Here is a 57,671-nt window from a genome sequence, read left to right on the forward strand (position 1 = left end):
CATTGTGAGCCAGGCGAATATTCCGCCGGCGATGAGATCGATGACGTAGTGGTATCGGAGGTAGACGGTGGCGATGATGAGGAGGCTGCCGCCGATGAGGAGGTACCAGCGTGTTCGGGCCCGGTAGCGGAAGGCGATGAGCATGACGAGGAGGGTCATTTCGGTGTGTCCGCTGGGGAAAACGTCGCGCTGGACTCTGGCAGCAGGGTGGGTTGTGCCGGGGGGAATGGATTCGCCTGCGTTGGTGTTGTCGCGCAGGAAGCTGGTGACAAGCAGTCCGGGCAGTTCTTCGTCGGTGCGGTCGAATTCGTGCTGGGTGAAGCGGGGACCGATGCCGGGCACGGCGATGTACCCGAGATATGACAGGTAAAAGCCGAGCATGACGAAGAGGAAGACGTGCTTGAAGGCGCGCACGCGTTTCTTGCGGTACAGGTCGATGGTCAGGATGAGGGGCAGGAAGTAGTACGTACCGTAGGCGATCTGCAGGATTTCGGTCAGCAACGGGTGCCGCAGGCGCATGGTCCATTCCGTCACATGCACGCCGAACAGGGCGCGGTCGATGGCGATGAGTGCGGCGTCGTAGTCGATGGGATGGATGGCCGGAACGAGAAAGTACAGTTCCTTGAATGCCAGCGGGACGCAGAGGAGGAGATAGTATCCATGCAGGAGGTTCCAGAAATGTCCTTTGCGCGCAGCCACGTGCGCAAGGAAACCGACGAGAACCACGAGCAATATGTTGCTGATGGCGAAGAGATGCCAGTTCGGGAAGTCCTCGGACCAGATCATCACGGCGATGGTCAGGAGCACGAAGAAGACCGAATTGACGAGGTCCGTGGTGTTATAGTGGAGGAGGAGTTTCTTCATGGTTGTCAATCAATCACCGCGGGATGCTGCGGTGAAGGGCAGCCTGATCACAGGTAAATCAATGTCAGGAATCCGAGGTAGATAAACAATCCCAAAGCGTCGTTGGAGGTGGTGATGAAGGGACCGGTTGCAAGGGCGGGATCGATTTTCATACGATCGAGCATGAGCGGGACTGTCGCACCCACAAGTGTTGCGTTGATGATGACGACGAGGAGGGAGAGTCCGACAGTAATGCCGAAGTTGATGTCGTTGATCCAGAGGTAAACCACTCCGAATAGAAGCAGGCTGCAGATTGTCCCGTTCATCAGAGCAGCAAGCAGCTCTCTACCCAGTCTGAGAAATGTGCTGCTCAGTGCAAGTTCTCCGGTTGCAAGTCCACGAACAACGATGGAGGAAGCCTGAATGCCGGCATTGCCGCCCATGGCCATGATAACAGGAATGAAAAACGCGGCGGCAATGACCTGACTGATTTCCACTTCGAAGCTGGAGAGCACGAGCGCAGCCAGTAGTTCTCCGGCGAAGCCTACCAGGAGCCAGGGGAGGCGTCCTTTGAATATATCGAAAACGCCGGAGGAGGAATCCGCATCGTCGAGAATACCGGACATGCGCTGGATGTCTTCCTGTGCTTCCTCGTGGATAACGTCGGCGATATCATCGAAGGTAATGAGTCCAACGGGACGATGTTCATCATCCACAACAGGCAGCGTCAGCAGATCGTATTTACGCATGACGTTGGCGACGTCTTCCTGGTCGACATCGGTTCGCACACTGATCACTTCCGCATCCATGATTTCGGCGACAGGTGTGCTGCGGCTGCGGAGCACCAGCGTCTTCAGGTCGATGATACCGCGCAGTTTTCCCTCGTCGTCCACCACATACACTTCATAAATGTCTGGCGTTTCCTCGGAAATCATCCGCACCGCGTCAATTGCGTCGCGTATGCTTCCCCCGATTTCGACAACGGGAAACTCCGTCGCCATGAGTCCGCCGGCCGTATCCTCTTCAAATGCCAGCAGTTCGCGCAGCTCGGCACTGTCTTCGGGCTCGAGTTTTTCGAGGATCTGCTCGGCAATTTCCTCGTCCATTTCCGAGACAATATCCACCGCATCATCGGAGTCCAGTTCCTCGACGATTTCGGTCAGACGGCGAGCGCTGAGTTCTTCCAGCAGTTCTTCGCGCACATGCTCGTGCAGGTCGAGAAGTACTTCGGATGCTTCTTCGGGCGGGAGCAATTCGAAAAGATAGCGCGCATCCTCGTCCGGCAACTCGTTGATGATGGTTGCGACGTCGGCCGAGTGCAGGTCGGTGAGGATGTTCATCAGCGCGGCGGTCGACCGCGCGTCCACCAGCACGCGTATGTCTACCAGCAGTTCTTCGTCCGCAATGGTGGTGGTAGACTGCACACCGTCGACGGAGTCGAAGAATACCTCTTCTTCTTCGTTCAGGTCTTCATGTCTGTCATCAGTCATGCGGCACCATGATATTGCTGAGAGTGATGAAATCGGTGACAGACAGCGCTTCCGGGCGGAGCGGGAGATAATCCGCCGCCGCAGGGGGGAAGTCCCCACGGTCGCGTCCCAGCTGTCTGAGCGAGTTGCCGAGCGTCTTTCTTCTCTGTCCGAATACGGCCTTTACCAGCATTCTAAAAAACGAATAATTTTCAATTTCTCCCAAACGGTTGTCCCGAAAGTCGAAATGAACCACGCTCGACCACACTTTGGGCCGCGGCACGAATACGTTGGGGGAGACATGAAAGCACTTCCGCACGCTGCAATGCACGCCGCAGAGAACGGACAGGATGCCGTATTCCTTTCCTCCCGGAGGAGCCAGGATGCGCTCGGCCACTTCCCGCTGCATCATGAATACGGCGTCGCGCAGGTACTGCTCCTCACGGAAACAGTGGAAGAGAATCTGGCTTGTGATGTTGTACGGCAGGTTGCCGATGAGGCGGAGAGCACGTGAAGTGCCGGACGCAAGTGCTTGCATATCAAGCTCCAACACGTCTTTATGCAGAAAGTGCATAAAGGCGGGATGGTCGTCGCCGAAACGCTCTTCAAGCGCTGTCACCGCACGCGCATCCACATCCACTGCCGTCAGGTGGATATCCTTTTCAGCCAGAATGGCAGTGAGCACACCGGGTCCGGGACCGATTTCCAGCACATGCTCACCGGCTGCGGGATCCAGCGCGCCGACAATATTGCGCGCCACATTCCCGTCATGCAGGAAATGCTGTCCCAGACTCTTCTTCGGTGTATACGGTGCGCGGCCCATGCCCCAAGATACAAAAATCACCTCACCCTGTGTGAATGGTGTTTCACGACCACATCGGCAGTGTGTGGTAAACATTGCGAATACGGCGGGAAACATCTACTTTGATCGACAGGTACATGAGTTTTGCTCACCTGACGGACCCTATGGAACAGATACCGGAAGATTTCCGCTGCGGCTATGTCGCACTGATCGGCGCCCCGAATGCGGGGAAGTCCACCCTCATGAATGCCATTCTCGGCATGAAAATTTCCATCGTTACGGCGAAGCCGCAGACCACGCGCAAGCGGGTGCTGGGCTTTCACACCGGCGACGATGCGCAGATGATTTTCATCGATACGCCCGGACTCATCAAACCGAAGTATGTGCTGCAGGAGTCCATGGTCAACGCGGCCTACAGCGCGATCGCGGAAGCGGATCTGTGCTGTTATCTGATCGACGCCCCACGTGTGCTGGAAACGGGACGCGCGCTGCCTGAGGGACTGTTTGAGATATTCCGCGAAAGTGGTCGTCCTGTACTCGCCGTGCTCAACAAGGTGGACCTCGTCGAGAACAAACGCGAGCTTCTGCCGCTGATGCAGACGGTGAAGGAAAGCTACGAGTTCGCTGATATCATCCCGATTTCCGCGCTGGAGGGGGAAGCCGTCCCCGCGCTGCTGGACGCAATTGAAAAGCGGCTGCCGACGGGACCCCCGCTGTATCCGGAGGACATGCTGTCGGATCAGCCCGAGCGCTTTTTCGTGAGCGAAATCATACGGGAAAAGATTTTCGAGCAGTTCCGCCAGGAAGTGCCGTATGCCACCGAGGTGTACATTGCTGAGTACCGCGAGGAGGAGGAACGGGACTATATCGCCGCGGAAATCATTGTCGAAAGGGAAAGCCAGAAGCGCATCATCATCGGTGCGAAAGGCGCCGCAATCAAGCGCATCGGGATGTCCGCCCGCGAAAGCATTGAAGAATTTCTCGACCGCCGCGTCTTTCTCGATCTGCACGTGCGCATCCGCGAAGGCTGGCGTGACAACGAGGCGTGGATACGGCGTTTCGGTTATTGACGCCTCCTGCACATCGTACGGTTACTTCATGCAGGGAAGTCAGGGTTATTTCCGCAGCACATTTCGCCTGATACCGGAGAACGAATGAACGATCTGAGCACATTGACCCGCCGTTTTTTCCTCAAGGCTGCCGCTCTCGCAGGAGCAGGAGCCGCACTGGATCCCATGCGTGCACTCGCGCGGAGCAGTACAGCTCCTGCCGCTGCGATGCACAAGGCAGCATCGCTCCCGATATCCATCGCGAGCGCCAATGGACTCGAGGCCACCAAACGTGCGGTGGCGATGATGCGGGATGGGAAGGATACGCTCGATGCGGTGATCGCGGGAGTGAACCTGGTGGAGAATGATCCGGAGGATGATACCGTCGGGTATGGCGGACTCCCAAATGAGGACGGCGTGGTGGAACTCGATTCCTGCGTCATGCATGGTCCGACCATGCGCGGCGCCGGAGTTGCGGCTTTGCGCAACATCAAGAATCCCTCACTCGTCGCACAACGTGTGATGGAGCGCACCGATCATGTGCTGCTCGTCGGCGAAGGCGCCCTGCGTTTCGCACGCGCGCATGGCTTCCGCGAGGAAAATCTGCTGACGGATGCTTCGCGCGAAAAGTGGCTTTCATGGAAGGAACATCTGAGCAAACAAGACGACTGGCTGCCGCCGCATGGGGAGGAAGACAGGGACATCGGCGCGCTGTTCGGAGTGGAAGGTCGTCCCACCGGCACGATCAACTGTCTCGGACTCAACGACAGGGCGGAGATTTCCGGCGTGACGACGACGAGCGGACTCGCGTTCAAAATTCCAGGACGTGTCGGGGATTCCCCGATTCTCGGTGCGGGACTGTATGTGGACGGCAGCATCGGTGCCGCGGGATCGACCGGTCGCGGGGAAGCCAACCTGCTGTCGCTGGCGAGTTTCCTGATCGTCGAGCGTATGCGGGCGGGGGATGCGCCGACGGATGCCTGCCTCCAGGCCTGCCAACGCATCGTTGCGCAGACAAAGATGAAGCGCCTCCTCAGCGAGGATGGCATGCCCGCATTCAACGTGAATTTCTACGCACTCAACGTTCGTGGTGAATTCGGCGGTGCTTCGATCTGGTCGGGCCGGCGGTTCGCCGTCAATGAAGGCGGAGAGAGCCGTCTCGTCGACAGCGCATATCTTTTCGAGCGCTGATTTCCCAATAAATATGCAGTTTCTGCATATTTTGAAACAGAACATCACTCGCATACTGCATGACTACACCACGCGATTCCGATATAACTGCTCCTGAGGGACGACGCGACGACCGCGAACTCGACCGCGCGCTGCGTCCCATGCACTTCGAGGATTTCACGGGACAGAAATCCATCGTCGACAACCTCCACGTGTTCATCACCGCTGCGCGTCAGCGCGGAGAGGCGCTGGACCACGTATTACTTACGGGTCCCCCGGGACTCGGGAAAACCACGCTGGCGCATATCATTGCGAATGAAATGGGGGCGTCACTGAAAATGTCCTCCGGTCCCGTACTCGACAAACCCGGCGACCTGGCCGGACTGATCACCGGACTCGAGGAAGGCGACGCGTTGTTCATCGATGAAATCCACCGCCTTTCTCCCGTGGTCGAGGAATACCTGTATTCCGCCATGGAGGATTACACGCTCGACATCATGATCGACAGCGGTCCCAACGCCCGCAGCGTGCAGATCGAACTGAAACCGTTTACGCTTATCGGCGCCACGACGCGGGCTGGACTCCTGACCGCTCCGCTGCGTGCGCGCTTCGGTATCACCAACCGGCTCGACTACTACGACGTGGATCAGCTCAAGCGCATCGTGCTGCGTTCGGCACGCATCCTCGACATCGCGGTGGACGAGGATGGCGGCGCATCTGAAATCGCCCGCCGTTCGCGCGGCACGCCCCGCATCGCCAACCGTCTCCTCCGCCGTGCAAGGGATTTCGCGCAGGTGATCGGCGACGGCGTCATCACACGCGAGATCGCCGACCACGCGCTCAACGCGCTGGAAGTGGACGAGAACGGACTCGACGACATGGACAAGCGCATCCTGACGACCATGCTGGAGAAATACGCTGGAGGACCGGTCGGACTCAACACCCTCGCCATTGCGGTCGGTGAGGAACCCGGGACTATCGAGGAAGTCTACGAACCGTATCTCATCCAGGAAGGCTATGTGCAGCGCACGCCGCGTGGACGCGAGCTGACCAATGCGGGATATGGACTGCTCGGGAAAGCGCGTCCCACAAAGCGCGATCAGCCGGGCCTGTTTTCGAAAGGGGATGACGATGCGTCCTGACAAGTCGGCGGCATTGCCGCTGCGGGGCATCATCCTGCTCCTTTCTCTCACTATCCTCCTGCTCAGCGCCTGTGGCGGAAAGGTGAAGCCACCGGTTGCGAAGTCCGTCCCTGAGGAACTCCCCGATCAGGAAAGCTGGAATTCCACCGTCACGTTTTCCGACAGCGGCCAGGTGCGCGCCATCCTCCAGGCGGGACATATCCGCATGTACAAATCCCGCAATGAGACATTGCTTGACAGCGGCGTTGTGGTGGATTTCTACGGACGCGACGGTGAGCATACCTCGCAGCTCACCTCGAAGCGCGGCAGGGTGGACGATACGCACAAGGATCTCGAGGCCTTCGATGATGTGGTCTTCCGCAGTGACAGCGGCACCGTCGTGGAAACCGAATACATATACTGGGAGAACATGAACCGCAAGGTTCGCGGCGACCGCTTCGTGACCATTACCTCACCTGCCGAGAAACTGCAGGGCTACGGCTTTGAGGCCGACCAGGATCTCAAGAACTACACCGTCTTCGGCAAGGTCACCGGCGAAGCAGAGTTCGACAAGTAATTCAGTACAAACGCTTTTTTGTTTCGAGTTCAGAAGGGAAATCCCATGAAACGCATTTCCACACGCATTGCTTTGCTGCTCTTCATTCTGGTATTCGGTACTGCATCTGCATCTGCACAGGATATTGCGCAGAAGCTGGATACCGCAATCAAGTCCTACGCTGACGCACGTGTTTTCAATGGATGCGTGCTCGTCGCAAAAGGTGACGACGTTCTGTATGCAAAAGGATACGGCCTGGCGAGTGAGACCTGGGATATTCCGAACACTGCGGACGTACGTTTCCGCATCGGGTCGGTGACCAAGCAGTTCACCGCGGCAGTCATCCTGCGCATGATGGAAGAGGGGAAGCTGGATCTGCAGGCGCACATCAGTGACTACATTCCATACTATCCCAAAAAATACGGCAGTGTGATCACGCTGCATCAACTGCTGACACATACTTCGGGACTCCCGAATTTCACGGACTTCCCGGAGTATCTCGAGCACATGGAGTCGGGGTTGGAGCAGGATTCTGTGATGGCACTGTTCTGGAACAAGGATCTGGATTTCGAACCCGGCAGCAATTATTCCTACAGCAACAGCGGGTACTTCGTGCTGGGCTGCATTATCGAGAAGGTGGGGAAGACGACGTACGAGCGTGCGCTGCATCACTACCTGCTCGATCCACTCGCGCTGGTGAATACCGGATGCGAGCACAAGGACATTATCACGAAAAGACTCGCGGAAGGATTTCAACGCACGCCGCTTGGATACAATCACACGCGCTACATCGACATGGAACTGCCGTTTGCTGCAGGCATGATGTACTCCACTGTGGGTGATCTTTATCGCTGGACGCGATCACTGCACACCGGCAAGGTGTTCGTCAATGAAGATACATACAACATGATGACCACTGCCTACACCGACAATTACGGCTATGGTGTCGGTGTGCGTGATATCAGTCTGGGAGACAGAAGCGTTTCGGCTGTCATGCATTCGGGAGGAATCAACGGATTCACTTCGCAGTGCTGGTATCTTCTCGAAGATGCTTATACGATCGTCGTACTCGATAACGCCATGGGTCCCACCGCCCGCGTTGGCGACGCCATCGTGCGTGTGCTTTACGACCTCCCGCTGCTTCCCGTGCTCCCCTCCATCGCTGATGAGGTGGCACGTATCGCGGATGCAGAAGGGATGACCGCCGCACTCACGCAGTATGATGTCCTGAAGATGACCGAAAAAGAACAGTGGGATTTTGCAGAGCGCGAACTCAACTTGCTCGGGTACTACTATCTCCGACAGGATGAGGTGGATGCTGCCATTGCCGTGTTTGAAAAAAACATCCAGGAGTATCCGGGATCATCAAACACCTACGACAGCATGGGGGAAGGACTCTACAAAGCGGGACGCTACGACGAATCCATCGCCATGTACAAAAAGGCGCTGGAGATGGATCCTTCCAATACAACGGCCGCGCCGATGCTGAAGAAAATGGGTGTCGAAGTCGAGGCGAAAGAATTAAAGCTGGATGAGGATTTGCTGCAGAGCTTTGTCGGGAAATACGAATTGCAGCCGGGTTTTGTGATCGATATCACGCGGGAGGGGACGCAGCTGTTTCTGCAGGCAACCGGGCAGCAGCGCTTTGAAATTTATCCCTCAAAGACCAATGAGTTTTATCTCAAGGTTGTCGAAGCGCGCATCACGTTCAACGGCGACGGCATTGCACCCGCAGAAAGCCTGGTGCTGCATCAGAACGGAAGGGATATGCCCGCGCAGCGGATGGATTGAGTCCGGAGGAGGAGGAGGGGGAAGAATCAGTCATCATTATCCGCACCTTCGGGCAGTGCGGGATCGATGAGTAATACCTTTTCACGGTCTACGAGGACGGAGCCGGGATTGGCTCCCTTCGGTTTGCGCACGTACTTCTTTTCCGTATAGGCCACCGGGACGCGCTTCGCATTCCGGTGTTTGCTGTAATAGGCGGCGATGGCCGCGGCCTGACGGATAGCCTGCTTTGAAGGATCTCCCGCCGCACTGCCTACTTTCAGAACGACATGCGAGCCGCCGACGCCGCGCGCGTGGAACCAGAGGTCGTTGGGACGACTGTGGCGCACGGTGAGCAGGTCGTTATTGGCGGAGTTTTTTCCCGCCCAGACTTCGAAGCCGCCTTCGACGACGAACCGGCGGAAGGGAAAGGGCGATTCATCCTTCTCGCCTTTCTGTGTCATACCGAGTTCATTCATGAGTTTTGCCTGCTGTTTGAACAGCGTTTTGAGTTCGTTGAGATGTTCACTGTCGCGTACGCTGTCGCGCAGCATACTCAGCACCTCGATACGATAGCGCAGGGAAGCGGCGCGTTCCTTCACATACGAAATCGACGCGCGTGTCTGCTGCGCCTTGCCGAAGTAGCGCTGCGAATTTTCGAGTACCGTGGTGCGTCCCTTCAGGGGAATGCTGACCACGAGCCGGGGATCGGTGAACACGTCAGGCACTGTGATACGTCCCGGCTGCTCCGGCTGATCATAGAGGTGTATCATCAGCAGGTTACCGAACTTTTCATATTCATCCGCCTGCAGTCGGAGCGTATCGGGATTCGAGAGTTTCCCGAGACTGCGTTCGAGGCGTTGTAGTTCACGTTCAATGCGGTCGCCCACACGCTTGCGAACGGCGGCGAGTTCTCCGCCGCTGAAGCGCTTGCGGAGATACAGGAAAAGAGCATCGAGCAGAGGAGATGCAATTTCCTCAAATCCTTCCTCTTCCAGGTGCCGCAGCTGAAAGGGAGCCGCATGCGCAGCCGCACCGTCACGCAGATACACATATCCCGTTCCCCCATCCGAAGCGCGCAACACCTCATTGAGGACTGCTGTGATTGCAGTACGCTTTTCCTGAGCGAGATCGGCAACAGGCTGCGTCAGCGTGCATTCTGCGCGGAAACATATTTCCTCAGCAAGCGCGCCGGCGAGCCAGGGACGGAGGTGTCGCAGTGCATCGCGCACTGCTTTCTCACCGGCACTTGAGAAGGCCGATACAACATCCATGTCGCTGAATTCCGGAAGCGCATTCGAATATGCAGTTTCTGCATAATTTGCCGGAGCCGCATGCTGCTTGAAGCTGTCGAGCAGTGTACCGTCAGCATCCGTCAGCAGCATATTTGCACGCATGGAAAAGAGGAAGGCATACAGTGCGCGTCCGCTCGCCAGCGCGATGCGCACAATGCGATCGTCCTTTGCAATACGCACACTCTCGATGCGATCTCCCGCCAGATCAGGAAAAAGATCGAGCGAATTTTTCCGCGCCCGCGCAAACTCCGGCTTCAGGAGCAGCCAGGCGAAATGCGGCTCCGCCGAAAACTGCAGCACCGTCTCATCCTCTCCACGCCGCGTCACCAGCACCAGCTCATTCTTCTGTTGCGTAAACGCCGCCATGATCACCGCACCCTTCAGCGCGTCATCCAGTCGCTGCGCCACCGCGCGATATGTCAGCCAGTTGGAGAACATGGGTCAGATGTCAGATTGCAGATTTCAGATGGCAGAGAATGGAAATATGGAAAAACTGAAGAATGAAAACATCAATCACGCAAAATTGGCAGATACGCTGAATGTCTAGCGCCCTGCACAGCGGGGCTCAGGCGCGAGTTCCGCGACGCGGAACGAGCTCACGCGTGAGGCACCGCGACAGCGGTGACGAACTCACGCGCGGAATGAGCTCCGCTTCGCGGAGCGATTGACGCTCACGCGATTATGCTCGGCTCGTAATCCTCGGGTTTCTGGAAGCAGAGGAGATTGAAGATGGTGGCGGCGACGTTGGCGAGTCCGGGCGTTTCGATGTCCGCGAGCTTGTAAGGGGGCTGCTCGCGGGAGTCGAGAATGCAGAAAGGGACGGGATTGAGCGTATGCGATGTTTTCGGTGTGCGCTCGCCGTTCTTTTCAGTGAACATTTCGTCGGAGTTGCCATGGTCGGCCGTGATGAGCACGATACCCTTCATCTCCATGACCTTCTCCACCAGTCGTCCCACGCATTCATCTACAGTCTCAATAGCGGTGATGGCTGGCTGCAGCTTGCCACTGTGTCCGACCATGTCGCCGTTGGCGAAATTGATACGTCCGAAGCGGAACCCTTCATCCAGCAGTTCGATGGCCGCATCGGTGATTTCCACCGCTTTCATTTTCGGTGCCTTGTCGAATTCGATACGGTCGGACGGAATCTCGACGTATTTCTCGAGTGAGTCGTCGATGTAACCGGAATTGTTGCCGTTCCAGAAATAGGTGACATGTCCGAACTTCTGTGTTTCCGAGATGGCGAAGCTCGTGACCCCTTCGGCGCAAAGGTATTCGCTCATTGTGCGTTCGATGCTGGGGGGATTGACCAGGTACTGCGGGGGAATGTGCAGATCGCCGTCGTACTCCATCATTCCGGCGAAGGTGATGTCGGGGAGGGGACCCCGATCGAACTCGCTGAAGTCCTTTTCCGTCAGCGCCCGTGAAATTTCAATCGCGCGGTCGCCGCGGAAGTTGAAAAAGATCACGGAGTCGCCGTCCGTTATCCGGCCGACGGGACCATTATCATCCGCCACCACGAAAGCATCGAGGTACTGATCGGTGATCTCGCTGTCTTCATTGTAGAAAGTCCGTACCGCTTCACTGGCGGAGGTGAATTGGCGTGCCTTGCCGAGCACGTGTGCATCGTACCCCTTTTTCACCACGCTCCAGTCCGCATTGTAGCGATCCATGGTCACATTCATGCGTCCACCACCCGATGCGATCTGATAGTCGCGATTCTCTCCATGCGATATATCAGCGAGTTTCTCTTCCAGCGGCTGCAGGTATCGGAGGGCCGACTTTTCGTCCACATCGCGTCCGTCAAGCAGCACATGCACACGCAGGCTCTGCACGCCGGAGGCATGCGCACGGTCGATCATGGCATAGAGATGATCGATATGCGAGTGCACATTGCCATCGGAGAGCAGGCCCATGAAGTGCAGCGTGCCTCCCTTGCTGTGTTTTTCCATGAGGGATGTCCACAGCTCGGTCTCAAACATGCTGCCGTCCGCGATCGCCCGGTTGACAAGTTTGGCGCCCTGTGCGAAAATGCGTCCCGCCCCCAGCGCATTATGTCCCACCTCGCTGTTGCCCATATCGTCGTCGGAAGGGAGTCCCACAGCCGGACCATGTGCCTTGAGCTGTGTGTACATTCCTTCACGGAAATATTTATCGAGATGCGGCTTGTTCGCTTTGAATATGGCGTTTCCTTCGTATTCCTTCCCGATGCCGTAGCCATCCATGATAATCAGCAGTACGGGTCCCTCAGGTGCAGTACAATCGTTGAGGCGTGGGAGTGTCAGTATCATTACTATCCTCTTTTCCAGAAATCGTGTTCAGCAGAGCAATGTAAGAAATTCCCGTATGCGAATGGGAATGCGGGATTTTTCCTGCCTGCCTGCAAATCCGTATCTTTTTTCAAAACGTCACCAGCAGCGGAAGCGTTCGATGTTACGATTTATTTGCCTCTTCTTTTTCGCCACCGTCTCACTCACCGCGCAGCAGACCGGAGATCACACCTATGTTCCCCCGGTTGGGGAGACAGCGTTCGAGGAAGGAGGTGGCCCTGTCGTCGTCATTGACGAAGCGCATCACAACTTTCATACGATGGAAGGACGGTACCGCACATTTGCGGAATTTCTGCGCCGGCACAATTGCACGGTGCTTCCCGGTACGCAGCCGCTGTCGCTCCCGGTTCTCAGCGGGGCGGATATTTATGTGATCGCGAACGCACTGGGAGAGGACGATGTGGAGGAATGGGCACTGCCGGTGGAAAACGCGTTCACGACAGAGGAAGTTGACGCCCTTGCGCGCTGGGTACGGCAGGGAGGTTCGCTCTTCCTGATCGCCGACCACATGCCTTTCCCTGGTGCGGTGGACAGCCTTGCGCTGCGCTTTGGCATTCACTTCAGCAACGGATTCGCATTTTATGAAGGGAAACCGGGTCGCGGAATGATGTTTACCCGCGAAAACAAAACGCTGCGACCCCACTGGATTACCGACACGAAACTCGATGGCATGTGGGTCGACTCCGTCGTCACCTTTACCGGGTCGGCGTTCCGTATCGACGGTGAGCATGTACCGCTGCTGAGTTTCGGCGCACGCATGTTCTCGGTGGAGCCCGACACCGCCTGGGTGTTCGAGGACAAGACGCCTCGCGTGAACATTGAAGCCTGGCGCCAGGGTGCGGCAATGAAATACGGGAAGGGACGCATCGTCGTATTCGGCGAAGCTGCCATGTTCACTGCGCAGTTCTCGGGCGAGCGCCGTATTCCGATGGGACTCAATGCCCCCGAAGGCGCCCGCAACGCCCCGCTGCTTGTCAACATCATCCGCTGGCTGCATCCCATCGATGGGAACACGGACAAACACTGATAAAACGGATCAATTGGAACACCGATTACACTGATTTCGCGAATTTTCACGGAAGTTTGGGAAAAGCGTTCTTCCCAATCTCCGTGAAAATCGGTGAAATCCGTGCTATCCGTGTTCTCACTGATCCGCCGCATCAGCGTTCGTCTGTGTTCCCATTGCGTGTTTTAGTAATTTAGTACGCTATTCTCTTTCTCTTCACCAGACAGAAGAACCATGAACCCACAGACTTTTATTGACGACCTGAAAAGCAGGGCACAGAAACTCGAGAAGCACATTGTGTATCCGGATGCGACGGATGAGCGCGCGATTGAGGCGGCACGGATCGTGACGGATGAGAAACTTGCGAAGATCACGCTGGTTGGCGTGGAAGCAGATATTCGCGCGAAAGCCGAAGAAAAGGGCATCAGTCTCGACGGCATTGCCATCGTGGATCCCGCGCTGAGCGAGCATATCGAAGATTTCGCGAACACATACTACGAGCTGCGCAAGCACAAGGGCATGACGCCGGAAGAGGCGCGGAAGACGGTGGAGCATCCGCTGTTTTTCGGTGATCTGATGGTGCGCAAAGGCATCGCCGACGGCAGTGTGTCGGGCAGTCTTTCGACCACGGGTGATGTGATCAAGGCGGGGCTCCATTGCATCGGACTCAAGGAAGGGATCAAAACCGTTTCGAGTCTCTTCGTGATGAAATTCCCGGAGAAGATTTATGCCTTCGCCGATTGCGCCGTCCTTCCTCTGCCGGATGCGCAGCAACTGGCTGATATCACCATCAGCACGGCCGACAATTTCCATGCACTCACCGAAGAAGAACCGCTGGTCGCCATGCTCAGCTTCTCTACCAAGGGAAGTGCGAAGCATGAGCTGATCGACAAGGTGCTCGAAGCGAAGCGCATCGTGCACGAACGCAGGCCCGATCTGAAGGTGGACGGCGAGATGCAGTTCGACGCAGCCATCATTCCCGCCATTGGCAAGAAAAAGGCGCCGGAGAGTGAAATCGCAGGCAACGCGAACGTCCTCGTCTTCCCCGATCTCCAGGCCGGCAACATCGGTTACAAAATTGCAGAGCGTCTCGGTGGCGCGGAAGCGCTTGGACCCATCGTCCAGGGCCTCGCGCGTCCCGCCTACGACCTCTCCCGCGGCTGCTCGGTGAACGACATCGTCGTGACCACCGTGTTTAACGCCGTCATGGGCGCGGTGTAATACTATCAATGGGAACACGGGTTTTCACGGGTCTTACGGATTTCCACGGAGATTATTGCGAGCGCTTTTTCCAGTCTCCGTGGAAATCTGTACGACCTGTGAGAATCCGTGTTCTCATTGATTGATAAGCATTTTGCGGGTGAGGGTGCTTGTGGGGGTAGACAGGCGGTACACGTAGACTCCTGCGGGGAGGGCGTGGGTATTGAATACCGCTGAATGGGCGCCGGGGGCGAGAGGTGCGTCGACGAGTCGTGCGATTTCCTTTCCCAGCATGTCATGTACGGTCAATGTCACCAGTCCACTTCGGATGCTGCTGAAATCTATCGTGGTCGTTCCGGTGGCGGGATTGGGGTAGTTCCGGGAAAGAGTTGTCACCATCGGGGTGTAAACTGGGGCATCCAATCCCGTTTTCTGGAAACGAATCCGCCTGCCGATATAGCCCGGTGCGGTCGAGTCGGCGAAGACCGTATCGGTGCCGTCGGTTGCAGTGACCCACCATATCACATCAACAAAGACGGTTGTTGGTATGCCATTGAACTCGTCGATAATACCGGCAAGCGTTCCATGATTCAGGGTGAGTCTGGGAAGCCGTCCGCCACTGTCGGATGCATAAACGCGTGTCGTGCTGCTGTCACCAAACTTCTGGAAGGTGAGGGTGTAGCGCACGCTGTCGCTGAAATATTCGTCCGAGTCAATGGAAAGACGCACACTGTCGTACAGGTCGACAGGGTCGGGCCTTGTCCAACTGAACACCTCTTTCAATGAGGCATACACGAGCCTGATGACAGCGTTGTTCGATGGCTCGACCAGATCAAACGGCGCTGGTGGGTGGGCGAGTTGCGCAAAGGCGGGGAGGCTGCTGTTGAGTTTCTGGTCGTCGCTGCTGGTGACGAGCAGCATCTGACCGGTGTTGCCGCGGAGGGGACGGGCGGTGTTCGCCATGAAATAGAACTCCCGGCGGCCGTTGAGCGTGATTTCGGGTGCTGTGAGGGGATGAACGCCGCTTCCGGGAACGGTGTCGATTTCGCCGGGATGCAGGGCTTCCATGCGCACACGCACGTCGTCGGTGATCGTATTGAGATAGCGATCCTGCGGGGTGAGCAGAATTTCGAAGGGACGATAAAGAAACACGGCGGGAGTGGTGGAGTCGGGCCAGGTGCATTCGAGCAAAAGCCGGTCGAGTGCACCGGCATTCCAGGTAAGGGAAGGGGATTGATGAAGATGTGCGGCCTTTCCGGGACGAAGTTCCATACGGATATCGGTTTCGGCCTTGCTGGATTGATAGCACAACCGCGCACGTCCCTTTTCAAACAGCTCACGGGGAATGATGTATTCTCGCGGATGCAGCAGAGGGATCTCTGTCCCCGAGACTATAAGACGCGACCAGGTGAAGGCGCGGGAATCGGCGCTCCACGAATGCCTGGAGGTGTCGACATCGACGGTTGCGTCCCTTATGAAAAGGGTGACATCGCGTCCCGTTTGATCCCAGTCCTCAATCAGTGTATCCGACCGCAGCGCCAGGAGGTCCACGCAGAGTGAATCGCCAGCTGTGAGAACGACAGGCGTATGCGCATCAGCGAAGTCGAAGGCAACGCCAACCCGTTCGTTATCATCATCCGTCAGACGCAGCCGGTATCCGGGAATGCCCGGACCGATAGGAGTGGAAGTCCCTGTGTCATCAGGCGTCGAAGCGACGACGTACCAGATGACATCGCACTCTGTGGTGTTCGGCGTTTCCATGATAATGGACATGTAGTCGAACAGCTGATTGTGCGTGACAGTCAAACTCGCCGCGCTTCCACCGCTGTCTGATGGCAGCACGATCTCGCGCTGCAGATTGTCCGCTCGCGCGAAGTGAATTTCGTACGTCGCAGACAACGCCGCGGTCAGCCAGCGAAAACGCTCATACGCATCCGACCGCGTGAGCGTGAATACCGTTTCATCCACCGGTTCCAGAAGCGCAAATGTCGATACCTGCTGCGCCTGCATCTGCGCACAGAGCAGCATAAATAAAAGGAGAAAGCGTTTCATCGGCCCCCCGCGTAATCATGTATATATCCGAAAATATACTCGGAAATACTGCTACATTCAATGGGAACGCGGACGAACGCGGATATTACGGATAAATGTAGAACGCTGATTTCACAGAATTCACGGATCAAGTCGGAACACAGATCACACGAATTTCGCGGATTTTCACCGAGGTTTGGATAAATCTCATTTCCCAAACTTCCGTGTAAATCTGTGAGATCTGTGCAACCTGTGTTCAGCCCTGATCCGTCAAATCTGTGTGATCTGTGTTCCCCTTGATGGTATCAACAGAAAACCCCGCATGGTTGGGCACGCGGGGTTTTCCTGGGTTGGGTAAAGTATAGTTTGGAGGGAATTTCTCTGCCCCCTCCGGGCATTTTCCTGTTACTTCATCACCACCATGCGGCGGGAGAGCACTTTGCCTTCGGCTTCGAGGCGGTAGATGTACACTCCGCTGCGAAGGGAGGAGGCGTCGTACTGCACGGTGTGCACGCCGGCGTCGAGGGTTTTGTCGACGATGGTGCCGGCTTCCTTGCCGATCAGGTCATAGACCTTGATGGACACGCTGCCGCGGCGCGTGGTGCTGAACGTGATGCTCGTGCTGGGGTTGAACGGGTTCGGATAGTTCTGCTCGAGCGCCACGGTGGTGGGACGCGGTGCGCCTTTGACACTGCTGATGGCGTCGGCGATCATGGAGATGTAATGACCGGGCGCGGGATCGCTCTTGGTCGTGTACAGTCCATCCGTCGCATTCACGTACCAGAGGAACTGGTAGAAGCGCGTCGTCTGCTGACCGCTGATATCCTTCATCAATCCCCACAGCTGTCCATGCGTCAGCGAAAGCTCGGCATTCATGCCGTTGTCATTCGATGCGATGCGATGGGCGTTGGTGAGGCTCACGCTGTCGACGATGACCCATTCGTAGGTGACGACATCGGAAACCAGATTCGTGTTGAAACGTGAAACCTGAATGTCGGTGTACGGATCCTGCGGAACGGGTTTTTCCCAGGTGAAGTCCTGCGTACCAGCCGAGGTGAGAAGGTTGAGTACATAATGATCAGGAGGATCCAGCAGCGAGAACGCCGTGGGTGCATGCGAAAGAACTTCATAGGGATCGGTCTGACCGAAGATGCTCGGATCGTTGACTGAGTACGCGCGAATCCACTGCGTCTCGGTCGGCTTCTCACGCTCGATACGCGATGCGACCAGGTAATTCGTCAGTCCCTGAATGAACACGTCACCCGAGAAAATTTCGGCGAGACCGGGATTCTGCTGATCGAACTCACCGGGGAAGCGCGCGGAGAAGCGCGTCTTCATCGTCACTTCCGAGTAGTTGAGATAGCGGTCGCGGGGAACGACAACAATTTCGTAGGGACGCAGAAGGAATACGCCGTCAGTCGGCGGGGTCTGCGATGTGAGGTCCACAAGATAATTCGTGACTTCATCGGCCATGAAATCCACGCTGGCGGAAACCTGATTCAGGAAGGGCAGGTCAGGCGTCACCGCGATGTACACGCCGGTATCGGCCTTGGTGACGGTCAGACAGATTTCTGCCTCGCCGTCGACGAAGTACGTCTCGGGGATGGACCATGTGCTGTCGTCGATACGCGTCAGTTCGGTTCCGTTATGTTTGATCACGGCCCAGCTGTATCCATCGGGATCCGCATTCCAGGACTGTGTGCTGGAATCGGAGTTCGCGTCGGTATTCACCAGCGTAAGCGTCGTGGGCTGTCCGATCTGATCCCATGAGCGGATGACATTGCCGTTTTCGTCCTTTGCCGTAAGGGTGAAACACACTTCCTCACCGACAAGACGCTGCATATCGCCCATGACACCGGTTTGTTTGAATTGCACTCCTCCGTTCCCCGGACCTCCCTGTCCGGCCTGGAGCACTGCGAAGCACATTGACAAGCCAAGCGTCAAAGACAACAGGTGCCTCAATTTCATATTGTTTTCCTCCAAGCGAGTGTATGAGTTGTAACTATTAAATCAATGTCGTGTTGGGAGTACGGTTTTCACCGAATAAAAGAATATAGCGAGGGTGCGTTGCAGGCGCAAGAGGAAAGATGCTTCCGTGGAAACCAATTTTTGTTCTTTCCGAATCGCATTGCGCGAAATGCACACTCCGGATATATTCAATCTATCAGCCAGAAAGGAAAGGGACTTCATGCGTGTTGTGTCCGTTCGTTATGCCGTCCTCACAATACTGACCTTCGTTGCCGCGTTCCACCTGTCACCGGCGCAGACGGCGCTCGATTCCTTGTACAGCTATGCCGACAACGGGGTGATCGCTGTCGGGGTGGTGCGGGCGACGGGACAATTCCGTATCGAAGCGTCAGACGGTACTCCCATCCAGTTTCAGAGCACCGGGGGAGTAACCGGCTATACGAATGTCCATATAGGTACTAACACTTTTACGAACAATTTGTTACACCGGACTGCTCCACCCTTTGGAAGCAGGGCGATGCAGGATATCGAGGTCGAGGAGCTGTCGGATCGTGTCCGTGTACGCGCAAGACTGTCGGCAGGGAAGGATGTCCTGCTTTTTCAACAGGATTTCATCCCTTCCATGGACGGCGATTACGCGTACATCAACATCATCACGGAACTCGAGAATGTGACGGGACATGCAGTATCGGCCGGTGCGCTGCTCATGCAGGATGTGATGATCGGGGATGAGGATGTGGTCGATATGGAGGTCGACGGCAGCGCGGTAACGACGGAACGCTCCTGGTTCGATTCTGCTGTGCCTGCCGGGTGGGAAGCAACCGCGGCGGGAAATGGCATCGTGGTGCGGGGACGGCTGCAGAGTGCGACGGCGGACCCTCCCGATCAATTCGTCGTCGGCAACTGGCAGTACGACGGCTACCTCGGTGCGGCGGTGTGGGATTACACGGCGTCGGGACGCACGATCGTCGATCACGCGACGCTGCTGCAGTGGAATGCTCAGCCAATCGCGTCCGGTGCCACGCGCAGTCTGCGCACGGACTACGGCTTCCTGGCTACGCGGGAGGCGTTGCTTACATGCTCGCTTCCTGCACTTGTGGTGAACGAGGACAGTTCCGCGTTCACGCCATATCCCATTCCCGCCACGGCAACGGTGACGAACATCGGATCTCTGCCGCTCAGCAATATTGATGTGAAGATCGCCCTGCCGCCTGAGTTGATGCTGGCGGCGGGGGAGAGTGCGATCAAGAGCATTGCGGGACCTCTGAGCCCAGGTTCCAGTATGCCGCTGCAGTGGCTCTGTGACGCTGCGACGGTGGATACGGCGACACCGGTGAGGGTAGATTTTTCCATCATCGCTCCACCGGAGCTCACGGCGCAATGCAGTGCGCAGACCGTGCTGCCGCCCGTGGCGACGATGGATTTCGTCATCGACTGCGGCGACACCGTCGTCCTCAAACGCAGTGAAGAGGGACTCGGCTATACACCGGATCCATTTTCCGTATCCGTGCTCGTGCGCAATACCGGGGGACGCGCGCTGCGATCGCTGCAGGCGGAACTGCAACTCCCGTCATCGCTCGTCCTGGCCACTGGCAGTCTCACCGTGCCCGTGCTTCCCGATCCCCTGCTTCCCGGCAGTGTCGCCGTTGTCAGCTGGCAGCTCCGCGGTATTCAGCAATTGCAGTCCGTCACCGCCACGTATACGGTGCGCGTGTTCGGACAGGAGCTGGAACGCCAGTGCAGTAACGAGGTGCTGCTTCCCCCGTATTCGGAAGAGCCCTGCATGGAACCCGGCACCAATACGGCGGGTACGGATTTCTGGATTGGCTTTCTTCCCGATCTCGTCGGCTCGGCCGACGTGTACCTCCGCGTTTTTATCTCCGCGCCGTCGGGCGCCGAGGTCACCCTGCGTTCGTCGGTCGACAACAGCATCGAGCATCTCTCCATTCCCGCCGGCGCGATGAAAAGCCTGGAGGTCGCCGCGGAACACAATGCGATTCCCGTGGAAATACCCGCGCAGAAGGGATTGCGTCTTCAGAGCACAACACCCGTGCATGTATTTGCGGGGAATTTCCGTGATCGCCATTCGGATGGGATGACAATTCTCCCGACGCATGCACTCGGGACGAGGTATGTGACGGCGGGATACAACTTCGCTGAAGCCTATGAGCATTTCAGCGTCATGGCGACCGAGGACGGCACCGTGGTGAGTATTACGCCGAGCGCGATGACCTCCCTGCTGCGTCCACCGGGATTGGCTTTCGACGTGACACTGAACGCGGGTGAAGTGTACTATGTAAAATCCTATGTCGCGGGATCCGGGGGGTCGGTTACCGGCTCCGTGATCGAATCGTCGCATCCCGTGGCCGTGTTTTCCGGGGCGGAATCCGGATGGGTGCCTGATCAGGGCAATCGCCTCGACTTTCTCAATCCTCTCGCTGAGCAGATGATTCCCGTGCGTTATCTCGGGACGGAATATGTTGCCGTACCCTTCCGTTCCCGCAGACGCGGGGATACCTATCGCGTCGTCGCGACGGAAGACAATACCAGCTATACCGTCAATGGTGGACCAGCGATTTCCCTGCCTGCGGAGGGGAGCTGGCATGAGGATATCCTCTCAACTCCCTCACTGATCGAAGCGGACAAGCCCGTGCTGGTTGCACAGTATGCGAATTCCGCCACCTGGGATGCTTCGACCAATGAATACGGTGACGGCTCGATGCTGCTGCTCGTGCCAACCGACCGCTTCATGAGCTGTCACTACTTTCCTGCAGGCATGCTGCTGGCGGATGCTGCCCTGGTGACGAATACCAGCGTCTCGGTCAACAGCGACAGCTGGCTCGAGGTGGACGATACACCGCAGCTTGCATCATCGACGTTTACCGCCGAATGCATGGTGAATGCAAACGGCAGTGGGGCGGTGATGTCACGCTTTGCCGGCGGGAACGCGGCCTGGGAAGTGCAGTATGATTTCAACCGCGCCCGCCTCGCGCTGGCCGTGGGACGTCCCCCTTTGCAGCAGCTGTTCTACACAAGCGACAATGTGCTTTTGCCCGGACGCTGGCGGCATGTGGCACTGGTCATGAATGGTTCTGCGGGATATGCGAAACTGTATCTCGGGGGACAGGAGGTACTCAATGCGAGTTTTACCGGACAGGATTTTGCGGGCAGCGGTGGCGGCGTGGCCTTCGGCGGCGTGTACAACGTATCAAATCAATCCCTCTTCTGGGGACAGCTGGATGAATGCCGGTACTGGCAGATTGAACGCAGCGCCGCGCAGCTGCGTGCTGCGATGGACGGAAGGCTCAGTGCGCTCGATCGTGCTGGACTCGTGGGGTACTGGGCGTTCTGTGACGGATACAAAGACCAGAGCGGATTGGGACAGGACATGCATCCAAAGGGCAATCCGGTTCTTCAACCCAGCTGGGGACTTTCAGCGAACTACAATTGCGAGGCGCAGGACGATTCTAATTTTGTCAACCTCGTCGCTCCAGCCACGGCACAGTCCGCAATCACGGTGAATTACGTGCCCCTGCCGTCGAACGCCTTTTCCCCGATCTCCGGCGGATGGACCTATGCCAGACTGAAGCTGCCCACAGGCATCAATCGCATCGAAACCAGCGACGCAGCCGGAATCGGTGCCAGCAGCTATGGCTTCGCTTACCACGACGCGTACACCACATACACGGGTTTCCGCGTGTCGTCACAGACGCAGTCTGCTGGCGTCATCCCAGCTGCGCAGTCGCTGCAGCTGCATGCTCCCTATCCGTCACCACTGCAGGGAACGGGTACCGTCACGTTCACGCTGCCACGTTCCGGTCAGACACGGCTGCTGCTCTGTGATATGCTCGGTCGCGTGCGCAGCGTGCTGCTCGATGCCGACATGCGAGCAGGGGAGCACCACGTCGCCATAAATCTGCGCAATATTTCCAGCGGTACGTATATCCTTCGGCTGATTTCCGGAGAAAAGGAGTCGCAGCGCACTATTGTACTTCTGCGTTGATCTGTGTATTCTGGCAACACCTATGAAAACGCATCGTATACTCCTCTTGTGTCTTTTCCTGTTCTGCACATGCGTCCCTGCGACGCTGCAGGCACAGTTCCGTTCGGATACGCCCTTGCGCTCCGCTGCAGCACCCTATGAGAGCGACATTCTCTCCGCGCGTCCCGTGCGCTATGTGCTGGGACTCGGTCCCGGGGCAATGTACTACACACACGACGGCAGTTTCTCGCCATCCTGTGACTGCAATTTCAGCGACCAGAGTGACACGCAATTCCATTTCGCCGGGGAATTCCTCGTGCAGTATCCCAAGCTCGGATTCGCGTACGGCGTGCTCGTGACGTACTACGACGTTTCCGCTGAATTTTCGCGCGAGGAAGTGCGTCCCTCCATCGTTGTCGGAGATGATCCGCCCATCGATGTCGAGTACCGCAACACGTCCAACGTCACCCTGCAATGGCTGAGCGTCACGCCGGAATTTCTCTGGTACATCCCGCGCAGCAGTGCGTTTTTGATGGCGGGACTCGAACTCGGCTTTCCGCTCGACGCACGTTACGATCACATTGAGCACATCCTGACACCGGGTATCACCTATTACGACGGCAACACCGACAATGTGCTGGTCGAGGAAAGTGACATCCCTGACGGAACGCGCATGCGTTTCGCCATTGCTCTCGGACTCGGTTATGAAATTCATCTTGGTCCCTCGGTTTCCATCACGCCGCATGCAGGTCTCAATCTGCCGCTGACCACGGTGTCGTCTACTGACGACAGCTGGCGCGTGACGACTGCCTACGGACTGCTTATGCTACAACTCAGACTCTGATACATGTCACGACACTATGCAATAGGTATCGTGCTTGGGGCGCTTTTCCTCGCCTCCTGCACGAGCATTTACGAGGCGGGGACTGACCTCGACGGGAAGTGGGCGGTCGCTCCGGTGACGCACGCAAACAGCGACGCGGACGACCTTGCTCCGCTGCCTTCGGCGAAGGGACTGTATTTTACTTCAAACCGTGCAGTTGGCGACGAAGAACTCGACCGCATGTTTCTGCTTCCCAAAGGGGAAACCGCTCCGCTGCTTCTGCGCACCACGTCGGGAGAAATCAAGAACGGAGCCTTGCTGCTGCTTCCCGGCAGCGGCGGCGAGGTGATGTTCACCGAGTGCTACAGGGACGATGCCGTCGGAGATTGCGATATCGTTGAAGGACGCCTCAGCGGCGCCGGCACGGAAGTCATGGATGTGCATCTCGTCAAAGAAGTGAACAACGTCGAATGGGATCATCATCCGACGATGAGCGGTGACGGCGGTCCGGGTTCCATGCTGATCTTTGCCTCCGAGCGCTACGGCGGCAATGGTGGCAGCGACCTGTGGATGAGCCTGCGCACGGAAAAAGGCTGGAGTGCGCCGGTGAATCTCGGGTCCACACTCAATTCCTCCGGCAACGAGATTACGCCGTGGATTACACCCGCAGGAGATGAACTGTACTTTGCGTCTGATGCATTGCCCGGTCGTGGTGGGTTCGATATCTACCGCAGCCGGCGCAGCGGAAAGGGCACGACTTCGAAGTGGAGTGAACCCGAAGCGCTGGGCGCGCCCGTGAATACGGAAAGTGATGAAGTGTTTTTTCACGGTCCCGCCGATGGCGATACGCTGTACTTCGCATCCAACCGTGAGGGAGGGAAGGGCGGCTTCGACATTTATCGTGCCGCGCGTATGCGCATCGTCACACCGCCTCCGCCACCACCGCCCGTGAAGAAGGAGAAGCAGATCGTACTGCGCCTCCGCGCCGTGAACGCATATACGATGGAGCCGATCGATGCCGTCATCAACGTCGCCTCCGGTGACAATGAAACGGAAATCGGCGAAGGCTACGGTGTGGTGGAAGTCCCGCTGCGCTTCAACAAGCTCTATAATATTTCCGCCACGAAAGCCGGTTTCCAGAATGCCGTTGAGGAGTACCAATCCAACGGAGAGACGTATATCAAAGGACGCGCGAAGCCGGAAGGGGACAAGCTGGTTCTCGAACACTCTGTGATCATGCTGCCCATCGCGGAAGATGAGCGCAAGATTTATGCATTCACCGTGGAGTTCGATTTCAACCTTTCCAACATTCGTCCCGAAGAAGAGCGCAAGCTCGACAGCGCCGCCATCCTTCTCGAGCAGTTCCCGCAATCCACCGTTGTCATTTCCGGTCACACCGATTCCGTCGGCACCGTTTCGTACAACGTCAAGCTCGGGTACCGACGGGCGAAGCAAGTGAGCAAATATGTGCTCGACTGGCTGCGTACGCATGGTGTGAAGCTGCTCAACGAAGCGGAAATCCGCACCTACGGAGAGTCCGAACCCGTCGCGCCGAATCGAACGGACGAGGGAAGGCAGCGTAACCGGCGCGTGGAAATTGCCATCGTACGAAATCGCTGACATCATTATGCAGAACGTGCATAATCTGGAAAGCGTCGTCATCCTCCTGCAGCAGGCCGGCGTGCAGGTGGAAGCGCAGCAGCAGGAACTGCTGCAGCGCTATGTGGACCTTCTGCTCGATTGGAATTCCCGCATCAATCTGATTTCGCGCAAAGACCAGGAGCAGGTCTGGCGCAATCATATGCTCCATTCGCTTATCGTTCTTGCCCAGCTCCCCATGCCACGCGAAGGATGGATCACCGATATCGGCAGTGGAGGGGGACTCCCCGGCATACCCCTCGCAATCCTGCTGCCCGGCGTGCAGTTCCTCCTTGTCGATTCCGTGGGAAAGAAAATCCGCACCGTACAGGAAATGGCCTCAGCGCTTGAACTGCCGAACGTGCGCACCGTGCATGGACGCGTGGAGGATGATGTCGTGCTCGGCGACTACGCGGGTAAGGCGGATATTGTCACGGCGCGTGCCGTCACGCGTCTCGAAGCCCTGCTGCGCTGGGCGCGTCCCCTCTTGCGCACCGATGGTCCGCGTCGCCTTGTGGTCTGGAAAGGCGGAGATCTGACGGAGGAGATCACCGAGGCGCGGCGCAATCCCGTACTCGGGGGTATAGAGGAAATCAGTATGGATATTCCCGGGGAGGAGTATTTCCGTACCGAAGAAAAGAAACTGCTCAACATACGCTATCGATGAACGCCCGCATTTCCATGCTGCTTTTGCTGCTTCCCCTGCTGACGGGCTGCAGTCTTCTGCGCAGTGCCGCAGGGGGAAACGTGGATCGCGAACGCTATGCGCTGGCGCGTGAAGCCGCCGCGCTGGAAGTACGCCATCAGGGCGTGCTGCAGCTGTCGGATCGCCTTTTGCGCAAGCCGGATCCATCCGATGCCGACCTGGTGCTGCAGCTTCGTGAGGATTTCATCCTCCGCATGCTCGCACAGTTGCGCGGCAGAAAGGGATGGATCGACGCGGAGACCGCGTATGTCATCGATTCGGTGGACGGCGACCTGTACAACGGCTCGGCTCTCGTGACGCTGCATCTCAACGTGCGCAATGAGGGATACGGGGTTGATGTGCGGTTGTTGATGGACACGCAGCTCGCACTTGTACCTGACGGCGATGCGCTGCGCGTGGAGTTCGAGCCCTATCATGTTGCGCCCGATGTGCAGGCCGGTGGAGTGCTCTCCGCCGCGGAGGATATCATTGCCGATGTGATCCGGGTGAAGCTGGGAACGCTGCGTGAGCAGTTTCCGCCGCTGCGCCTGCCGCTCGGAATTGATCAGCAGCTTACCATCAGTGGCGGCAGTACGCCGTATGAGGGAACGCCCCGCCTTGTTATCAATACTCCGCGCAGACTGCTCGACTACAACATGCAGCTGCGCGATGTTCTCATCTTCGATGACTTTGTGCTCGTCTCCGCAAACCTCACAACCCTGAGGGTGCGATGATGACTGGGCGTGCACAGCTGTGGCCTGCGCGGTCCTTTGCGCCCGAAAATATGCAGAAAGTGCATAATTCTGGCCGCAGGAATATGCAGAAAGTGCATAAAGAGGGATGCTGGAATATGCACAAACTGCATAAAGCCGTCCGCGGCCTGGCAGTTCTGACCTTGAGCATACTTGTGGCGGCCTGTTCCTCGATCGATTTGCCAACAGTGGAACAGTCGGAACGGCGTATCGGTGATCTGAGGGAACGCATTGCTTCGGGCGATGCAACGCTGGATCTGTACGCAAAGCGCTACGGGCAGCAGACGGATGGATCGGTTTCTCTGCGCAGTGACGTTCTGAACAGGTTGTTCGGCGCGCTTGCATCGGCACGGAGTGATGATGTGGTCGTCGGCTTTCCTCCCACGCGGCCGTTGCTGCAGGAGAAAAAATCGATTCTTGGCATTCGGTACACCAACAGGCTGGATATCGACAGTGGACGCGTGGCGGTGAATCTCAAAGAAGCGCGGCTGCTGGCGGTGCGGGGTGATGAACTGCGCGTACTCCTGGATATGGAGGGCAGTGGCAGGATCGCGGTATCAGGGACATACACCGGCATCAGTGCGTCTTCGTCCCCGCGCATCGAACTTTCATTGCGTGACACCGTGGCCTTTCGTGTACGGACGGCAAAAGACGGACAGCTGCTTCTCGAACCGCGGAGAAAGCTGGTGCAGCTGCTTGCGACTCTGCATGTGTCGTTGCTGGGGTGGGAGATACCATGGACGGAGGAGATTCCGCTGCAGGTGACAGACATCATCGACCCGGTCTGCCTGCCGTCGATGATTGCGACGGAGATAAAACTTCCGGTCCCCGCAACAACGTACGGAGACCGGAATTATGAATTCGTCGCGCATCCGGTGGAGTTCCTGAACACGCGTGTCAGGCTTGGGGCAGAGCGCCTGACCTGGCAGTTCGACTGCGTATTCCGCTAGCCGTTATTTCATCAATATCATTCTCTTCACGCGAACCTCGTCGCCGCTGCGAAGCACCGCGAAGTAACTTCCTGACTCGAGTCCCGCACCGTCGAACTGCACCCGATGCACACCGGCAGAATGCAGGCCTTCTGCGAGTACATCGATTTCCCGTCCCAGCATGTCATACACACGCAGATTCACCGCCGCCTCTTCCGGGAGGAAGAAGGCGATTTCCGTCGTGGGATTGAAGGGATTGGGTGTGTTCTGGAACAGGGAAACGGTCGAGGGCAGTGCAATCAGACGCTGTCCACCCGCATCGCAGATTCCGGTGGCCATGAAGCTGCCATCCGTTGTGGTTGATGAGGCGATGCCTTCCGTCCATGCAAAATTCTCGAGCAGCAGTGGCGTGTTGTCTGCATTGCCGAGGAGGACGAGACAGCGCAATTCAACCAGCACTCCAGTCGAAGGTGAGGAAGGCTGATCAACGGTGATGCTCACGCGCAGGTCATTTCCTTCAGCGGTGGCGGTGAAGTTCGCCGTGCCGGTGTTGCTGCTGATATCCTCCGGCCACAGCATTGACCGGTTGAAGACGAGGTCGGCCGTGAATGACCGTGTGCCCGTCAGCGCCAGGTTCACGGCGTTATCGAGACGCATCGGGATGGTGACGTACGTGCCAATTTCTCCTTCCAGCGAAGGAACAGAGATGGCGGATGTGGCGGCGTCCACGCGTCCCGCAATACTCACCGTGGCAGAGTCGTCACATGCCTGCGTGGTGAAGATGCGCAGCAGGTCAGTGATGTCGCCGTCCGTCAGCGCATCCATGCGCAGCGTGATCGTGACCGATTCGCCGCCGGCGAGCGTGGTGTCCCGCGTGATGGGGGACAGGATGGAAAGGTTCGGGTCGGACAGCGCATTCCACTGCACGCGCATGGGACGCTGCTGGGGATTGCGGATGGTAACCACATCAGTCGCGTTGGCACCTATGCCCAGTGTTCCAAAGTCCACCATGAGAGGCAAGACCTCGGGCGCATGCGGCGCGTAGCTGTACGTGATTGACGTCATCTGGCCGGACTGATCGCAGGGCTGCGCGGTGTAGGCCAGATCGGCAGCGTAGTTACCGTAGGCGGTGGGGAGCAGGGTAACGGTGAATGTTTCCGTTGCCCCCGGTGCAATCGTGCGCACGGTCACATTATCATATGAGAAGCCTTCCGGCACGCCGCTGACATCGATGTCCACCGTGGCATCCACAGTACCGGTGTTGCTGAACACATAATCCACGGTCTGGGGGAATTCACATTCGTACAGTTCACCGAAATCGTGATCGGTTACTGTCCACGTCACATTGGCGGAATCCTTCCTCGCGGTGAAGGGGATTTCCAAGCGCGGCGTGTTTTCCGCATTGCTTAGTACGACGAGGATGGCCGATCTGTCGCTGCCCACTGCGCCGTAATTGAATTCCAGCTGGACGGTTTCACTGCCTCCGGGATCGATGGTCAAAGGCGTCGATGGGGATAGCACGCTGAAATCTCCTGGATGCGTCCCTTCAAAGCGCAGTTCCGAGATGGTGAGAGGGAGTCCGCCGGTATTCCTCAATGTCGCTGTCGCATGCGAGGTCTGCTCTTCAGGACAGAGGAGGGAAGGAAATTCTTCCGCCGTCTGTGCGATTTGCGGCTTGCGTGAGCTCGATGCGATGAGTGGGACAAGCAGGGAATCGTCGCACGGGAAAGTGGTATGGAAGAACATCGCACCGCTGGCGTCGCCCTCGGACGTGGGGAAGAAGGCGAGACGGAACACGATACTGTCACCCGGTGCGAGCGTATCGGGCAGGGCGAGGGAGTCGAGCCAGGCCATGGAATCGAGCACCGCAAACGGCGGTGTGCTGATCAGGAATGCCAGGCTGTCGAGTATCATGTCGGTGATTGTCGGATTGTGCAGCACGACCTGTGTGAAAGAAGTATCGCCGACTGCCGCGAAATCGAAAATCACAGGATTCGGATTGGCCACCAGGGCTGTGGGCACCATGTTGCCGCGGATGATGATGTCTTCGGTGAAGCCGCAGGGTGTGGTTTCGAGACGGACATAGCCTTCGAAAGGACCGTGAACGGATGGATGCACATACCCGCGCAATGTATCACGTTGTCCGGGAAGCAGTGTACGCGAAAGCGATCCGGTGAATGAAACCGTTGTACCGAGGTCGCTGTCGAGGCTGTCGATGATGACAGGGAGGTCGCCCTCATTCGCGAGAATGAATTCGAATTCCACCGGCAGTGCACAGGCGTAAAGCTCACCGACATCGACGGTGTCGGGGAAGACGATGGAGCGGATGCTGTCTTTATGTCCAGACAGCGGCAGCGTCACGAGCGGCGAGCCCGGGACGTCAGTGTCGAGTTCCAGAACGGCATCGAAGTCGCCGACGCGTGTCGGGAAGAAGCGCAACGGAATGCGCAGCGTGTCCTCAGGCTTCATGAGTACATCGGGTGGAATCGTGAACCCGCCAATGACGGAGAAAGCATCCTTGTCCGTTCCCGTGATACGGAGTCCGCTCACCGTCACATCCTGATTTCCCGTGTTAACGATCACGGCTTCATCATCGCTCCAGGTGTCGGGACATTTCAAATCCTCGAAGCGCGGGGGATTGCCCTTGATATCAGTCACCGTCGAGATGATGGTGAACAGGCTGTCGCTCTTGTCGCCGAGCGGAGGCACGTAGCCCCAGGCGCGGATGGTGCGGTCGTTTCCTCCAGAGAGGACGAGTTTGGTCTTGCGGTCGAAAGCGGCACTCTGCACTGTTGCAGAATGTCCGCTGAACGTATGCAGGGCTGCGCCGTCGCGTCCATCCCATATCCTGACGGTGTTGTCAGCAGCCGCGGAGATAACGCGCGTGCCACCGTTGGCCAGGGACACTGAGCGCACCGAGCCGCTGTGTCCATTCATCCGCTTGCTCTGCTCCCACTTGAGCGTATTCCACAGGCGCACCGTGCGGTCGTCGGAGCCGGAAGCGATGAGTAGTCCGTCATTGGAAATATCCAGCGCGCGCACTGCGCCACTGTGTCCGCTGAGTGTGCGCTGCCGGGCGCCCCCGCTGAAATCGAGTATGGCGATGCCGTTGCCGCGGGCGGAGGCGACGAAGTCGAGGTTGGGACTGATGGCGACAGCGCCGTCGGCGTTGGTGTCACTGTTGTTCGTCCATGCAGGGGTCCACGACCACACCTGCCACAGCACAATGTTATTGCTCGACGCGCCGACGAGATAATTCCCGTCCGCCGAAAAGCGCAGGCTGTGTACCGGGCCGCTCAGCTGCGTGAGTTCCTTGATCATGTTTCCGGTACGCGTATCCCAGATGCGGACGTTGCCGTCGGACCCACCGGAAGCCAGGTACTTTACATCGGGTGAGAAATCGATGGTGTTCACCGAACTCGAATGCGCGTCAATGAGACTGATGTACGTCGCATCCTTCGGGTAGAAGAGTTTGATCTGTCCATTCGCCAGCGCGGCCGCACTGAGGACACCCGAAGGAGCCACAGCGATCTCGTTGATGGCATCGGGCTGCAGTCCCGCCCACACATTGTCAATCGATGCGATGCGTTCTTCACGCGTGAGTACGAAGCCGAGGCATTCGTCGCTGGGCGTATCGGGTACGCGCCAGTTGTAGACGAAGTTGTACACGTTGTCGGTGATGCTGGTCCATGACGACCCTGCATCGGTACTGTATTCCAGTTCGGCGACCTGCGTGCTGCTGATGCCCGTCCACTCCGTGCGGAAGAACGTTCCTGAGAACAGTTTTTCCCCGCCATTTGGTTGAATCAGCCGCAGGGGAGCGGGATCATAGCTGCCGCCGGCGAGGGAACTGCCTTCCCCGCAGGGCGCGTCGCTGACAATTTCCAGCTCGGCGGTGATGCGGTCGGTGACGACGGGACGAAATTGAATGCGCAGAGTGCGGCTCGATCCGGCCGCGAGGTCGAACGGGGGCGCACTGCCGCCGTAGTCAAGAATGCGGAAGGAAGCGTCTGTTGTCGTGATGGAAGTGACATGGATGCTCGTGCCCTGTGCGCGGAGTACGATGTTGTCCGTTCTCGATTGTCCCGCCGGCACCAGTCCGAAATCCAGCAGCCGCACATTGGTGTTGAGTGCGACGATGTCGTTCGGATTGATGCTGACGGTGGATGTGCGCGTTTCAACGTCGCCGATTTTGCGCAGCGTCACGCTCAGCGAGCGTTCGGTATCGCAGCCGTCCGTTTCATAGATGAGTGTGCAGGGAGGATAGATGAAAATCTCACTTCCGATCTGATCGAAAATGTTTTTCGCTTCCTGGGCGGTGAGCACATCCTCGAACCAGCGTCCCCCCGTACGGTTGGCGATGCGGCGGAGGGAGAGGTTGACGGTGTTGGGACTCACGGTGATTGTGTATACGCGGATATTCGCTGCGTTGGCGGCATTGATGATCTGGTTTTCGATGGCCGTGGTCAGTCCCTGAAAAGCATCGGTCATGAACACGATATAGCGGTCACCCGGACGATTCTTCGTCACATCGATCGCACCGGTTCCCGCATCGAGGAAGGCGCCTTCAAAATCAGTGCCGCCACCGGAGGCAGTGAGCGCGCTGATGGTGTTGAGGATGTCGGCCTTGTTGCTGGTGTAGGGAGTCAGGATGCGGCTGTCGTCATCGAACGATGTAATCACGCTTGCCGCCGGAGGATAGCTGAGGTCCGACACCAACTGCGTCGAAGCGGACTGCAGGTTGGCAAGCCTGTTATCGATGGACATGCTGAAGCTGACGTCGAAGGTGAAGGTGATGGACACCTGCGGCGTGACGGGCGGGGGACAGCTGACGGATTTCACGGGGCGCACGATGCCGTTTTCCACCACGGTGAAATCACTGGGCTGATAGTTGATGATGGCTTTGCCCGCACCGTCCTTGGCTTCGAACACCACGCCGATCTCCGGGTAAGCGGAGCCGTCGGTCGAAAGAATGTCGAACTGCAGCTGTGCCCGCAGTGGCAGGGCGGTTACGAGCAGCAGCAATGCGGTGAGCGGAATGTATATGCGTTTCATCTTTTCACTCCTTCGCCGGAGGGCATGGGTACAACAATCAGTCCAGACCGGTTTCCACGACAATCTGCACGGTACGGCAATAATTGCGTCCCTCAGGCAGATCGTTGTCAAAGAGCAGACGGTCACTTCCCACCGCCTCAAGCTGCACGACTGCGCCTCGCAGAGCTTTGTTGAGCGCATCGCGCACTGAGGTGCAGCGGTCGAGTGCGAGTTCACGGTTGATTTCCTGGCTGCCGGTACGATCGGCGTAGCCGTAGATGGTCACGCGCGAACGCGGGGTGATGGCATCGCGTACGAGATCGAGAATGCGTTTGTTCTCCGCACCGATATCGGAGGATTTGAAGTCGAAGAGGATAAGACTGAAGCGGTCGATGCGGCGATTTCCGCGCTGTTCGACCACTTCGGTTGTACGCGTTTCCGTGTCGAATGGAATCGCTGTACGAGCAGTACTCGACTGTCCCGCCCTGTCTTCAACCTGCAGTGTGATGTCCACATTGCGTCCCGCTTCCGGGATACGCGTGGTATCGATGCGCCAGTCCACGCTTTCGGGCGCGTCGCCATCGCCGTTGTATTCGGCGTAGGACTCGTTGCCCTGGGTGACGCGGAGCGACCAGTGGCGGAGTCCCGCATCGGACATGATTTCAGGAATGAGGGCGATGGTGGGAGTGGAGACGCTCTGGTCGACAGACTGCCAGCGCACGGGTGCGAGCACGGCGTAGGTGTCGGAAGTGATTTCCACGCGACGCGCTTCCTGCTGTCCCTCCACCGTTTCGGTACTCGGCGCTTCGGCCGGGAGATTGCGGTCGCGCAGGCGGATACGTTTTGCGTCAATATTCCAGACGCGCACCAGATAATCGCGCACCGCTTCGGCGCGGCTGCGCGAGAGGCGGCGGTTGTTGCGCTCCGCTCCGGTGGCATTGTTGCAGCCGGTGAGCGTGATGGTAGAGGAGGGATTACGCTGCATGCGGCTGCCGACCACATTCAGCAGGTCCGCATAAATGGAAAGTGTATTATTCGGGAGACTGCTTTCATCGAAGCCCGTCGTCGCGCCGGTGGCAAGCATATGCATGCTGGTGGAATCGAGATCCGCATTGTTTTGCGGGAAGAACACGTAAGGCAGCAGCGGGAAGAGTTCGCTGCGTGTGAGACGTTCCACCACCACACGCGCATTGTCGCGCAGACTGCCGTCCGCCGCACGCGCCAGTGCACGGATACCCGTTTTGAGCGAGGGTGGGGGAGGAGGCGGTGGTGGTGGCGGGGGAGGAGGCGCTTTCGGGATGTGGTACATGAGCGCCAGGGAGCCTTCGAAGCCATGGACATTCCAGTCGACCCCGCTCGTCAGGGACGTTGCAGCAAGCCGCACCGCGGCCTCAGGCCAGAGGGACCACTGTCCCCCCAGCGGCATCCCGTAACGGAGTCCCGCCGAAAACGCCGCATACATTGATGCGCCGTCGGGCATCGCACCGGAGAACTGGTTGCGTTCACGCTGAAGATCGTCGAAGGTGGCGTCTTCTGGACGCAGGAGATCTTCGGTCTGTGCATAGTCATTGGTCAGCAGGTAGCCGAGGTGCACGCCCGTGAACAGCGTGAACGCGCTGCCGGGAATCGGGCGGTAGCCGATGGTGGGACGAAAGTCGAGCATACCGACCGTTGCATCCAGCTGATGTTCGACCGTCGCCATCTCGGGTCCCCGCGCCGTGAGCACCGGACCAATATCCTCTTCCTGCGTGAGCATGCCGGAGAGATCGCCGTAGCGCAGCAGGAGATGCAGCGTCCACTGCGCGTCGATGACGAAGCGTGAGGCGAGTCCAAACGCCGGACCCATACCGTCCCCACCGTCATAGCCCGTACAGCAGCTCGGCACACCGGGCAGCTCCGAGAACGCCGCATCATGCACGTTATACGACACACCGCCCACAACACCGATCGCGGGACGATCCATCACAGGTTCATCAGCGTCCTTCTTCTGCGCAACGCCGTGTGAAATAATGAAAAGCGTCAGAATTACCGGGAGGAATCCCTTCAATAGTGGATACACGGAGTACCTGTCCTGAGTGAGCGTGGATGAAGCGGACGTCCGTCAAGGAGACAACCGGAAGTTACGGTACGATGCACTTAAATAAAACAGAGGGGGGAACACTGATTAACTCGGGAACACGGACAAAACGGAGAACACCAATCAATGGGAACACGGATTTCACGGATTTGTACGGATTTCCACGGAGATAGGGGAAAGCGCTCGCAATACCCTCCGTGGAAATCAGTAAGACCCGTGCAAATCCGTGTTCCCACTGAAGGAAGTGTCATCATTGATACTCATGAGTTCGATCGGGGCACCGTTTTCGATGATCATGGCAACGCGGATGCCGTCGGATGGGGCGTTGGGCCAGGTTAGTACTTCGCGTCCCTCGAGTGCTGCATCGAGGTCATCAACCACAAAGGCGAGATGGGGCACGCGTTGGATGAGTTCGGCAATGGGACTCCCTTCCTCGAAGCGCATCCATTCGACGCCGAATTCACTTTCCGCGAAACCGCTGACATACATCCCGAACTGCGGCAGATAGCGTTCTCCCGCCCGCACCTCATCCGTCGGGATACCGCAGTGATGATACCGCCATCCCCGCTGCGCTATCGCAGATGGAAATTCATGTTCCCTGCGAGAATGTGTTGGTTCTGGCATGTGAAGGGCTCCTGAATTGAGTTGGGAACACGGACAAAACGGAGAACACCAATCAATGGGAACACGGATTTCACGGATTTGTACGGATTTCCACGGAGATAGGGGAAAGCGCTCGCAATACCCTCCGTGGAAATCAGTAAGACCCGTGCAAACCCGTGTTACCGTTGAAGACGTGTTATCGTTGAGGGCGTGTTATCGTTGAGGGCGTGTTCCCGTTGATGGGACTTCATTGATTCGCAGGGCGATGATGGCGAAGGTGAGCAGGATGAGAGACGATACAGTGATGAAGGTATCGTGGAAGTAGAAGAGTCCGGCCAATGCGGTGATCGACCACATGGCGAGTCCTGTCCACGTCATCACACGATCGAACTTCGCGCGGCGTGGTGAACGCGGGAAGGACACCCGTGGCGGCTTCCCCTCCTGTTCTTCGATGACAGGCTCCTGTCCGGGAAACAGGCGCAGTATGAAGCGAGCATACGGCCGTGCCAGTCGCGGATTGGTTTTCGCCAGCAGCAGGAGGCTCACAACAATCACCAACAACAGCGCCATAAACGCCGCAATCCCGTAAAAGAATATTCCGATGTTCATCCTTTTCTCCTTGTCATCTCCTTAAAGATATCAATGGGAACACAGATTCGCACGGATTTATACGGATTTCCACGGAGACAGGGGAAAGCGCTCGCAAAAACCTCCGTGGAAATCCGTAAGACCCGTGCGGATCCGTGTTCTCATCGATTGATTGAACTCTGCCTTGATGCTGTATCCCATTTGTGCTACATTTTGAGAGCAACTTATTGAAGGAGACTGCAATGAACAAGACATCCATGGTACGAGCGCGAATAGAACCGGATTTGAAGACGGATGCGGAGTTGGTATTTCGTCAGCTCGGCCTCAGTGCTACGCAGGCGATCACGCTGTTTTACAAACAGGTCGTGCTGCGGGGGGGACTCCCTTTCGACATTGAAATTCCCAGGAACACAACACAAAAAACCTTCGATGAGACGGACGCCGGGAAGAATGTCATCGTATGCAAGGATGTTGATGACATGTTCCGTGCGCTCGATATTTGATGCGTACTCCGTCGTATACACGGCAGTTCGAACGTGACGTGCAGCGCATGAAGCGTCGCGGCAAGCCTATGGAGAAACTCAAAAGCATGATCCGGACGCTTGTGGAGGAACGCACACCCGATCCCCTGCACAGGGATCACGCATTGATAGGGAACTGGAAGGGACGAAGGGAGTGTCATCTCGAGTACGACTGGCTGCTCATCTACAAGATCGACGCCGATCGCATCATCTTCGAACGCACCGGCACCCACACCGACCTCTTCAAATAACCTCCAATCAATGGGAACGCGGATTTTCACGGATTTATACGGATTTCCACGGAGACAGGGGAAAGCGCTCGCAAAAACTTCCGTGGAAATCCGTAAGACCCGTGCGGATCCGTGTTCCCATTGATTGGTGTTGTCCGTTTTGTCCGTGTTCCCATTGACATTGTCGCGGTCACTTTGTACTATTGGTTAGACAAATATCTAACACTCGTACGGCAGAGGAAATGGTGATGAGTGAAGCGGGAGCGCCACCGACGCGCTGCATGCATCTGGACATGGATACGTTTTTTGTTTCCGTGGAGCGGCTGATGGATCCGTCGCTGAACGGGAGGCCGGTGATCGTGGGCGGCACGCCGTTTCAGCGCGGGGTTGTGGCGGGTTGTTCGCGGGAGGCGCGGCGCTACGGTGTGCATTCCGCCATGCCGTTGCGGCAGGCGTATGAATGCTGTCCCCAGGCGGTCTTTCTCCATCCCAATTTCACGCATTACGCCGAGTATTCGGACCGCGTGGCCGAGCTGCTGGAAGATTCCGTTCCCGTGCTCGAAAAGGCGTCCATCGACGAATTCTACCTCGACATCAGCGGCTGCGGCCGCGTGCTGGGCGAGGAAGGGGGATGGGGGCAGCGTCTGAAGCACAGCATCATGGGCGAACTGCAGCTGCCGCTCACTTACGGTATTGCGCGCAACAAGCTTGTGGCCAAGGTGGCCACCAATGTGGGGAAGGGACATGGAGATGTGCGGGTGGACGATGGACGCGAGGCGGAGTTTCTCGCGCCGCATCGCGTGCGCATTCTGCCCGGCGTGGGCGAGGTGATGGAGCGCGACCTGCTGGCCATGGGCATGCCGCGCATCGGCAGCATCGCCCGTCTTTCCATACAGCTGTTCACCAACATGTTCGGCAGGCATGGACGCTCGCTGCACGAGCATTCACGCGGCATCGACTACACGCCGGTGCTGCCCTACCGGCGGCAGAAGTCCCTCGGTGCAGAACACACCTATCTCGAAGATGTGCTCGATCCCCGCGCGATGACGGCCACGCTCAAACAGCTCGCCCAGCGGGTGGGACACGATCTGCGCGAGAAGGGCTTTCTCACGCGCAGCATCACCGTCAAACTGCGCTACGCAGATTTCGTCACCGCCACCAAAACCCTGCACTGTGACTATACCAACGCCGACCACGCCCTGTACCGCATGGCCGAGCGCATTTTTCAGTCCCTCTACACCCGCCGCGTACGCGTACGCCTGCTGGGCATCTCCACGTCCGATCTCATCGAGGATTACGGACAGCTCTTCCTTTTCGAAGAGGAGGAGGAGAAGTTCGACGGATTGTATACCGGCCTCGACGATATCCGGCGGCGCTTCGGGAAAGGGGCGATCACGTATGGTAGCGTGCTGGAGCAGAAACAGGAGGAACTGCGGAAGAGGAGGAATGCGGCGTAGCGATGACCTGTGTGCGTTTGGTAAGCTGCTGGTAAGGCGAACACGGATTTTCACGGATGAGTACGGATTTTCGCGGAGAACTTAATAAAGGAGATGGATATGGAAACGAGGAAGACGGCAGGGGTGCGGTATCAGGGGGTGCTGATCACGGTGAAGGATATGGCGGTGTCGCGGCGGTTTTATGAGGAATTGCTGGGACAGGAGGTGGAATTCGATTTCGGGGAGGATGTGAGTTACCGGGCGGGCTTTGCGCTGCATGACGCCGAGCATTTCGCGGCGTTGCTGGAGGAAGGAACCGGGGCGGAAGTTCGTCATCGAGGAATGTGTCCTGGAATGGAGCTGTATTTCGAGTGCGAGGAACTTGAAGACCTGGCGCGGCTGCTGCGCAGGGAAGACATACGCTTCGTACATGAAATTCGCGAGCAGCCCTGGGCGCAGCAGGTGTTCCGCATCAAGGATCCCGATGGCTGGATCGTGGAAATCGGCGAACCGATGTACCTTGTCGTCCGGCGTCTCGCCGAGCGCGGCTACGACCTCGTCGCCATCTCGCGCCGCACCTCTCTCCCCGAAGGCACGGTCGCCACCATGCTCGCCCGCACCGCCATCTCACAGGAGCAGCTGTTCGGGTGATTGCAAATAGCAAATTGCAGATGGCAGATGGCAGATAGCAGATTGCAGATAGCAGATTGCAGATGGCAGATAGCAGATAGCAGATAGCAGATGGCAGATTGCAGATAGCAGATGGCTCATCGTCCCCACGCAGAGCGTGGGGACGATGAGGCATACTGACCACTTGCATCAGGGGTGGGGGGATCGTAGTATGAGAGCATACGCAAACATACGGGAGCGATGATGAAGCAGGATGCATCCGGGAGCATCGGTCTATGGCAGGCTGTTGCGATGGCGGTGGGGACAATGATCGGGGCGAGTATTTTTTCAATCTTCGGGGTAGGAGCGGAACTGGCGAAGGAGGATTTGCCCCTTGCCTTCCTGTTGTCCGGTGGATATGCGATCATTGTCGCGTATTCCTATGCCAAGCTGGCACCGCGCATTGTGTCGAATGCGGGTCCGATAGCGTTCATTCTCAAGGGGATCGGGGACAATCTCGCAACGGGTGTGCTGAGCGTGCTGATGTGGCTGACCTACGTGGTCTCGGTGGCGTTGTTCGCGAAGGGCTTCGGGGGCTATCTGCTGCCGCTGATCGGATTCAACGCAGGTGGCGCAGCGATGACCGTCGCCGTAATTGCGGTAGTCATGCTGTTCACGGTGCTGAATTTCTTCGGGTCGAAGGCGGTAGGGAAGGCGGAATTGTATTTCGTCATCATCAAGGTCGGGATCCTGATGGTCTTCGTCGGCTTTGGCGCGTTGACGGTGAAGCAGCAGCTGCTGCAGCCATCGTTCAGCAGTACGGAAGTGAATGGTTTGCTGCATGCGTCCGTCATTTTTTTCCTTTCCTACATGGGGTTCGGACTGATCACGAATGCGTCCGAGCATATTCGTGATGCGAAACGCATTGTTCCCCGTGCGATTTATATCAGCATCGGTATTGTTCTTTTCGTGTACGTCGCGGTATCCGTGACTGCAGTGGGGAATCTGACTATCGCGCAGCTCACCAAAGCGAGCGAGAATGCCCTGGCCATTGCAGCGGAACCCTTTCTCGGGAAAGCGGGATTCCTGCTCATCTCCATCGGGGCACTGTTTTCCATCGCATCGGCGCTCAACGCGACGCTGTATGGGGGAGCCAACGTGTCTTACGCCCTGGCGAAGGACGGGGAACTGCCGGAATTCTTCGAGCGCAAAATGTGGTTCGGATCGGTGGAAGGACTGTATATCACTGCGGCGCTGAGCGCTGCCCTGGCTGTGCTGGTGGATCTCGGCGGGATCGCGGCACTCAACAGCACCATCTTCACTGTCATTTATATCTTCGTACTCATCTCCCATTTTCGGCTGGCATCCGAAGTCGGCGGCAGCCGCATCCTTCTCGGCATCAATATCCTCATCATCTCAACCGTATTCTGCCTGCTCATATACTACCAGTGGCAGAGCAGCCGCACCGTGATGTTCGTCACCTTCGGTGTCTTCGCCGGTGCGCTCATTGTTGAATCCGTTTTCCGCTACGGCCGCAAGCGCCTCCTCCACATCGTTCACAAGATTGAGCGGGAATTCTGAGCACACAGCGCAGATGGCAGATGGCAGATAGCAATTACGACAGGAGCAGGGTTTGCTTCCCGTGAGGTATTCCCGGATGTCTGTCGGATTAGGGGAAGCAATCCCTGATTGCAAATTACAGATTACAAATGGCAGAACGTCCCCACGCAGCCTGTCACGCCGTAGTCCCGAAGGGGCAAAGGCGGAAGCGTGGGGACGATGGATCTGCAATCTGCAATTTGAAATTTGTTATTCGAGCCCGGCGATGACGCGTTTGAGGCGGGATTGGACTTCATTGGCGATGTCGACGAGGTCGGGATTGTCGATGCCCATCATGGAGGCGAGGGGATCGACGGCGGCGACTTCGATACCGGTTTCAAGCTGCTGCACGATGACGTTGCACGGAAGCATGGTGCCGACTTTGTCCTCCGCCGTCAGTGCCTGATGCGCGAAGGGGGGATTGCAGGCGCCGAGAATGCGGTAGGGACGAAAGTCGACATCCAGTTTTTTCTTCAGGGTTTCCCTGACATCGATTTCAGTGAGCACACCGAAGCCTTCCGCCTTCAGTGCTTCTGTGACTTTCTCAATAGCTTCGTCGAAACTGCCGTCAATGGTTTTGGCAAAATAATAGGGTGCCATGCTGTCTCCTCTGAACTTGTGATCTGTATGAAAAACATTACTTCGATTTCGAATCATCCGCAAGCGCGAATGTAGTTGTCTGATGCCTTTTCGGGGGACAGCGATTCATTTCTCTTCCCCGTCTGAATAATCATGCGCTATCCGGGAATTGCCGGCTAATGTATGATAAGTCATGCAATAATGTGGGCGAGTTGTGGGATGGAACGGAGTTGCCCATTCTACCGTTGTGGCTAATGACTTGCATTCCTGCGCAGGAATCCGGATGTTACTTGTCGTGAAAAAGAGCTTTTCCATATCGATGATACTGCTGCTGCTGGTGAGCATCACCGGAGTTACCGTGAATACGCATTACTGTCACGGGGCAGCCCGGTACACGGCGGTGGCGGTGGATGCCGATCACGCAAGCTGCTGTGGTGATGATATGGACCGCTGCCCGAGTTGTGAAGACAGGGTAAGCAGCAAGGTGCTGGATGTGCAGACGGTGTTCGTCGCTTCGTTCGACCAGCATCAGCTCAACGCGGCACCGGTCATGCTTCCGGTCGCCTTCGACAGCGAGCCTGCTCCCGTGCAGCCTGTCCTTGCGCTGCGCCCGATTTCCCACGGTCCTCCCGGACTCCCACCCGGAAGTGCCATCCCCATTCTCATTCAATCCTTCCTGAATTAAGTCCCGCATATCCTCAGGTACGTGGACAGGTATTTCTATCTGTTCCGCGGCGTTGCCATGTCCCGTCCGGCCATGACATGAACAGTTCATTTTTGAACAAGGATATGCTCCATGCTCAACACCATCATTCGTTTCTTCCTCGACAATAAAGTCGTCACCTTCAGCCTGCTGATTCTGCTGCTGGGCTGGGGCGTGATGACCGCGCCGTTCGCGTGGGAGAACGATGTGCTGCCCCGCGACCCGGTACCGGTGGACGCCATTCCGGATATCGGGGAAAATCAGCAGATCGTCTTCACACAGTGGAAGGGGAGATCGCCACAGGATGTGGAGGATCAGATCACCTATCCGCTCACCACGGCGCTTCTCGGACTCCCAGGCGTGAAAACGATACGCTCGAATTCCATGTTCGGCTTCTCCAGCATCTATGTGATTTTTGAAGACGGGGTGGATTTCTACTGGTCCCGATCCCGCATCCTCGAAAAACTCAATTCCCTTCCTCCCAACACACTGCCTTCAAGCGTGCAGCCGCAGCTGGGCCCCGATGCCACGGCACTGGGACAGGTGTTCTGGTACACGATTGAGGGAAGGGACAATGAGGGGAATCCCCTCGGAGGCTGGGATCTCGACGAGCTGCGCTCGGTGCAGGATTACTATGTGAAATACGCACTCAGCAGCGTGCAGGGGGTGGCTGAAGTCGCCTCCGTTGGTGGGTACGTAAAAGAATACGAGATCGACATTGATCCCGATGCAATGAAGGCGCATGGCGTCACGTTGCGTGACGTCGTCAAAGGTGTGCGGGAAAGCAATGTCGATGTCGGCGCCAAGACTATCGAAATCAATCGCGTCGAGTACTTCGTGCGCGGACTCGGTTACGTGAAGAACATCTCCGACATCGAAAGTGCAGTGGTGAAGGTGCGCGACAATACGCCGATTCGTGTGCGAGACGTGGCGCATGTCACTGTCGGACCCGCCACCCGCCGCGGGGCACTTGACAAGACGGGCGCCGAAGTCGCGGGCGGCGTGGTCGTAGCGCGGTACGGCGACAATCCACTCGCCGTCATCGATCGGGTGAAGGAAAAGATCAGCGAGATCGAAGCGGGACTGCCGGAGAAGGTCCTCGATGATGGACGCGTTTCCAAACTGCATATCGTTCCGTTTTATGATCGCACGCAGCTCATCAAGGAAACTCTGGGTACGCTTGAAGAAGCGCTGTCCCTCGAAATTCTCATTACCATCATCGTCGTGATCGTGATGGTAATCAACTTGCGTGCATCGCTGCTGATATCCAGCCTGCTTCCCGTTGCGGTGCTGATGGTGTTCATCGCCATGAAATATGTGGGTGTGGATGCAAACATCGTTGCGCTTTCCGGTATCGCGATCGCCATCGGGACGATGGTGGATATGGGTATCATTCTCACCGAGAACATCCTGCGGCACATGGATGAAGCACCCGCCGGCGATTCGCTGCGCGACATTATTGCGCGCGCATCGACGGAAGTTGGCTCGGCAATCATCACCGCGATTTCCACCACGGTGGTGAGCTTCCTGCCCGTCTTCACCCTGCAGGCAGCTGAAGGAAAGCTCTTTACTCCTCTCGCATACACCAAGACCTTTGCGCTTCTTGCGGCTGTCGTGGTGGCGCTGGTGTTCCTTCCCGCCATAGCGCACATGGTGTATTCCTTCCGGCTGCGTAATCGGGGAGTGCTGAAAGCGCAGCGCGGTATTCGCGGACTCGGATGGTACTGGTCCGCCTTGCTCGCCGCAGGCGGCATTGCACTCTGGATCGCGGGATTCAGCTGGGCCGGAGGAACGTTGCTGCTCATCGCCATCGGCAACGCCCTGCGCCTGTATTACGAACCGCAGGGCAAGCGCTGGCTGCAGTGGGTGAGTCCCGCCGTCGCCGTGCTCTCCATCACCTGGTTGCTCAGCGAGAAGTGGATGCCGCTGGGCGCCGATCAGTCCCTCCTTGTGAACGGACTTTTCATCCTCGCCATCATTCTCCTCGTACTCGGCTTCTTCCTGCTCCTCATCCGTTTCTACACGCCTATCCTGCGATGGACGCTCGAGCATAAGGGACGCTTCCTGAGCATCGTTGGGTTCCTGCTGCTGTGGGGATTGCTGGTGTGGCAGGGCGTGGAAGGGATTTTCGGCGGTGCAGCGGATCTCGTGGAGAAAACAGGAATCGAATTGCGGGAGTCGCGTCCCTGGAAAAACCTGTCCTCGCTCTTCCCCGGCACGGGAAAGGAATTTATGCCGGCGCTGGATGAAGGCGCCTTCCTGCTTATGCCCACATCCATGCCCCATGCGGGTATGGAGGAAAACCTCCGCGTCGTGCGGAAGCTCGACATGTCCGTCGCCGCCATCCCGGAAGTCGAACAGGTGGTCGGGAAACTGGGACGCGTGGAATCGCCGCTTGATCCCGCGCCGATCTCCATGTATGAGAACGTCATCCTCTATCGTCCCGAATACAAGGTCGACGAGCACGGCAACCGTCTCCGCTTTTGTGTGGATGACGATGGGAAGTTCGTGCGTGACGCGCAGGGGAAGCTGGTACCGGATGATGGGGGACAGTATTTCCGGAACTGGCGCGACCACATACACAGTGCCGATGACATCTGGCAGGAGATCGTGAAGGCTTCGTCCATTCCCGGTGTCACCTCCGCACCCAAACTGCAGCCCATCGAGACGCGTCTCGTCATGCTGCAGACGGGCATGCGCGCTCCGATGGGTATCAAGGTGTATGGTCCCGACCTCGAGACCATCGAGAAGTTCGGTCTCGAGCTTGAAGATGAACTCAAACAGGTGCCCGGAGTGAAAGCTTCCGCGGTGTTCGCCGACCGCATCGTCGGCAAACCGTATATGGAGATAGAGTGGGAACGTGATGCGCTGGCGCGCTACGGCATCAGCATTGCGGATGCGCAGCAGTACCTCGAGGTCGCCGTGGGTGGCATGCCGTTGAGCACGACGGTAGAGGGAAGGGAGCGCTACGCGATGCGCGTGCGCTATCCCCGTGAATTGCGCGGCGATCCTGATGCACTCAGGAAGATTCTGCTTCCCGCTGCCATGGGCGTGCAGATTCCTCTCGGCGAGGTTGCCCGGATCAAGTATGAACGCGGTCCCCAGAGTATCAAAAGCGAAGACACTTTCCTCGTCGGCTATGTGATCTTCGACCGCGAGGAAGGCGAAGCGGAAGTGGATGTGGTGCAGCGTGCGCAGCAGCATTTGAAAGACCGCATTGCGGCGGGCGCGCTCACCGTTCCCCCCGGTGTGTCCTGGAAATTCGCAGGCAGTTATGAAAACCAGATTCGCGCCGAGAAGCGGCTCAGCATTGTGATCCCGATTTCGCTGCTCGTGATATTTCTCATCCTCTACCTGCAGTTCCGTTCCGTCCCGGTGACCATGATGATATTCTCCGCCATTGCCGTGGCGTTCAGCGGGGGATTCATTCTCATCTGGCTGTATGGACAGGGGTGGTTCATGAACTTCCCGGTGTTCGGGGAAAACCTGCGGCACATTTTCCAGATGCACCCGGTGAACCTCAGTGTCGCCGTGTGGGTGGGCTTCATCGCGCTATTCGGCATCGCGACCGATGACGGTGTGGTGATGGCGACGTATCTCGATCAGAGCTTCCGCAGCCACAAGCCGTTCGGCGTGAAGGAAGTGCGGGAGGCCGTGATCGCAGCGGGACAGCGACGGATTCGTCCCTGTCTCATGACCACGGCCACAACGCTGCTGGCCCTGCTGCCGGTGCTGACATCCACCGGAAGGGGGTCGGACATCATGGTACCCATGGCCATTCCCAGTTTCGGAGGCATGGCTGTCGCGCTGGTCACACTGTTCGTCGTGCCCGTGCTGTACAGCTGGCTGGAGGAGAGGAAGGAAATCCGTTCGATGAAAAAGGAGGGCAGTCATGAAGCGTAATCATATCATTCCCGCAATACTGCTTGTCCTGCTTATCCCCGCACTGCTGCTTGCGCAGCAGGAGGCGGAGGATGCGCTTCCCGCGTCGAAGGTGACATTGTCCGAACTCGAGGATATGGCCCTTCAGCGCAACGCCGGCATCACGGCTTCGAGGCTGCGCTACGACGCGGCACGGGAACAGGAGACGCAGACCACAGCGCTGCCCGACACCAAAGTCGGCTTCGGATATTTCGTCCAGCCCGTGGAAACCCGGCTCGGACCCCAGCGCGCATCTATCAGTGTTTCACAATCCTTCCCCTGGTTCGGGACGCTCGGTGCTGAAGAAAATGCAGCTGAAGCACGTTCCCGTCAGCAGCATACGCGGATTGAGGACACCCGTCTGCGCGTGCTTCTCGATCTGAGGCGCAGCTGGTATCAGTTGTACGTCCTGCATCGCAGCGAAGATATCACGCGCCAGCATCTCGCACTGGTACGTTCGTTGCGTGAAATCGCCTTCAGTCGCTACGAAACGGGGAAGCAGCCGTTTTCACATCTGCTGCGTCTGGACGCCGAGATTGCGAAGCTCGAAACCTCGCTGGAGGATGTGGTCGATGACCGGCGTCCCCTGCTGCGTGAGTTGTCCCGTCTCGTGCGCCATGACGTGCGGGGCGACATGCTGCTGCTTCCGGACTCTCTTCCCATCCCTGTGGTGATGGAGGGTGAGAACGCTCTTGATCAGCGTACCCGACAGCATCCGCGGCTGCGTGAGCTGGAAGAGGAGGGGAGGTACTGGTCCGCCCGCGGCAGCGCCGCAGAGAAACAGGGGTATCCATCATTCACTCTCGGACTCACCTACACCTCCATTGCTCCGCGTGACGACATTGATGTTCCGGATAACGGACGCGACGCCATTATTCCACAGGTTGGCGTTTCCTTCCCGCTTTTCGGATCACGCTACGGCGCGATGGAGGAGGAAGCTCAGTTGCGGGCACGCGCTGCAGATGCGGAGCGGGAGGAGCTGCAGCAGCGATTCGCGACGCAGCTCAGTGCCCGCATGCGTGATCTTGGCGAAGCCCGGCGTGCGCTGGAACTGGCGAAGCGGCTCGAAAAGCTCTCACGCGAAACCCTTGATGTACTGATGAAGGAATACAGCACCGGCAGTGCGGGCATTGAAGATCTGCTGACGGTGGAACGCGATGTACTGCGCCATGCGCTCGACGGCGAACGTGCACGGACCCGGGCCCGCATTGCGGCCGATGAAATTGAATATCTGACTGCACAGGATAAGGAATAGCACAATGACGATGAATATGAAGCAATGGAATATCAGGCGGGTGCTGCAGATTGCCGGACTCCTGTTTGCAGGAATGGCGCTCGGTTGGTTGTTTTTCGGAGGCGGGTCCGGCAGCAGCACCGGCGCAGGCGAACACGACCACGCCGCATCCACGGAAACGCACACGATATGGACCTGCTCGATGCATCCGCAGATTCAGCAGGATGAACCCGGACTTTGTCCGATCTGCGGCATGGAGCTGATTCCACTCGACAAGGACGCCTCGGCGGACTCCCCGGATCGGCTGCAGATGACCGAAGAGGCCGTACAGGCAGCGAACATCCGCACCGTGCGCGTGCAGAAGGAATTGCCATACCGCGAGATTCGACTGCCCGGCAAAGTGCAGCCCGATGAGACACGCGAGGCGGAAATCACCGCCCGGGTAGCGGGGCGTATTGAGAAGCTGTTCGTGAATACCACCGGACAGCGGGTCGGACATGGACAGAAACTTGCCGAACTCTATTCCCCCGATCTTATTGCGGCGCAGAAGGAATTGCTCGAGGCCGTGAAGATGAAGGATCGGAGTCCGGCCTACCTCGACGCCGCGCGCAGCAAGCTGCGTTACTGGGACCTGACCGACGAGCAGATCAGCGCGATAGAGCAAAGCGGACAGGTTCGCCGCACGCTCGATATTCTTTCGCCGCAGGCCGGAACCGTGCTCATGCGCCATGTCAGTGAAGGGGATTATGTGCGTGAGGGACAGTCCCTCTTCGCCATCGCTGATCTCTCGCGCGTGTGGTTGCAGTTCGACGCCTATGAGAGCGATCTCGCGTGGCTGCGCGAGGGAATGCCCATGCAATTCACCCTGGCGGCGGTACCGGGACGAGAGTTCGAAGCACGCATCAGTTTCATCGATCCGGTCATCGATCCCTCCACACGCGTGGCGCATGTGCGTGTGGAAATGCAGAACAGCGCGGGATTGCTCAAACCGGAAATGTTCGCCACCGGGCATGTGAAGAGTCTGCTTGAAGGAAAGGAGAAGGCGCTGGTCATTCCGCGCAGTGCCGTGCTCTGGACCGGTGAACGCTCCGTCGTCTGGGTGCGCGATCCTGAGTCGCCGGACCCCGTATTCCACTACCGCGAGGTGCGTCTCGGGGCCGAAGCGGGCGACAGCTACATTGTTGAGAGTGGTCTCGGTGCAGGTGAGCGCGTTGTCGCGCAGGGGACATTTTCCCTCGATGCGGCGGCACAGTTGCAGGGCAAGGCGAGCATGATGAATCCCGCAGCCGCTGCGGGTATGGACAGGGCGCATGGCATGCCGCACGGGCATGTGGAACGCATGCGAGGCGTGCCTGCGGATTTTCGCCGACAATTGCACACGCTGTTCAGCAGCTATGAAAAAATCAGCGAGGCACTCATCGCCTCCGATCCCTCCGCCGTGCCGAAAGCGGCAGTGGCCATGCGGGAAATGCTGCCGGATATGGGAACGTCCGGACTCTCGGATCGCGGGAAACTCCGCTGGGCGGAACTACGGAAATCCCTCACCGGCGACCTGGAATCCCTTCAGCAGTCCCGTGATCTCGAAAAGCAGCGTCTGCGCTACGCGGAGCTGGGCGGACAATTGCAGGCGGCACTCACCACGTTTGGCGTGGAGGGTGATACAGTGTACCTTGCATACTGTCCCATGGCATTTAACGATGACGGTGCATACTGGCTGACCTCCTCGCCGGAGATCCGCAACCCGTATTTCGGCGATGCCATGCTCAAATGCGGCGTTGTCAAAGGCGCCATAGGTACAAACGAAGCACGTAAATAACATTTCAGTGAAGAACATCTTCGCTTACAATCCACAAATCAAATAAAGGAGACGCCATGAAAACCACGTTTTTTGCAATGCTCGCAGCGATCATGTTGTTCACCGCATGTGGCGGTGGAGAATCCGACAAGCAGGACGAAGGCATGCAGAATGAAGGCACCGAGCAAATGGACAGCAACGGTGAAGCAACACAGGCCGTGTTCTACTGCCCGATGAAATGCGAAGGCGAAAAAACCTATGCCGAGCCCGGTACCTGTCCCGTCTGCGGCATGGACCTTGTCGAGCAGGGCGCCGCAGATGACGGCCACATGGAAGATGGTCACATGCACGAAGGGGACCATGAAGGTCACGATCACGGCAACATGGACGAAGGCGAAGAGAGCAGCTATTAATCGCTCGATCATCGCAGCAACGAAAAAGGGTCCCACACGGGACCCTTTTTCGTTGAACATTCGATAATCTTATTCCAGCGTCACAGTGCCGATGGCGTTGTCTGCTCCGGCGGTGACGGTGATGCCCGTCTGGCTGTAGGTGTTGTCCATCGTGTCGGTGATGGTGATATCATACTCGCCGGGGGGCAGGTAGGCAATGCGGAACTCGCCCGTCGTGATGTCCACCGGCGTCGAGGTGACTTCCACGCCATTCTGCGAGGCGACGGCGAGGGGAGCGCTTTCGGGATTGCTCACGGTGCCGGAGATGGATCCGGTCGTCGCCATTTCAACCACGCGAAGTGTCGGCTTCAGCTTGTAACCGTTGGGATGCTGCGGATTGCCCGTAGTGACGATGGATGCATGGGCATCGAAATCGATCACGAATTCATACGTGGAACCGGCAACGAGATCAAAGTTGGTGATGAGCTTGAGTCCCGTCTGCTCCGCGCTGGGAATGGTTACCGTATGGGTCACGCCATCGACCACCACTTCTGCATCAGTAACCATCAGGCGGATCTGCGTCACCTTGCCGGGATCCACATCCGCGCGTCCCAGTTCGATGGAATTGCCGTTGTTCCACTCCAGAAGATTGATGGTAACAGGGTTGCCGGAGAGCACGACCCAACCGCCATTCATGCTGACGGCGACTTCACTGAACGTGATGTTGACCTCATCGTATTCCGCAGGAGCATCGGTCAGACTGACTGCAATGGTTGCTTTCGTTGCAGGCTGATTGCCATCGTCGTCATCACTGCAGGCCGTGAAGCCCAGTGTGACAGCCAACAGCAATGCCAGAAGAATTCGAGTTGATTTCATGGGAACCTCTTCATTGATATTGATCGAAATTGCTCTATCTACCCAGTTTGATGCTTTTTTGCGCTCTGAGGATGCGCTAACATACTCAATACTACGCAATATACGCACTCATGGTTCCTGTCGCGCCCGCCTACGTCACGCTGCGCTAACGAAGCCCGAGATCGAAATCGAAATCGAAGTCGAAATCGAAATCGAAGTCGAAGTCGAAATCGATGTCGAAATCGAAATCGCCTGTCGCGGCGTAGTTGAGCGGAGCGAAACGAAGCCGGAAAATCGAAATCGAAATCGCCTGTCGCGGCGTAGTTGAGCGAAGCGAAACGAAGCCGGAAAATCGAAATCGATTCTACGGGGCAAAAACTATCCTTTAATTACCCCAAGTGGCTTAAACCGCGCCACCCGCAGCGTAATTCCCGCATTGTGCATGACGGAGACGACGTCTGCGACATCCTTGTACGCGTGGGGCATTTCTTCGGCGATGGTGCGTTTGCCGGTGGCCTGGATTTCGACGCCGCGGTCGCGCAGTTCGGCGATCATGTCGCGTCCTACGCTGGCTTTCATCGCTTTTTTGCGGCTCATGTGGCGTCCCGCGCCGTGACAGGAGCTTCCGAAGGTTTCACGCATGGCCTTGTCGGTGCCGATGGTGAGGTAGGAGTAGCGTCCCATATCGCCGGGAATCAGCACGGGTTGTCCGAGATCGCGGTATTTGGCAGGGACGTGAGGATTTTTCGGTCCGTACGCCCGCGTGGCGCCTTTGCGGTGCATGCAGACGCGCTGCGGACTGCCATCCACCTCATGCGTCTCGAACTTTGCGATGTTGTGGCAGATGTCGTACACGGGCTGGAAGCCGGCATCACGCGGAGAGATCGCCAGTGCTTCGAGAAACGCCTTCTCGGCGAGATGCATGATGACCTGGCGATTGGCGAACGCGTAATTCGCAGCACAGCGCATGGCGCCGATGTATGCGCGTCCCTCATCACTGCGCAGGGGAGCGCAGGCAAGCTGACGATCCGGTATTGCAATGCCGTATTTCTCCGTGGCGCGCTGCGTGACCTTCAGGAAATCATCGCAGACCTGGTAGCCGAAGCCGCGGCTGCCGCAGTGAATCAGCACCACGATACCGTCCGTCTCCAGCCCGAAACGCTCCGCCGCTTCCGGGTGATGGATTTCGTCCACGCGTCCGATTTCCAGGAAGTGATTGCCCGAGCCGAGCGTTCCCAGCTGATCGGCACCGCGCTGCCAGGGCCGCGCATCCACTGCCTCCGGATCCGCATCCGCCAGGCAGCCGCCTTCTTCGATGAACTGCAATTGTTCCTCACTCCCGAATCCCCGCTGCACGGCCCAGGCCGCGCCCTGGAGGGCCACATCGCGCAGTTCCTTTTTCGATAACTTTTTTATCGCACGGGAGGCCCCCACACCGGTGGGGACGTGTTGGAAGAGGCTGCTTACGAGCTGGCGGATGCGTGGACGCACATCCGCATCCTTCAGTTTCGTCGCCACAAGGCGTACGCCGCAGTTGATGTCATATCCCACTCCGCCGGGGGAAATGACGCCTTCTTCGCTGTCCGTCGCGCAGACGCCGCCGATGGGGAAGCCGTAGCCCCAGTGAATATCCGGCATCGCGAGGGAATAGCGGACGATACCCGGCAAATGGGCAACGTTGGACACCTGCTCCAGGCTTTTATCCTGCCGGATGACATCCATCATCGCCGCACTTGCATACACGCGTCCCGGAACCCGCATCCCGCCCGTTTTCGGGATTTCCCAGCTGTTCTCGTCGATCTGTCGCAGTTTCATATTCGCTTCCTTTCTCTCGTGTATCGCAGGAAATATTGGGAACATTGTGGAGAGATTCAATCAAACGTAGATGCGCTGAGAGCAACGTGCATTGACACCGATATACAAGAGATATTGACATCCAGAAATAAAAATCGTAAGGTATCAGGAACCTGTGCTGCCTGTATTCTCGCTGTTTCCGTTTCGTGTGGATTGCGGTCTGGTCGACACAGGGGAGAGGGTTGTTTCTTCCCGGGGGAGGAAGCACCCCGTGACATGACCGTCATCGCATCGGCTTTGGATAGTACGCTGCGGGGCTGGTGCCCTGCCTCTTTAAAGCACCGTTCACCGAGTATCGGCTCGAAACAGGAGGTTCGGTATGAAACTCTGTCAGCTCACCCTCCACGCAGTACTGCTCCTTCTTGTACTCGGCAAGGCTCAGGCCGGTTCGTCACAGGATTCCGTCCTCATACACAACGCACCGGTGTATTTCACCGCGAACGCCGGACAGTGGGATACGCAGGTTCGGTTCGCCGCGCTCGGGACGCAGAGTTCTGCGTGGCTGTGCGATGACGGGATTGTCCTTGTTCGATCCAGGAAGTCGCTGAAGTTTCCAGAAGAACTCGGCATCAGTACCAAACCGCGAGCGGATCAGGAGATGGTAAAACTCACTTTTCAGAACCCGTCGCCACGAATGCGGGTTGTCGCGGCGGATACGACCTTCGCTCGTACGCAGTTCTACCTTGGGCGAGATTCGGCGAACTGGCATGAATCGGTCTCCAATCACCGAGCCGTACGGTACCAGAATATTTGGGATGGTGTCGACATGGAATATACCGTTGGAGAGAACGGGGTCCTGCGACAGACTTTTTTTATTGCGCCTGGTACGAATTTGGCGCAAAACTGTCTAAAAGCAAGTGGTGCGGGAGCCGGTGAGATCCGTATCATGCTGAACGAAGCGCTTGCAGGTGCCGCGGTCAATTCGATCTCAAACGGCGGTTTCAAATTCAAGGACACGCTCGCCCTGACGATGGAATACAATACCGGGTTGTATTTCGGTCAGGACCACGGTTGCCATGCAGTGACGCGCAACGGCGAGCTTGTACTGCTGGGATGGACTGGCGACCCGGCGTTACCACTTCGAAACGCCCTTCAGGACACACTCTACGACAGAGGGGCTGTTTTCGTCATGCGATTCGACAGCACCGGAAGAGATTACCGGTATTGCACGTACATCAGGGGAGATCCTCCTCTTGTACAGAACAGACTGCGATCACTGGCAGTCGATTCCGAAGGTGATGCCTATGGAGTCGTCGGTACGCAGGAGGGAATGCCGCTACTCTCGAATACTTATCAGGGTTTTCCTGAGTACAGTCCGAATGTATTGGATACAACCTTCGCACCATACCTGCTCCGACTCACGCCGGATGGCATGCTCCGGGGTTCTACATATCTGGGGGGGCCGGGGCATTTCTGGGTGAAGCATCTCGTTGTCTCGGATCGCGGTGTTTTCGTTGCGGGCGAAAGCAATTACGCACCTCTCCGCACCACGCCCAACGCGCTTCTCGGCTCGAACCGCGATGCCGCGAAACACGCCGTAGCCTGTGCGCGGCTTACGCACGGCCTGGATTCCCTCGTTTTTCTCTCGTACGTCATTGCTATGACGCAGGCCCCGCATGTTGCGGGCGGATTCACCAACTATGTGAGCGACATCAATCCTGACGGAGATGGCAATCTTTTGCTTGCATTCAATATATCAGAATCAGCTAACGACACCGTGACCATCCCCGGTATCGGACGTGGTGAGTACGATGGCTACCTGGTTGCGAAGCTGTCAGCGGACGGTAAACGGATGCTGTTCGCCAGGCACATCGATTTTCCGGACATTTCCGGGGATCGTTGGGGTGGGGTATTTGGAGGCATTTTCTCGGTCAACATTCGCGCCGATGGACAGATTGATGTTTTTGGTAACACCGTCCAGGATTCGCCGGAACCTCCCTCGCTTCCTCCCGGCTGGATCGATGATGCCGTGGTGTCGCCGCCTTCCGGTTCGGGTTCGGACCAGCTGAAATGGGCGATGCGCATGAGCGCCGCGGGAGAATTTCTCTATGGTGTGTACTATGGGCGTTCGCAAGGATTCAGCGCCATGTCGAAGCTCACACGAAACAACACCTGTGGCGGATATTTGTGGACATGCCCGAACATGATCCGGCGAGATATTCTCCGGCCGGTGGATCCCGTCAGCAGTGTGGGGGACACTCTGCACGAACACTTCTTCCTCGACATCGGCGATGACCTGCGTGTGCGCACCGCTACGGGTTGGGACGCGGCGTATATCCCGAAATATTTCGATTCTGACGGAACGCTGTCGACCGACGCACACGGATACTCCTATCTCCTGGGCCGTACGTACTGGAAGGAGAATTATCGGTACTTCAACTCGTGGAAACCGCTCTCCACAGCGGAACTGGGGTTTTTCTATCTCACGCGCTTTCGCTTTTACACGCCCTGCTGGCAGGTGGGATGCGAGATCGTAACGCCGGATACCATTCATATCGAGCGCCGACGAGGGTATTATGCTCCCGACGAATTCACGGTAGGATATACGGTCACCAACTACAGCGCCGCGAAATCCGCGCGTATCGATCATGCTGTGATCGAATTGCCTCCAGGTTTGCAACTTGTCTCAGGAATGCCGTCGCAGCAAATGTCACCGCCTGAGCTGGCTCCGGGAAATTCCGCCTACTGTTCCTGGCGGGTGCGCATCACCGATCCAGGACTCTTGACAGATCACGGCCTCTCCGATACCGCACTGATCCGATGCCGCGTGTATTATGTCGATCCGGAATCGGGCCAGACCTGGCCGATGGGCGAGGAACTCTGCGAGAAGGATATCGTGGTCAATGTCTACGACGAGCCCGACCCGAATCTTGTCTGTACGGTTGCGGGTCCTGATTCGCTGTTCTGGCGCGGATCTGGGTATTCTCCGTTTCCGGGTGGCAATCCCGGACCTGTGACTTATCACGTCACCCTCACGAATCTGGAGAAGGATACGATCGATATCACGTCCTTTATCATGCGTGCCTTCGAGCATTGCCGGATTGTCGGTACTCCGCAGTTCCCAGGCCTGCGGCTTGCACCCGGCGCGACACACGCATTTGATGTCCTCGTCCTTGTCGATCCGGTGCTCGTTCCACGCACGATCCGCATCGAAACAGACGCTCTCGATATCTACAACGTTCCGGTCAGCAGCTGCGCGGCGGAGACGCGCGTGCCGGGTGTGCGGGATCTGCCATGTGCGGTCACGGGTCCTGCCCGGATCCGGTGGTATCCCAAATCCGGCCAGGCGTACCCTGGTCTGCTCACTCTGACGCTGCATCTGGACAGTCCGCTCGACACTGTGCGTGCAGGTGTGTGTACCTGGATTGATACATCATCGGCTCCGCATGTATCCCTTGCACCGGGTGATTCCGCGAGTCGTCCGCCGGTCGATATCGCAGAAGGAGGGACATACGAACCATACTGGCGTTTCGTGCTCGCTCGTCCGCCCTCGTCGAACGCGTCCGATACCATCCGTTTCACCTATGAAGCAGACGGCGTGCAGTACGCGTGCGTGTATGTGATCACCATCGATGTGATCCTGATCGAGAAAAGCGTGATCTGTGATCTCATGGGAACGGATTCCCTCTCCATCGCACAGATCCAAGCGCGAGAACAGGCGCAGCTGCATTACGCGCTCACCAACACCGGTACGATAACTGTGGATGTGGACCGGTACGAGCTCGCCATCGTTCCTGCTGCGGGATTCCCGGAAGCAGGTCTTATCAGTCTCGATCCGCTCGTGCGTGCGGGTGGGAGCATTGATCCGGGCGATGATATCACGATGGACTGGAACCTCCATGCGCTGATTCTGCGTACATCACGCACGGCGGAGTGTACCGTCACCGCGTACGATGCGAACGACAGCGTGCTTGCCGTGTGCACGCACACGATCGCGCTTGAAGGACTCGATGGGCTGATCTGCACGATGACCGCGACAGACTCGGTGCACTTCAATCGCGCGGAACTGCGATATGAGCCTGAAGAGATTACGGCAACATTTTCACTCGAGAACCTTCTCGACACCGAAGAAACGAACATCGAAGCGGTTATAGATCTCACGCAGTCGCCGCGGTTCATGCTCGATCCTTCTGAAACCGCGAGCAAAGCCATCTCCGTCCTCGACAGTCACTCCACTGCGAATCTCACCTGGATTCTCATCCCACAGCCCGCAACTACCGCCGAGGATCAGGAAATCATCGTGCGCTACCGTTCCGATGAGCAGAGCGAGTGGAAAGAGTGCAGCGTGATTATTCACATCGAAGTCTGGCCGGAAGAGATGGGCATTGCCTGTGCAACCGGTGGACACGATTCCCTCTACGCAGATCCGTACTACGAACGTTTCATCCCTAATCCGCTATTCGTGTCGTACACGGTGACGAATACCGGGACAATCGCTCTCACGGGCTGTGAGGCTTCGATTGTCCTTCCTCCCGAATTCATCCTTGACGGATCGGACAGCACGCAGCTATTCACATCGCCGGAGTTTGCAAATCAGCAGGGGGGCCCTGTCCCTCCCGGCACACTTCTCCCGAACGCATCCTGCACGCGGTGGTGGATGATCACACCGTCCACTCAGCTGACGGCAGTAGGAACAGTGGACATTCGCTGGCAGTGGCGCAGTGATCAGCAGGGAAGTGGTGATGGGTGCAGTTCGTCCATCGAAGTCGTCTTCGATTCCCCGGGCAGTATCGTGCTTTCGCCGAAGCACCTGTACTTCGAAGCCGAGCGCGGCGGACCAATCCCCGCTGCGCAGAACGTCCTCCTGTGGACGGGCGGGGGAAACTCCATGCCCTGGAGCATGCAGCCTTCCGAAACCTGGCTGAATGCAAATCCACTCTCCGGCAGCCAGGAAGCCACGGTCGCTGTGCAGCCGAACAGCACGATGCTCGATGTGGGTGGACACGCAGCCGCACTGAACGTGTCCGCAACTCCATCGAATCGCAGCATCGCAGTGACATACGTGATTCGAAAGAGCACCGGTGTTGGCGATCCGTCTCTACCCACCGCGTTAACCCTCGAAGCATGGCCGCAGCCGGTCACGATCGGTGGTATGCTGCAGGTGGCCATTGCGGGTGCGGGAGATGAGAGCTATCGTCTGTCCCTGTACGACATGCTCGGACGCGAACGACTTTCCCGCACGCTAGAAGCTGGCGAACAGTGGAGGATATCTGTGTCCGGCGCACAGTTCACTCCGGGAAGCTACATACTTCGCGTCACAGCTGCGGACGGTGCGCAGGTGTCGAGGCTTATATCGGTGATCAGATGAGATCAATGGGAACGCCGATTTTCACGGGTATTACTGATTTTCGCGGAAGAGGGGGGGGGGGGGCGGATTTGCTGATTTCCGTGTTAACCAGCGTGATTGCGCTGGTGTTGGCAGATACGAAGGCGCCTGCCGACAACGACTCCGCGCAGCGGAGGCGAAAACCACCCACTCCCTTATCGCAGCACATGCAGCATTATGAGTACTATTCCCGAAAAAAAGGTTATTAAATGCTTGCATTGTGCGGTTTTTTTTTTTATCTTTCGGTATCGGTTACGGCAATCCGAAAATATGAGGAACGGTCTCCCTGAAGATCTGCATGGGGGACACCGTGAATTCTACGCCACTGCGGCGATACAGCGATTGTTCTACCAATGAAGAGGTGAGGTTTGGAGACTGGGGATGAAATGTAGCACCGGGTGCAAAGGGAGCGACGCGAAGAGTCGGCATACGGGGCAAAGCTGGGACAGAGGACACGCGGCGAGGGAAGTAGGTTCGCCTGTTTCTGATACCGCAGAGTTATCCGCAACAACATCGTAACCACGAAACCAACGTATGATCGGTACATGGACACCGCTTGGTCGCTTGCGTACCTGGCTGTTCTCCCTGTATCGCCGAGCGCAATAATCAACAGCCGACCTCACGGACCTGAGTCTCCCGCAAAGAAGCATCAGGTGCCACAAGGCCGGCAAGGTCCGTAGACCACCAGTAATTACAGGAATTCCAATGAAGAATTCAACTTTATCGCATGCCGGTGAGAGGCCGTGCGTGCATGTATTGACCGTCACTGCTGCGTGCATACTATTCCGACGCATCGGATCAACACTTTTCAGCATCGCATGCATCCTGGCATTGCTCGTCACGAGCACCCCCGTCACACTGAACGCGCAGACGGAATGGAAAGACAGGTATATCTCGATTGC

Annotated in this window: 39 protein-coding genes (1 of these 39 only partly in view); 25 read left to right on the plus strand and 14 right to left on the minus strand. The window is 57.5% G+C overall.

Features of this window, described 5'->3' with window-relative positions:
• The 3 genes in view from KQI65_16735 to rsmA are tightly spaced (at most 47 nt apart) and all read right to left on the minus strand, a layout consistent with a single transcriptional unit that may run on beyond the window.
• Positions 1-864 carry the 5' portion of a phosphatase PAP2 family protein gene (locus KQI65_16735; protein ID MCB2206392.1) on the minus strand. Its footprint begins 81 nt before the window's first position, so only the first 864 of its 945 coding nucleotides appear in the window; its start codon is at positions 862-864; the stop codon falls past the left edge of the window.
• A gap of 47 nt (positions 865-911) precedes the next feature.
• On the minus strand, positions 912-2,333 hold the full coding sequence (mgtE, locus tag KQI65_16740; GenBank protein MCB2206393.1) for a magnesium transporter: 1,422 nt from the start codon (positions 2,331-2,333) through the stop codon (positions 912-914).
• A complete protein-coding gene (rsmA, locus tag KQI65_16745; protein MCB2206394.1) occupies positions 2,326-3,156 on the minus strand; it encodes a 16S rRNA (adenine(1518)-N(6)/adenine(1519)-N(6))-dimethyltransferase RsmA in 831 nt (276 codons plus the stop codon). Before rsmA ends, mgtE begins: the two co-directional genes overlap by 8 nt.
• Positions 3,157-3,278: 122 nt before the next feature.
• Between rsmA and era the strand changes: the two genes are divergently transcribed.
• The 5 genes from era (at position 3,279) to KQI65_16770 (ending at position 8,801) form a co-directional block, all read left to right on the plus strand.
• Positions 3,279-4,184 (plus strand): GTPase Era, encoded by a 906-nt coding sequence (era, locus tag KQI65_16750; GenBank protein ID MCB2206395.1) that lies wholly within the window; start codon positions 3,279-3,281, stop codon positions 4,182-4,184.
• A gap of 84 nt (positions 4,185-4,268) precedes the next feature.
• Positions 4,269-5,354 carry a N(4)-(beta-N-acetylglucosaminyl)-L-asparaginase gene (locus KQI65_16755; protein MCB2206396.1) on the plus strand — a complete coding sequence of 362 codons (1,086 nt, stop codon included), beginning with the start codon at positions 4,269-4,271 and terminating at the stop codon, positions 5,352-5,354.
• A 59-nt stretch (positions 5,355-5,413) separates the two neighbouring features.
• Positions 5,414-6,475 carry a Holliday junction branch migration DNA helicase RuvB gene (ruvB, locus tag KQI65_16760; GenBank protein ID MCB2206397.1) on the plus strand — a complete coding sequence of 354 codons (1,062 nt, stop codon included), beginning with the start codon at positions 5,414-5,416 and terminating at the stop codon, positions 6,473-6,475.
• Positions 6,465-7,031, plus strand: coding sequence for an LPS export ABC transporter periplasmic protein LptC (gene lptC / locus KQI65_16765; protein ID MCB2206398.1), 567 nt, complete (start codon positions 6,465-6,467; stop codon positions 7,029-7,031). The genes ruvB and lptC overlap by 11 nt, the downstream gene beginning before the upstream one ends.
• Before the next feature lie 45 nt (positions 7,032-7,076).
• Positions 7,077-8,801, plus strand: a complete 1,725-nt coding sequence (locus KQI65_16770) for a serine hydrolase (GenBank protein MCB2206399.1) — start codon at positions 7,077-7,079, stop codon at positions 8,799-8,801.
• A gap of 26 nt (positions 8,802-8,827) precedes the next feature.
• Here KQI65_16770 and KQI65_16775 read toward each other — a convergent pair whose 3' ends face one another.
• Both KQI65_16775 and gpmI read right to left on the minus strand, forming a co-directional pair.
• Positions 8,828-10,510 (minus strand): NFACT family protein, encoded by a 1,683-nt coding sequence (locus tag KQI65_16775; GenBank protein ID MCB2206400.1) that lies wholly within the window; start codon positions 10,508-10,510, stop codon positions 8,828-8,830.
• 233 nt (positions 10,511-10,743) lie between these two features.
• The gene (gene gpmI, locus KQI65_16780) at positions 10,744-12,360 is read right to left on the minus strand and encodes a 2,3-bisphosphoglycerate-independent phosphoglycerate mutase (protein ID MCB2206401.1); all 1,617 of its coding nucleotides are present in this window, start codon (positions 12,358-12,360) and stop codon (positions 10,744-10,746) included.
• Positions 12,361-12,499: 139 nt separating this feature from the next.
• Between gpmI and KQI65_16785 the strand changes: the two genes are divergently transcribed.
• Complete coding sequence (locus KQI65_16785) at positions 12,500-13,426, plus strand: DUF4350 domain-containing protein (GenBank protein MCB2206402.1); 927 nt, start codon at positions 12,500-12,502, stop codon at positions 13,424-13,426.
• A gap of 213 nt (positions 13,427-13,639) precedes the next feature.
• Positions 13,640-14,626, plus strand: a complete 987-nt coding sequence (gene pta / locus KQI65_16790) for a phosphate acetyltransferase (protein ID MCB2206403.1) — start codon at positions 13,640-13,642, stop codon at positions 14,624-14,626.
• A gap of 114 nt (positions 14,627-14,740) precedes the next feature.
• On the opposite strand, the gene KQI65_16795 is transcribed toward pta, so the two are convergent.
• Entirely contained in the window at positions 14,741-16,657 is a 1,917-nt protein-coding gene (locus tag KQI65_16795) for a T9SS type A sorting domain-containing protein (protein ID MCB2206404.1), read from the minus strand.
• Between the two features lie 384 nt (positions 16,658-17,041).
• Positions 17,042-18,511, minus strand: a complete 1,470-nt coding sequence (locus tag KQI65_16800) for a T9SS type A sorting domain-containing protein (protein ID MCB2206405.1) — start codon at positions 18,509-18,511, stop codon at positions 17,042-17,044.
• A gap of 313 nt (positions 18,512-18,824) precedes the next feature.
• Between KQI65_16800 and KQI65_16805 the strand changes: the two genes are divergently transcribed.
• From KQI65_16805 to KQI65_16830, 6 genes are all read left to right on the plus strand, one after another.
• Positions 18,825-22,607: a T9SS type A sorting domain-containing protein gene (locus KQI65_16805; GenBank protein ID MCB2206406.1), complete on the plus strand. Its 3,783-nt coding sequence runs from the start codon at positions 18,825-18,827 to the stop codon at positions 22,605-22,607.
• A gap of 115 nt (positions 22,608-22,722) precedes the next feature.
• Positions 22,723-23,430, plus strand: a complete 708-nt coding sequence (locus KQI65_16810; GenBank protein MCB2206407.1) for a hypothetical protein — start codon at positions 22,723-22,725, stop codon at positions 23,428-23,430.
• Between the two features lie 3 nt (positions 23,431-23,433).
• Positions 23,434-25,029, plus strand: a complete 1,596-nt coding sequence (locus KQI65_16815) for an OmpA family protein (protein ID MCB2206408.1) — start codon at positions 23,434-23,436, stop codon at positions 25,027-25,029.
• A 7-nt stretch (positions 25,030-25,036) separates the two neighbouring features.
• The gene (gene rsmG / locus KQI65_16820) at positions 25,037-25,714 is read left to right on the plus strand and encodes a 16S rRNA (guanine(527)-N(7))-methyltransferase RsmG (GenBank protein MCB2206409.1); all 678 of its coding nucleotides are present in this window, start codon (positions 25,037-25,039) and stop codon (positions 25,712-25,714) included.
• Positions 25,711-26,466, plus strand: coding sequence for a hypothetical protein (locus KQI65_16825; protein MCB2206410.1), 756 nt, complete (start codon positions 25,711-25,713; stop codon positions 26,464-26,466). The genes rsmG and KQI65_16825 overlap by 4 nt, the downstream gene beginning before the upstream one ends.
• A 116-nt stretch (positions 26,467-26,582) precedes the next feature.
• Positions 26,583-27,434, plus strand: coding sequence for a hypothetical protein (locus KQI65_16830; GenBank protein ID MCB2206411.1), 852 nt, complete (start codon positions 26,583-26,585; stop codon positions 27,432-27,434).
• Positions 27,435-27,437: 3 nt separating this feature from the next.
• Here the strand turns inward: KQI65_16830 and KQI65_16835 are convergent, their stop codons facing one another.
• The 4 genes from KQI65_16835 to KQI65_16850 form a co-directional block, all read right to left on the minus strand.
• Positions 27,438-32,468 carry a choice-of-anchor D domain-containing protein gene (locus KQI65_16835; GenBank protein ID MCB2206412.1) on the minus strand — a complete coding sequence of 1,677 codons (5,031 nt, stop codon included), beginning with the start codon at positions 32,466-32,468 and terminating at the stop codon, positions 27,438-27,440.
• A 37-nt stretch (positions 32,469-32,505) separates the two neighbouring features.
• On the minus strand, positions 32,506-34,506 hold the full coding sequence (locus KQI65_16840; protein ID MCB2206413.1) for an OmpA family protein: 2,001 nt from the start codon (positions 34,504-34,506) through the stop codon (positions 32,506-32,508).
• A gap of 222 nt (positions 34,507-34,728) precedes the next feature.
• On the minus strand, positions 34,729-35,148 hold the full coding sequence (locus KQI65_16845) for a VOC family protein (GenBank protein ID MCB2206414.1): 420 nt from the start codon (positions 35,146-35,148) through the stop codon (positions 34,729-34,731).
• Positions 35,149-35,340: 192 nt separating this feature from the next.
• Complete coding sequence (locus tag KQI65_16850) at positions 35,341-35,736, minus strand: hypothetical protein (protein MCB2206415.1); 396 nt, start codon at positions 35,734-35,736, stop codon at positions 35,341-35,343.
• 221 nt (positions 35,737-35,957) lie between these two features.
• Here KQI65_16850 and KQI65_16855 point away from each other — a divergent pair, with 221 nt between their 5' ends.
• From KQI65_16855 to KQI65_16875, 5 genes are all read left to right on the plus strand, one after another.
• Entirely contained in the window at positions 35,958-36,218 is a 261-nt protein-coding gene (locus KQI65_16855; protein ID MCB2206416.1) for a type II toxin-antitoxin system RelB/DinJ family antitoxin, read from the plus strand.
• Positions 36,218-36,487 carry a type II toxin-antitoxin system YafQ family toxin gene (locus tag KQI65_16860; protein MCB2206417.1) on the plus strand — a complete coding sequence of 90 codons (270 nt, stop codon included), beginning with the start codon at positions 36,218-36,220 and terminating at the stop codon, positions 36,485-36,487. Before KQI65_16855 ends, KQI65_16860 begins: the two co-directional genes overlap by 1 nt.
• 227 nt (positions 36,488-36,714) lie before the next feature.
• Positions 36,715-37,923, plus strand: a complete 1,209-nt coding sequence (gene dinB / locus KQI65_16865; protein ID MCB2206418.1) for a DNA polymerase IV — start codon at positions 36,715-36,717, stop codon at positions 37,921-37,923.
• Positions 37,924-38,022: 99 nt separating this feature from the next.
• Positions 38,023-38,553 (plus strand): VOC family protein, encoded by a 531-nt coding sequence (locus KQI65_16870; protein ID MCB2206419.1) that lies wholly within the window; start codon positions 38,023-38,025, stop codon positions 38,551-38,553.
• 222 nt (positions 38,554-38,775) lie between these two features.
• Positions 38,776-40,092, plus strand: coding sequence for an APC family permease (locus KQI65_16875; protein ID MCB2206420.1), 1,317 nt, complete (start codon positions 38,776-38,778; stop codon positions 40,090-40,092).
• Positions 40,093-40,320: 228 nt separating this feature from the next.
• Here KQI65_16875 and KQI65_16880 read toward each other — a convergent pair whose 3' ends face one another.
• Positions 40,321-40,710 (minus strand): DUF302 domain-containing protein, encoded by a 390-nt coding sequence (locus KQI65_16880; GenBank protein ID MCB2206421.1) that lies wholly within the window; start codon positions 40,708-40,710, stop codon positions 40,321-40,323.
• A 274-nt stretch (positions 40,711-40,984) separates the two neighbouring features.
• On the opposite strand from KQI65_16880, the gene KQI65_16885 reads away from it, so the two are divergent.
• The 5 genes from KQI65_16885 (at position 40,985) to KQI65_16905 (ending at position 48,755) form a co-directional block, all read left to right on the plus strand.
• The gene (locus KQI65_16885; GenBank protein ID MCB2206422.1) at positions 40,985-41,374 is read left to right on the plus strand and encodes a hypothetical protein; all 390 of its coding nucleotides are present in this window, start codon (positions 40,985-40,987) and stop codon (positions 41,372-41,374) included.
• Between the two features lie 111 nt (positions 41,375-41,485).
• The gene (locus KQI65_16890) at positions 41,486-45,295 is read left to right on the plus strand and encodes an efflux RND transporter permease subunit (GenBank protein ID MCB2206423.1); all 3,810 of its coding nucleotides are present in this window, start codon (positions 41,486-41,488) and stop codon (positions 45,293-45,295) included.
• Positions 45,285-46,568, plus strand: coding sequence for a TolC family protein (locus KQI65_16895; protein MCB2206424.1), 1,284 nt, complete (start codon positions 45,285-45,287; stop codon positions 46,566-46,568). Before KQI65_16890 ends, KQI65_16895 begins: the two co-directional genes overlap by 11 nt.
• Before the next feature lie 10 nt (positions 46,569-46,578).
• Positions 46,579-48,363, plus strand: coding sequence for an efflux RND transporter periplasmic adaptor subunit (locus KQI65_16900; GenBank protein ID MCB2206425.1), 1,785 nt, complete (start codon positions 46,579-46,581; stop codon positions 48,361-48,363).
• 56 nt (positions 48,364-48,419) lie between these two features.
• Positions 48,420-48,755, plus strand: coding sequence for a hypothetical protein (locus KQI65_16905; protein MCB2206426.1), 336 nt, complete (start codon positions 48,420-48,422; stop codon positions 48,753-48,755).
• A gap of 69 nt (positions 48,756-48,824) precedes the next feature.
• Here the strand turns inward: KQI65_16905 and KQI65_16910 are convergent, their stop codons facing one another.
• Positions 48,825-49,610 (minus strand): DUF4382 domain-containing protein, encoded by a 786-nt coding sequence (locus KQI65_16910; protein ID MCB2206427.1) that lies wholly within the window; start codon positions 49,608-49,610, stop codon positions 48,825-48,827.
• Here KQI65_16910 and KQI65_16915 point away from each other — a divergent pair.
• Positions 49,609-49,917, plus strand: a complete 309-nt coding sequence (locus tag KQI65_16915; protein ID MCB2206428.1) for a hypothetical protein — start codon at positions 49,609-49,611, stop codon at positions 49,915-49,917. The two genes, KQI65_16910 and KQI65_16915, sit on opposite strands and share 2 nt — an antisense overlap.
• A gap of 50 nt (positions 49,918-49,967) precedes the next feature.
• On the opposite strand, the gene KQI65_16920 is transcribed toward KQI65_16915, so the two are convergent.
• Positions 49,968-51,404: an RtcB family protein gene (locus KQI65_16920; protein ID MCB2206429.1), complete on the minus strand. Its 1,437-nt coding sequence runs from the start codon at positions 51,402-51,404 to the stop codon at positions 49,968-49,970.
• A 358-nt stretch (positions 51,405-51,762) separates the two neighbouring features.
• Here KQI65_16920 and KQI65_16925 point away from each other — a divergent pair, with 358 nt between their 5' ends.
• Entirely contained in the window at positions 51,763-56,751 is a 4,989-nt protein-coding gene (locus KQI65_16925; protein MCB2206430.1) for a T9SS type A sorting domain-containing protein, read from the plus strand.
• Positions 56,752-57,671: the final 920 nt, after the last annotated feature.

This window comes from bacterium, assembly GCA_020444325.1.
GTDB lineage: Bacteria > Bacteroidota > Ignavibacteria > SZUA-365 > SZUA-365 > BM516.

Coding starts and splice junctions, on each gene's coding strand:
- KQI65_16795 (MCB2206404.1), bottom strand. CDS start 16,657: ATGAAACGCTTTCTCCTTTTATTTATGCTGCTCTGTGCGCAGATGCAG.
- KQI65_16860 (MCB2206417.1), top strand. CDS start 36,218: ATGCGTACTCCGTCGTATACACGGCAGTTCGAACGTGACGTGCAGCGC.
- KQI65_16925 (MCB2206430.1), top strand. CDS start 51,763: ATGAAACTCTGTCAGCTCACCCTCCACGCAGTACTGCTCCTTCTTGTA.
- lptC (MCB2206398.1), top strand. CDS start 6,465: ATGCGTCCTGACAAGTCGGCGGCATTGCCGCTGCGGGGCATCATCCTG.
- KQI65_16900 (MCB2206425.1), top strand. CDS start 46,579: ATGAATATGAAGCAATGGAATATCAGGCGGGTGCTGCAGATTGCCGGA.
- mgtE (MCB2206393.1), bottom strand. CDS start 2,333: ATGACTGATGACAGACATGAAGACCTGAACGAAGAAGAAGAGGTATTC.
- KQI65_16755 (MCB2206396.1), top strand. CDS start 4,269: ATGAACGATCTGAGCACATTGACCCGCCGTTTTTTCCTCAAGGCTGCC.
- KQI65_16890 (MCB2206423.1), top strand. CDS start 41,486: ATGCTCAACACCATCATTCGTTTCTTCCTCGACAATAAAGTCGTCACC.
- pta (MCB2206403.1), top strand. CDS start 13,640: ATGAACCCACAGACTTTTATTGACGACCTGAAAAGCAGGGCACAGAAA.
- KQI65_16815 (MCB2206408.1), top strand. CDS start 23,434: ATGTCACGACACTATGCAATAGGTATCGTGCTTGGGGCGCTTTTCCTC.
- era (MCB2206395.1), top strand. CDS start 3,279: ATGGAACAGATACCGGAAGATTTCCGCTGCGGCTATGTCGCACTGATC.
- KQI65_16905 (MCB2206426.1), top strand. CDS start 48,420: ATGAAAACCACGTTTTTTGCAATGCTCGCAGCGATCATGTTGTTCACC.
- KQI65_16875 (MCB2206420.1), top strand. CDS start 38,776: ATGAAGCAGGATGCATCCGGGAGCATCGGTCTATGGCAGGCTGTTGCG.
- KQI65_16910 (MCB2206427.1), bottom strand. CDS start 49,610: ATGAAATCAACTCGAATTCTTCTGGCATTGCTGTTGGCTGTCACACTG.
- KQI65_16845 (MCB2206414.1), bottom strand. CDS start 35,148: ATGCCAGAACCAACACATTCTCGCAGGGAACATGAATTTCCATCTGCG.
- gpmI (MCB2206401.1), bottom strand. CDS start 12,360: ATGATACTGACACTCCCACGCCTCAACGATTGTACTGCACCTGAGGGA.
- KQI65_16880 (MCB2206421.1), bottom strand. CDS start 40,710: ATGGCACCCTATTATTTTGCCAAAACCATTGACGGCAGTTTCGACGAA.
- rsmG (MCB2206409.1), top strand. CDS start 25,037: ATGCAGAACGTGCATAATCTGGAAAGCGTCGTCATCCTCCTGCAGCAG.
- KQI65_16870 (MCB2206419.1), top strand. CDS start 38,023: ATGGAAACGAGGAAGACGGCAGGGGTGCGGTATCAGGGGGTGCTGATC.
- KQI65_16770 (MCB2206399.1), top strand. CDS start 7,077: ATGAAACGCATTTCCACACGCATTGCTTTGCTGCTCTTCATTCTGGTA.
- KQI65_16850 (MCB2206415.1), bottom strand. CDS start 35,736: ATGAACATCGGAATATTCTTTTACGGGATTGCGGCGTTTATGGCGCTG.
- KQI65_16835 (MCB2206412.1), bottom strand. CDS start 32,468: ATGAAACGCATATACATTCCGCTCACCGCATTGCTGCTGCTCGTAACC.
- ruvB (MCB2206397.1), top strand. CDS start 5,414: ATGACTACACCACGCGATTCCGATATAACTGCTCCTGAGGGACGACGC.
- KQI65_16805 (MCB2206406.1), top strand. CDS start 18,825: ATGCGTGTTGTGTCCGTTCGTTATGCCGTCCTCACAATACTGACCTTC.
- KQI65_16895 (MCB2206424.1), top strand. CDS start 45,285: ATGAAGCGTAATCATATCATTCCCGCAATACTGCTTGTCCTGCTTATC.
- dinB (MCB2206418.1), top strand. CDS start 36,715: ATGAGTGAAGCGGGAGCGCCACCGACGCGCTGCATGCATCTGGACATG.
- KQI65_16825 (MCB2206410.1), top strand. CDS start 25,711: ATGAACGCCCGCATTTCCATGCTGCTTTTGCTGCTTCCCCTGCTGACG.
- KQI65_16830 (MCB2206411.1), top strand. CDS start 26,583: ATGCACAAACTGCATAAAGCCGTCCGCGGCCTGGCAGTTCTGACCTTG.
- KQI65_16785 (MCB2206402.1), top strand. CDS start 12,500: ATGTTACGATTTATTTGCCTCTTCTTTTTCGCCACCGTCTCACTCACC.
- KQI65_16855 (MCB2206416.1), top strand. CDS start 35,958: ATGAACAAGACATCCATGGTACGAGCGCGAATAGAACCGGATTTGAAG.
- KQI65_16915 (MCB2206428.1), top strand. CDS start 49,609: ATGGGAACCTCTTCATTGATATTGATCGAAATTGCTCTATCTACCCAG.
- KQI65_16775 (MCB2206400.1), bottom strand. CDS start 10,510: ATGTTCTCCAACTGGCTGACATATCGCGCGGTGGCGCAGCGACTGGAT.
- KQI65_16920 (MCB2206429.1), bottom strand. CDS start 51,404: ATGAAACTGCGACAGATCGACGAGAACAGCTGGGAAATCCCGAAAACG.